The following is a 50251-nucleotide window of genomic DNA, read 5'->3' as shown; positions in this document are numbered from 1 at the left end:
ACTCCACATAACTGGCAACGCCACATAACACAATCACCCCAGCGGCGATCCGACCCCCAGCCAAGAGGACCGCGCATTGACGCAACGACTCGTCAGCGCCGGGGAGTTATTGGGCATTCGTGTCCTGGATCATGTCGTAGTGGGGGAAGGGCGGCATGTGTCCTTCGCCGATGAAGGCTGGCTGCACGGTGAGAGGTGAGACCACCTTCTCACCAGTGAACATTCAGGAAAGGAACGCCACATGACAAGAGACCCACTAGGACGAGGAAGAGAGGACAGCAGCATGATTGCGGACACGCTCGACGAATTACCGAATACGAATGACGTAGAAGGTTGGCAATGCCCGGATTGCCAGAGCTGGGGACCGTTTACGGTTGACGCGACCAGGCGCGTGATGCTCAGCGAGGAGGGGACGTCCTTCCTTGAAGACGACGGTGCCACGGACTACGACGACCAGGCGTTTGGGATGTGCCACGACTGCCAGCGACAGGCACCCGTGGCGTCTTTTCGGCACGAAGGAGCGTGACGCATGACGAAACGAGACCAACGTCGATTCGTGAGCGATCTGTTGAGAAGTATCCGTCATGACATCCATGCCGCCATCAAACAGGACCTGATTCCCCGCTCATGGGACGGCATCGAGTTACGTGCATACATCTTGGACAAAGCCCAGCGCTCCCGAGCACATCGGGTGCTCGTGGGACCACGGGCGCTCGCCTACCGCAACCACGTCACGATTACGGCGTCCTTATGAGGCAGGAGACGATCATGGAGGATCCAGAACGACGATGACGTGAGCGCTGGACACGACAGGGTGTCGATCCAGCGACACAAGACCAGATCTTGGCCGACCTCACCGCGAAGGCTCAACGTGGCGCCTGGGTCGGGCCGTTTCAGATTCCATACGAAAGCCCGACAGCGGGAACAGAAAGGAAGACATCATGACGATTCAAGGAGACACCATCTTTGTGACTCCAGACGGTGACGCAGGACAAGAGCATGAGCTGGTTCCGAGCCTCAGCATTGCCAATCTGTTGCAGCAACGAGAGGCGGTGCTGACGCTCTTTCGCGAGGCACTCGACAAACTCGAGCAGGCCCACACTCTTGCGACTGCGGCACGGTTAGGATTTTCTGACCTCTCGATGGCCCGAGGGTGGCGAGGTAACGGCCTCCGTATGACGGGTGAGTTTGCCATCGAACGACACTGCTGGAGACGTTCCAAGCCTGTGTCGATGCCGGCGGATGGACCACACTCTTACACGATTCCGGCATGCGCTCGATCATGTCCGCATCGAAGAGAAAGGAAGTGGATGAGCAGATTCACGGCGCGAACGTGCCGGCGTTGACGCGTGACGCCATTCGCTCCACCTTCGCCACGCTCCATGACTCACGCGTGGATATGTTCGAGCAGGGTGTGATTGAGTGCTTTCGCCGCCTCTCGTGGGACTACAAGACCAATCTCCCGCAGAAATTCGGGAAACGCATGGTGATGACGTATTTGACTTCCTACGGCAGCGCCAACATGCGGCAGACCGATCATCTGGACGATTTGCTCCGCGTCTTTCACCTCTGTGATGGAAAGCCGGAGGCCGATCACCGGACTGGTGCCTATCGTCTCATTGCGGATGCGATGCAGACCACCTCAGAGTGGCCCAAGCTCGCCGAGAATGACTATGTCTCCATTCGGCTCTTTAAAAATCACAATGGGCATGTGACCTTTAAGAGGCCGGATCTTATTCAGCGGCTGAACCGGATCATCGCCACGCACTATCCCAATGTGTTACCGGAGCCGAAATGAACCGTTCTCACCTCGGCGCCGCCTGGTCACGAATCATCATGGCTGCGCCGCACGGTCTCTAGGTTCCGCTGAGACGAGATGGTTGACTCCCGCAAGGAGCAGAAGCACACTCAGGGGAGTCCATGTGAGGGACCGCATGAAGGCCACGATCAAGACGGTGCGGCGGCAAGGAGTTTGGACAACTGCGTCTTCGCCTCATGAACCGTCACAAGGTCGGGGCGCGACACGCCATGCCTGATCCCACTGGTCGTTCTCCCCGTCCCGCCACACAAGTAGGTGTATAGAAATCTAAGACCAACATGAGTGGGGGAAGGAGACCACCTCTCCTCGCTTTTCTCTCTTCACAAAGACTCGCGTTTCCTGCCCCCCACCAAACCAAAGGGGCGGAAACGCCTGATGGGTTAGAGTCCGGCTCGAGGACCCTTGCGGCTGTGCCACATGCTGATGTGGCGCAGGTGCCGGGTCGTCGAGCCGCACCACAGAGCGATCGTAACCGCTTCATGGCAGAGCTGAGATGCCCGACGTCCAGAGGGTAATCGGCCTACGTTCGGAGAATACGCGTGCGGAAAGGGTGTCGGACGTGTGTCGAGGACTTACCCGAGCATAGTCCGAAGAGCCTGGCGAAGCGCGGCTTGATCCGTTGCGGTGAGTCGGCCCAGTTTCTTGAGAACGAGGCCTGGGTCGATGGTCGTGAGGATCGGTTTGAGGACGGACGGCTTGAGCAATCCCGCCTCCTGCCAATCTTGCACCTGTACCTCACCCACGGAGAGGGGAGAGGGTTGCCGACTCGTGACCGCCATAATCAAGAGATCGGGGCGAGCCTGATGGTAGGCCGGGCTGCTGACTACGACGGCAGGACGGCGTTTGACGGCGGACTGATCCGTAAACGGGAAGGGGACTAAAACCACATCCCCGAAGTCATAACCGGTCATAGTCGGCGTCAGCGGGGTTGTCCCAGACCCGCGCGAATGCGGCGGTGGCTAACTGGCCGGCGGCCTGAGTCAGACCGTGCTCCTCGGCCTGACGGTGGGCGAGAAAATCCACGAAGTCTTCCACCTCGGCGACGCGTTCGGGAGGAAGATGCCGAAGTTTTTGAAGAATCGTCTGTTCCTGCGCAGTCGTCATTTGCGTGGCTCGCACTGTGCATCAGCCTACACGGCTCCGTACCGAAGATCAATGATTCCTCCGTTGTGCACTGGAGCAGCCAAGCCAGTGCCCAGGCGATGCTGTTCTTGGTCCGCCGTTTCCACAGTTTCCCGAATTTGAAGATTTTGGGCAGGATATGGCTGTCGCCAGCATTTGCATTGCACTGTCGCGCCTCTTCTGCTACACATTGGCAGCAGACGACCATGCCCAGCGCACGTCCTTCTCAACTGACCGTCGATCTCGGTGATCTCAAAGAACCGTGGGTCGAATGGTGTGCGCAGCAGCAGCTCACGCCGAGTGCCGCCCTGCGGCAGCTCCTGCGTCAGACCTTGCAGCGCGTGCCCCGCCCACGAGCCACGCCGCATCGGAGTGTGTCGCGGCGCGGTGAACGGGCGACGCGACAGATCAGCTTCCGCCTCACGCCTTCGGAGTATGTGGCTTTGTCCGCTCGTGCTAAAACCGAGGGCTACCGCCCCACGCACTGGCTCATTGCGTTGATTCGAGTTCAGCTCACGCGGCAGCCGTCGCTCTCGGACCCGGAACGGCAGGCCGTCGCCCATTCAACCAAGCAACTCCTTGCCCTGGGACGAAACCTCAACCAGATCGCGCGCGCCGTGAACAAAGCGCCCGCCCAACAGGCGGCGGTGCGGCTCGCCCTGCTGTCGGACCTCTCGACGCGGATTCGGACCCATGTGGACCAGATCACGGCCCTCACTCGCGCGAGTCTCGAACGCTGGGAGCTGCGCCCATGACCAAGCCGATGTTTCCGATTGATGCGACGCTCGACGAGTGGGGGAGCCGCTTATTTAACCTCGCGCCCGGTCCGCCTCCGCGACCTCCGAAACGGTCCACTTCGCCTGCGTCTTTTCGTGCGAGTGGCACCGGCAGTCGACTCAGCTCGTCACAGGCCCGTGCGGCCGCGGTGCGGCAGAAACTGCATGATCTCGTGCGACGCGCGCCGCAAGTGATGGTGAAGCTCGCGAAGGCGCCGAAAGGGATGCGCGGGATCTCAAACAACCTGACGTACATTTCGCGGAACGGCCAGCTCGATGTGGAAGACGAGGACGGCCAGCTCATCAGCGGGAAGGATGCGGTGGCCGACTTGAAGGCAGAATGGGAGCATGGCGGGACGCCGATCCCGGCTCAGTCTCACGCCCGTGATGCCTTCCATCTGGTCCTGTCCATGCCAGAGGGAACCGACCCACAGGGTGTGCAGCGCGCGGCGCGTGACTTTGCCAAGCGCGAATTTCCGACTCATCAATATGTGATGGTCCTGCACACCTTCGACACCGATCCCGATCCTCACCCGTCCGTGCATCCGCATGTTCATCTAACGGTGAAGGCCGTGAGTTTCGAGGGCACCAGGCTGAATCCGCGCAAACCCGATCTCCAACGCTGGCGCGAAGGGTTTGCCGAGGCGTTGCGGGAGCATGGCATTGACGCCACCACCATGAGCCGTCTCCACCGCCCGACGCGGGAACGTTGGACCGTGCGGCACCTTCATCAGGCAAGCACAAAGGGAAAGAGTCTTGAGCGGCTGAAGCGCACGACGCGACGACCTGGGAGAGCGCGGGAGGTCATGCGGAATTATGAGCAGGTAATGAAGGCCTTAGCGCGATCGGACCGGGGCGAGGATCGAGACCTGGCTGCGGACCTCGTCCGCTATTTCGACGAGCGGTCGCGGTTTGCGCCGAAGACTCATTCCCCAGACCGCGACCGGTCTTTCTAAAAGGCACATAATCGATGCGCTGATCGAAGTCCCCTCCGGACGTTCTCAGACATCTGTGGAGGCTCCGTCTGAATGATGCTCTAGCCTTTCTTCATCGCATCGAGGCCGGCCCGTAACCCTTTGGCCACCTTCTCGGCAGTATCGTCTGCCCAGAAATGCATGAAGTACAGATCCGGCGATCCATGCACCAGATGGTTGTGGAGGGCCGTGACTAAGATGCCATGTTCGGCCAGCGCCTTAGTGACCCGATTCACATCATCACGATTCATTACAAAGTCACCAGTTGCGACAACCTTGTTCCCCTCACCCGATTGGAAATTGATCGCGGTGGCCATGCCCATACTCGGAGGCAGCGTTGCTCCGTGCATTTTGATGGTTTCCGGTCTCGACACTGACACGTGCAACACGCCATCTTTGAGTTTCCCCGTGTGGCCGAGTTCCTTATCAATGATCCCAACGTCAAAATCATGCTCTTCAGTGGTAGGGCTCATCGCTGTAGGGGTCGCTTTGGCTGTAGGGGTCGCTTTGACGGGTTGAGATTCCATCGGCGTACCCGTGAGCCGTAAGGCTTCCTTCACAGCCATGGCCATTTTCCCTGCATCACCTTTGCCCGCAATGTGGAGAAACATGAGCTTGGGCGTCTCACCGATCAGATGGTTATGGAGAGCACTGACTTCAATGCCTTCTTGCTGCAGCTTCTTAAACACCGAGCCGACCTCTGGTTCTGCTAACACCAAATCTCCATCCAAGACCGCATCATTTCCAGTCTGCTTGAACGCAATCCAAGTACCCAGGGCAAAGCCGGGTCTCAGTTTGACTCCATTCAGAGAGACTGACAAATCCTTGCGCGGCAGCGACATCTTATAGACATCGTCCTTCATCTCGCCGGGCTTACCGAACGCCTGTTCGATCGCTTTGGTATCGAGGCTGCCAGCTAAGGTTGTGCCGGGGTGAAGAGAGACTGCAAACAAGAACACCATTCCCAATAGGCTTATAATGATGTTGGTGCAAGTGCGGTTCATAGTGTTCTCCCTTTGTGTTTGTTAGACGAACCCCTTCTGAATCTTATTAATCATTCTGCCCTGACACCACGGGTTATCACCCTGGTGTAGTCAAGAAATTCCACTGGCACAGTGCCATTTTGTCTCACGCAGTGAGCCGGGACACTGTGCACCGTTGTTATGGCATCACCTCCAACTGTAGATCGTCAAAATGCGTGACCGCGTCAGACTTCGTCCATAACCCAATCCGCCCATTATCAAAAGTTTCGTCACAGAGCCTAAATACCGGCCGCTCATCGAAGGAAACTTGAATGTTGCAACCTTCCATGTGCACGCGCAGCCGGTGCCACTCGCGAACATTAATGACATGGTCAAAATTCTGGAGCATGTGCCGCACCCCTTTGACGACTCGATAGATGCGGATGTTCTGTTCCAGAGGATTGGCGCGAGCGAGATAGTAATTGCGATCGTCAGTTGCCCGCCAGATGAGTCCCCCGCCCATGTCGGCCTTGCCGTCAATGGGCAACAGCTTGACGCTGAGACCGACATTTGCTGACTCTGTGCCTTGAATCAGAAATATTTTGTAGGCATGCTCCGCCCCCTTCCCTTGGAGCTGAGCCAGGACATGAGGTGAGCTAGTGGCCTTGTCGCTTGCGGTGACTTGCCAGTCGCCCGCTGGCCGCCCATCAAACAGCGTTCCAATGTGGAATTTGGATGGAATTTTCCCCGGCTGGTCACCATCAAAATTCCAAAGCTGCACTTCGGCAGCCGACGCGGTTGTAGCACTGAGCAGGAAAGTCAGCGCACTGCAGCACCAGAGTCCAATGGAGGAGGGTTTCATACAGGCCTCGTCTTTGTGTCGTTTCAATGTGTTCTGCATTGGGAAACATGATGTCGGCCGCCACTAACTACACTGTAACACGTGTTGCTTTTCTATGAAATACCCGTTAAATTCATTTCCTACTCGCGTATGAGCTGGATCGTCTTTTCCTATTCGCTCTCCGTCAAACGCGCATCGAGCGCCCGCGTCTCGTTTTGGCGCCGCTTGCAGCGGATGGGAGCCGTGACGGCGAAGGCCGGGGTGTATGTGTTGCCAAGTCAGGATGAGTGCGTCGAAGCCTTTCAATGGCTTGCCCAAGAAGTGCAGCAAATCGGCGGCGACGCGGTCGTGATGCGAGTCGACCGGTTTGAAGGGCTTCCCGATGCCAAGCTGGTGGAGTTGTTTCAGGAGGCATCCAGAGCGAAGTATGCCGAACTCGAAGTTGAAGCTGCAGACTTAGAGAAAACGCTGCGGCGTGGCAAGAAGGCCCTCGCCCACACGGAAGGGGTGGAGAAGCTGGAAAAGCTTCGCAAGCGGCAAGCGGAAATTGCCCAAGTAGACTTTTTCAACTCCCCGAACGCAGTCAAGGTGAACGACTTGTTACGGCGCATTCAGGAGCAGCTGAGGCAAGGCAATACAAAGGTGGCTCCGGTTGCCCTCAAGAAGCTCGCGGACTATCGCGAGGCGCGGTGGGTCACGCGCCCGCGTCCCCACGTTGACCGATTGGCCTGTGCGTGGCTGATTCGACGCTTCATTAATTCCACGGCAGAAATTCGCTATGCAGCTCGCTTAGAGACTGGCGAGGTCGGCTTCGACATGCGTGAGGCTGAGTTTGGACATCAGGGGAATTTCTGCACGTTCGAAACGATGATGAGCGTCTTTGGTCTGAAGGAACCGGGCCTGCAGGGTCTTGCAGAAATCGTCCATGAAATTGATCTCCGTGATGGCCGTTATGCCCGACCCGAAACGCCGGGTCTGGAACTGATCCTGAAAGGGTGGCTGCAAGCGGGATTACCCGATAGGGAGATTGAGCAGCGCGGCATTGCATTGTTTGAAGGTCTCTTCACCGCCTTGTCACGCATGAGTCGCCCAGCCCAGACGACGTGACCCATGTCCTCGAACCCATCGTCGATCGCCGGATTGTGTGTGGTCGGATTCCTCGCCCGAGCTTCTTATAGTCTGGCCCGCACACCGGTCCTTCCATTATTCGCCGCCTCCTTTGGCGTCGGTCCCGAGGCCATTGGCTTTGCGGTGGCCATCTCAACGGTGACCGGCATTTTCTTCAAAATGCCGGCAGGTGTCCTCTCCGATGTGATCGGCAGGACCCGCACTTTGCTCCTGGGCCTCACGGTTTTCGCCATTGTTCCTCTCGCCTATCTCTGGGTTTCTTCGTTCGAAGTTCTGGTCGTCGTGCGTTTTCTCCACGGATTTGCGACGGCAATCTATGGCCCCGTGGTCATGGCGGTTGTGGTCAGCATGGCAGGAGACAGGCGGGCCGAACTCCTCTCGTGGTTTTCCTCCGTCACCATCCTGGGCAATCTGGTAGGAGCACCTTTAGGAGGATTGTTACTGAGCCTCCTCGGTGGCGACTCCGGGCCGGCCCTTGAACATTTTCATATCGTGTATGGCGTCGTGGCCGCCAGCGGGATGGCGTCACTGCTGCTCGCGCTGATGATTCTTCCAAGAGCAGATGAGGCAATCACCGGCGGAAGGACCGTCGCAGCCGTGTTTAAGCAATTCCGTACTGCCATTCATGAGATTCTACTGGATCGTCGAGTGCTGCTCACCAGTAACATGGAAGGTGTGCAGAACCTTACGGTCGGAGCCTTGGAGGCCTTTCTTCCTGTGTATGCGGTGACAGTGTGCGGCTTATCGGCCTTTCAGGCGGGAACGTTGTGGGGTGTTCAGATTCTCGCAGTCATTGGCGCCAAACCGCTAATGGGTAAAATCTCCGACCGGCAAGGCCGGACACCATTGTTGTTTTGGGGAATGTTCGTGTGTGCGATTCCATTCGCGCTCATTCCGTGGACCCAGCATTACTGGACCCTTCTCCTCTTGGCGGCATGCTTTGGGCTTGGCGAAGCGATGGTCACGTCATCTGCTGCCGCACTGGTGGCGGACTTCTGCAAAGAAGCGCATCTCGGCTCAGCGATGGGAGCGTTTGGTACATTGTTCGATGTGGGCCATGCCGCCGGGCCGCTGCTGGCCGGGTTCTTCATCGGCCTGTCCGACAACCATGATTTTCGAATGGCATTTGCTGTTATCGCCCTGCTCGTCGTGCTCGCGGCGCTCGCGTTTCGAACAGGGGTCAAGGAAGGGAACATGTCACAGGTTCACTTAACAGGAGGAACACCATGATACCGATCGGCAGTGAAGACAAAAAACACTTTTCCCTGCGAGAGGCCGAGGAGTTCAGAGATCGCTTCTTCATCCGCAAACGACTCTTTGAAACCTCCGACATGCATTTCAACGTGTATTGCATCGCGCCCGGCCAACAGAATCCGTTACATCGGCACCCGCTTTCAGACGAGATTCTGTACTTCGTGGAAGGCATGGGCCAATGTGTGGTCGGCAAGGAATCGTATGCAGTGAAATCCGGTGACCTCGTCTTTGTTCCTAAGGACGCGCCGCATTCGATTCGAAATACCCATGCCTCGCACAATATGGTGTGTATTCTGGCGCAGTCGCCGTTGCCCTGCGAGCATGTGCCAGTGACTGGCGAAGCAGCGCCGCCCGGCTGATACGTACTGTGCTCATGCTTGTTGCCCTTCCCGTGGTTGGTCGGCTAACCGACGCCCGGAACGGAATGGGAATCTCCTTCTGAATCACGGCAGCTCCTTGATTCGCAGCCGCGTGAACTGTATGCGTGATCCATCGTGATGATTTTGTAGCCCAATAAATCCTTTCGGCGAACGGTTGGCGTTGTTGAGTTGGCTCACTTGCTGCCCGTCGAGGCGAACCGTAATCGTCGCGCCGTAGGCTTCGATTTCATACGTGTGCCATTGGCCGACCGAAGGCACAGCCGTGGATCCAGCAAGCTTGTAGATGGTCCCCGTGTTGTGCAGCGGATCTCCAAAGCTCGGCGGATTCGTGTCGGGATTCTTTCCGGTGTTATCGATCTGAATCTCGTAGCCTTGTGTCACCGGAATCGTCCAATCGTTTCCAGGGTCGGGAAAACGAATGAAAATACCGGAGTTGTCATCCGGGGTGGAGGTACGCCAGTCAACACGGAGGATAAAGTTTTTGAACTGCTGTCCCGTGAACCACAGCAGTCCAACTCCTCCGAACGATTCAATAATGTTGCCACCCAATTCGATGAAGCCGCCGGAACCAGCCATTCTCCAGCCAGAGATGCCGCCGCTGCCAAGTGGCATAAAACCGGAGTCTACGCCAAGAGCGTTGCGCACGATCGCTTCCGCGGTTCGGCGCGCGAGGGCAAGGGCCGTGAGTGAAGGATTTGCAGAGCCGAGCGTCGGGAAAATCGCTGGGCCCGCAACATACGCGTTCGTGACGTGATGAAACCGACCGTCGAGATTCGTCACTGAATCATTCGCGTTTTGACATTGGTCCAGACCACCCGTGTGGGCCATGTCGTCGGGACCGTCGTGCAGGGGAGAAAGCGCGTCTGCATACGTGGCTCCCGAGTTCCGACCGTCGGTACGGCTACCTTGGATACAAACAGTGTTCTGTCATAGTACGGCTCGATCGACACGCCGGCTGAAATCCCGTACGAAGTATACGGGGTGGCTGATGGAGAACCGCCATCGGCTCTTGGTGGGGAACGCCAAGAACTAGAAAAGACGGTAGCCGAGCTCAAACGGTCCAATGCGGAACTGGAGCAGTTCGCTTAGTGATGGGGGACTACTTGGAAGGGACAGCCTTAGAATGGGCACGAGATCATCAAGATAGGTCGACGTCATGTGTCAGAATGTTTTACGTTTAACTGTCTCGCTTTATGGGGAGCGTACCTCCAGAGATGCTTATCGCTAACCAATTTTGGCTTTTATGAAAAGCAGAAATTAGACAGAAGACCGCCCTCGTGCTACTCTCCAGGTCATGCCCGCGAAACCCTTCGTGAAGCATCCTCCCCGCCCGCCGTGGAATAAACGTGTGGCCGTGGGGCAGATGACCCCGCTCACCGCCGCCCAGGCCGCCGTGATTCGTGCCAAATTGACTGCCGAACAGAAGATTCGTGATCTGGCCCTCTTCAATACGGCGCTCGACACCATGTTGCGGGCCTCGGATCTGTTGCCTTTGCGTGTTAGGCAAGTCACCGATCATCGTGGGCGGATCGTGGAGGAGTTTCCGATCCGGCAGCGCAAGACCGGTCGGAGTCATGTGGTGGCGCTCTCATGGCAAACGCGCAAGTCGCTTGTTGAATGGATTGCAGTTTCAGGCAAAGGACCAGGGGCGTTCCTGTGGACGAGTATCGGGAATCGGAAGACCGGGGTGTATTTGACGCGGGAGCAGTATGCCAATCTGGTGAAGCGCTGGGTTTCGTACGCGGATCTGAATTGGAAAAGGTATAGTACCCATTCGATGCGCCGGTCGAAGTCGGCGGCGATCTATCAGGCGACCAAAGATCTGGCGGCCTGTCAGCATCTGCTCGGTCATAAGAACATCGGCAGTACCGCCCACTACCTCGGCATGGATCAGCGGAGAGCCCTCTCGTTGGCCAAGAAGATGCGAATCTGAGTCGTTGTGTGCTGGACGCACTCCCGAGTATCCGCTTGAAACTTGTTGTCAGATATGACAACATATAACCCTATGACATGTGCGGCGTAGCTGATGGCCGAGATCCTGAAGACACGCCCGATATCCTGGGTCAAGGCTGCGTTGAAGGATTTCCGGCGCTTTCCCGACGAGGCTCAAGCGGTTTGCCTCACAGCCCTGACGATCGCGGCTGAAGGGGGCAAGGCCGATCTCGCGAAGCCGCTCCAGGAATTGGGCTCCGGCGTGTTTGAGATCGCGCTGTCGTTCAAAGGCGATGCGTTCCGGGTCGTGTACGCAGTCCAATTAGCGCATGAGATTTGGGTGGTCCATGCCTTTCAGAAGAAATCCACCGCGGGTATCAAGACACCACGACGCGAGATCGAGCAAATCAGGAATCGACTGAAGAATTTGAAGGAGATGCGTTCATGAAGCGGAAAGAGGAATTGGAAATCGTACGTGGTAGTGGCAATGTGTTCCGGGATCTCGGCCGGAACAATGCGGATGCTGAACAGTTCAAGGCGATGCTCGCCAATGAGATCATCCAGGTGCTGGACCGGGAACGTTTGACAGTCCGTGACGCCCATGCCCGGACCGGCGTCGCCGCGGCTGATTTTTCGCGCATTCGTCACGCTGCTCTCGGGCGTTTCACTGCTGACCGATTGATCATGATTCTCAACCGTCTCGGGTCTCGGGTCGAGGTAAAAGTGCGGGTACGGCCAGCCAAGAGCGCTGCCTAAATTAGAGGTATCTAGTTCAGGCAGCACTGGTTTCATCAGTCCAGCTGTGCAATGAACGGACGGTTATTCTTGTTGAGCGGGGTTAACCAGGCGGGACATCAAGTTCGTCATGCTCGACGGAAGATCGTAGAAATTGTGCGTCAGTTTTCGTGAACCGATCCCGCATCGAGCGCTGACATAATTCTCGCGAGCGACGGAGCTGTCATTAGTAATAAATTCGAGATGGGGGGTCATCGTCCATAGCGGAAGGATACTCAAGATTCTTCGTAGAGCTTCATTGCGCAAATCTGAGACAACTCGAAGTTTGTCTTCCTTAAGAACCATCTTATAAAGCTAGTGCTTGTCTTGAGTCATCCAACCATCCTGCGGATGTGCGTCTACCAAGAGCGACTCGACCGACAAAGGAACTGTCGTTAAGGGAGTAGACCGCACCGGCATGCCTGCGTTGAAACCCGAGTAGCGTACGAACTTCAGCGCATACTGCAAGGTGCAATTTATCTGGCGAAAGTGAAGTGGCAACTATTCGGCATCGCCCCTTGCCCAAAGCGGCTTCAAGTTTCTGGGCTATTGCAGTCCATCTTTCGGGTTCATCCTCCGTTCTTCTGTTGCCATCAAGTAGATTGATAAGTACCTCAAGAGAAGGGTGCCTTCCGGATGTAGCAAACTCGAAATGAAGGGGGAGGTTAGTCAGCCAACAATTGCGAAGGTCTTCGGGGTGACATCTACGTCCGCTCCATAGGCAGGATTCTGCTTCAACAGGCGTGCAAAGCTTTCCAGTGGCGGATCTGATAGCAACTTGTTCTAGAACTCGCGCCTCAGACAAACTGCTGGTAACAAGGAATTTTCGTAAGGCCCGCTTTCCAGTTGCCGCACACCGCTCCATTTCTCTTGGGAGGGCCCGCTTCTTCGAAACAAAGCATTCTTCTAGGACTCCTGGCCTGACATAAGCATTGCTTATTGCGCATTGCTCGGCTTCCGGCACGAGAAGCGGCTGTCTGGTTTCCTCACACAATATAAACTCAGACTTGTGGCCATACTTTCCAGACACGACAGAGCGCAGCTGTTCATCTGCTCTATACCACTTGCCGGACACTTCGCTTATAGCAAGCTCTGTCTTCAGCGCCTCAGCCCCAGTAAAATCACAGCATCCAAAATGCTCTGCTTCTGCGCGCTTTCCACTTATTGCCGATGTCTTTAAAAAGCAATGCATAACCGGTCGGCCGCTCACCGTCGAAATCTCAAGCTGAGAAGGAAGTACTTTCTTGCCAGATATCGAACACGCTTGAAGAATACCGGGACGTGTAGGCTTGCCGGTCGATTCACACCGCTCGGCTTCGGAAGCCAGCAAACGCTGTCCTGTAACCGCACAAGTTATAAATTCTGAGACGTGGCCGGATTTACCGGAATAAGAGGATTGATCCTGCTCGTCATTCCGATATCGTTTTCCGGAGGCTTCACTGGTCGTTAGCTCAGAATTAAGAGCTTCTATGCCTGTAAAGTCGCATTTGCCAAAATGCTCTGGCTCGGCTCGCTTCCCGCTTATAGGTGATGTTTTTAGCAACCATTTAGAGACCGGCTGACCCGTGACCACGGAGTATTCCACTTCATCCTTTAGTAACCGTTTCTTGGTTGATGCACAAAGAACTGTAAACTCGGGCAAGGCGTATCTTCCAGAAACATCGGATTGCGTAAGCAGGTCTTCAAGTACGGATTGGCCAGAAATTTCGCATTGCTTGAAGCATACGGAGGGAGCTTTTCGTCCGCTCTTGGCACATGTCATCAGCTGAGGGGCATCGATTAAAGTCGGATCGTGTGGGACGAGAGCTATTGTGGTCCCATATTCCTTCTCCCCTTCCAATTTAAAACGAACTTGTACCTCGGCGCGCCTATAGACTTTCCCTTCTAAGGCGACAAGGCTCATTTCAAGCCGGGGGGTAAATTCATCTTCGAGCTTTTTGGCCCTTCGCCGATCCTCTCCCGCGGCTCGAACCTCCTCGTCTCGTCGTTCTAGATAAAAGCGGCAAAATTCGGAAATGCCACAGTCATTCTTGGCATCTCTTACAATGCGTTCCAACTTCAGCCCTATGTCTCGTGGATACTGAATTATGTGTGGTATTGCATCGAATCCTCTACGCACAAAGGGGGTCATGTGTTCTGCTCCAGAACATCGCACGTCGACAAGCCTTTCGTAACTGTCATGCGCGACTGTAGCTCGAACTCGAACCGTCGCATTCCCATCAAAGCATTGGCTCACGGTCTGGATATCTGTGCCAGTTAACGAGGCATTGAACGATTGAAGCCAACCGGAAGAGATTTCACTGCAACGCGTGGCAGGGTGATTATCAAGGTCCTCTAGATTGTACAGCGCAGAGCTTACGACTCGATGAACAAGGTCGAGGAATGGACCTGTCCCCGGTTCGTATAGGACGCTTCTCATCTCTTTGTTGGACTGATCACTAAAGGAGATGTATTGGCGGTCGCGATTCTCTTCAACAAGGACCATCCCATTTGCGAGCTCAGTGACCTGCGCACCAAGGACGCGAAAAGCCGAGATTGTGAACTCACGCGGCTCCATCGATCGTGTGACCACTGGTAGCCTCGGGGCTCGTGGACCGGCGTAAGCGGCACCATCCATTCCGCCGAGCAGTGAATTGATGTTTTCTTCCTCCCGCGTCAAGGTTTGTTTTGCATCCTCAATACTTTGTTCGGCCTGACGAGTCGCTTGCTCGAAATCTTTTCCTGCAAGGGCAGCAAGCACGAGTTGGCGGATTTTCTCATCGAAACCAGTAGGGCCTTCCTCGTCTCCCTCGTCAATCCCGACGGCCTCTAGAAGAGCCTCGATATCTCCAATCGCATGTGAAGCTAATTGAAGTTTCTCCATGAGCCGCCCAACAATGAACTCTTCAAATGTCCCGCCCAGGATAATGTTAAAGATAGCCACGCTGGCATGGTCAGAGGCGAGACGCTGGATTCGCCCAATGCGCTGCTCCACGATCATGGGATTCCAAGGCAGGTCATAATTGACCAACACGTTCGCGACCTGAAGGTTGATGCCCTCGGAGCCTGCTTCGGTCGACACAATTACATGGCAACCCGGTGGCGTTTTCCGAAACCCGGCAAGCGTTTCTTGGTTACGAGGTCCGGAAGACCCATTGATCACTCCGATCTTTAAACCATGCTTTTCCAAGAAGGCTTGAATCGTCGTTTGAGTCTCACGCCGCCCCGTGAAGATGACAAGTCGCCAGCGCTCAGGATTTTCACCTTTCAGTCTGTCAATTAATGCCTCCAAGCCTAGAAGTTTTGCGGTCAATGGCATTTGCGTGACGAGCGTGCTAACCGTCTGTGCAAGCTCAAGCGGAACAGTGCCATTTCGAGCCATGTTCTCTAGTTGGGTCTTAAGGGCTTCAGGGCTGCTCGTGAGTGCCTGTAATATAGAAATTTGTGCCAGCCGATTTAGTTTCTGGATCGGCTTAGCAATCGTTCGAATGAGTTCGAGCTCGGCCGGGGTCGGTTCAACCTTATGCATCTGGACTTTGCGGTCGGGGAAGTAGAGTTTGGCATCCGCGCGCCGAATTCGAGACATGTAACCATAAATAATGGAGCGAAATTCATCCCTTGCTTCTAGCCTCAATTGGCGCGCCTTCTCACGGCTGTCAGCGATAAATTTGCGGGCAAACATCCCTTCGCTGCCAAATGGGTTCTGATGTCCCCTCGCGACCGTCAACAGATCGACGAGCGAGTAAAGATCCCAGAGACGATTTTGGATCGGTGTTGCGGTTAACATCAGGACATAGCGAAACCGGCGATCTTGGAGCGCCGCTCGGAAGCGTCGAGCAACCTGTGGCGGAGACTCTACGCCATATAAATTTCTGAGCTTATGAGCCTCGTCGAGAATGAGCATTTCGAAACGGTCACGTGGAATGTCGTCGAGGTACAAGCGAGCGGAGTTGTAGGTCGTTATGATGGCGCCATGCTCTTCTGGCTCTTTACGAATGAGTTCTCGACCTGTCGCAATCGTCGAGGGGATGCCAAATTTAGTCGCGAGTTCTTCTTTCCACTGAGGTCCTAATAACTTTGGACAGACAACGAGGAATTTTGAAAGGCGCGACCGGGAAATCAGTTCGCTAACAATCAAACCTGCACTAATTGTTTTCCCAAGTCCAACGTCATCGGCGAGTAACGTGACGGGGAGGCGGCGACAAAACGTGATGAGATTTGTGACCTGGTGCTGGTATGGACTAACACAGTCGTGCCAACGCGATTCTGACTTAAGGTCATCGCGCTTCTCTATGACTATGGGGTCTAGTAAGTCCCATTCAAGTCCGGCCCTATATACAGTATATTCGAGAGGTGTGGTTGCTTTATGAAGTACGCGAGTTTGGAGGTTAGCCTCTGACATATGGTTCAAGCTCTGTCACGACTTACAGGTGATAAATTGCGCCAATTCGTACGCCTAAAGGTTGTGGAAAGCAACAATACAGATGAGGGATTGCGGCTATAACTTATGGAAAGCGTGTAATAAACGTCTTCCAGTTTAGAACAGCACTCTATGGTTAAAGCCCAGGGAGTCCTGTCGCCGAGTGACTACTAATTGTGGGGCGATCATGGGCTGATGAAACGGGTTTAGGCCGCGTTCGCCAACACACCGCAGGTGAATAGACTGGTAATGGGGTACATGCCATGCTCGCCTGCTAAGAACGTTCACGTTCCGTAGGACAACAGCTGCGCGAACTAGCGGAGGGCCTGTTCGAAATAGTCCTTCACTGCGGCCATCGCAAAGCAGTCATCCTCATTGTAGGCCAGAATCCGTCGCAGAGGAGCTTCATCCGTCGGGTTCGCGAGGTATTGATTGTACCAGGCGATTGAGTTGGCTCCGGACGGATCTGGATCGCGCCACGTGAAGCCAATCTGCTTGGCAATCTGTTTGATCCCATAGGAATAGGTCGGCCAGTCGGAGTAGGCCACGATGAGATCACTGTAAAGGTCATACTCCTTCCCTTTGTACGTCTCCAGCACAGCTGGATCTAATTCATATCGTTCCATGAGCTGTTTGAGGGTGCTCCGTTCTTTGTGCGATAAACGTAGTATACGTCCTCACCGGCCGTGAGCAGGAATTCCCAAAAAGCTCGCACGGTCGCTTCTTCATCATCCGGTTGCTTGGCGAGGAAATACTGAAAGACAGGGGCCCTCCCCTGTTCCTTGATCAAAAGTCCAAACAGATAAGTCACGCCGCGCGTCGGATCATCTTCGATGTCGAAATACACCTCGCGAATCCGTACAGGGAAGGTGAAGCCTGGTCGAATCTCCGGTTTCCCGGCCAACCGGACTCGAGCACGCTCCTTCATCCGCAGCAGCGATTCTTTCCCGGTGCGTGGAATCTTCTTCGGCGGTTTCAGATATTCGTTCACATCCATGGCCGCGATGTCATGGATCGTCTTGAGCCCGACCTCCTTGAGGCGAAACTTGACTTTCCCCACGAAAAACAACCCCGTGGGATCAGCCTGTTCGGTGACCCAACGTTCGCAGCGCCGATGCCACGGGCAGAGTTGGCAGTTGCTCCCAAGGACCGGTTCGGATGTTTCTTGTCCGGAGATCAAGCGCTGCGCCTCGGCCAGCGCTTCTTGAAAGTTGTGTTCGAAGTCGGCGACCGTGAATTCTTCGAGCTGTTTCTCGACATTTACAATGCGCCCAAGAGAAAGAGATGTTCCCTGGATACGCTCTAACAACACGCGGTAAAAGAGGATCTGGAATGCGTAGTGTTCTTTGAAGTGTGTCCGTTTTCCATCCCGTTCTTCCCAGCCCTTTCCCGCTTTGATGTCAATGGGTTCGTAGCCATACGGGCCAAACCGAGAAGAGAGATCAGTTCGTTTGAGCAGCAGATCAGGTCGTCCCACGAATGACCCGTCCACGAGGCACCCTTGGTAGATTAGGTCTGCCCCTTCCTGCATCAGTCGCTGCGTCTCCACCCATGCCTCTTCAATTCCATACTGGCAGAGATCTGAGACGGCCAGCTCGCCGAGGGTGCCAATGTACTCATGCTCAGTTTGAAGGCCTAGCTCCCAGAGCAGTTTGACAAAGGAGCCGACCTCGCTTCGGTCCTTGGGATCACCATTCGCATCGAGGTACACGCGATGCGCACACTTGGTGATGTTGTAAAGGGCTTGAGCGGTGATGCGCATGGAGAGGGGGCAATCCTCGGAAAATTTGTTCAGTCGATTACGGGAGGAACTGAGGTCTTGTCAAGAGGTAGGAAGTGAAATAGGGGGCGAAGTGCTAGATTTTAGATCGAGGCAGAGCCCGCCACACATGTTTGTACTCTTTGTCCGCTGAAATACTCAAACATGACAATTTATTTTATCATGTTTAACATGGCAAGCGATTTCATAGTGGCGGCAGGCAGTTGATTTACAGGGTTGATGATATTTAGAACGTACCGTCGCCTAGACACTGCTCCTTGGCCTCATGGAGAAACCGCTCTTTGTTTAAAATTCTTATTGATACCTGCGTTTGGCTCGATCTTGCGAAAGATTACCAGCAACAGGCCATTCTGTCCGCGCTCGAAGATCTCATCCGGCAAAATGAAATAAGCCTGATCCTCCCGCGCACCGTTGTGGAGGAATTCGATCGCAACAAAATCCGCCTTATCGAAGAGAGCAATCGAAGCCTTTCCAGCACATTTAAGCGAGTTAAAGAAGCCGTCGAAAAGTTTGCCGACCCAAAGCAAAAGACCAGGATGTTACGCCAGCTCAATGAAATCGATCACCGTATCCCCATTTTAGGTGATTCGGCCAACGGCACGATTAACCGGATTGAGAAGCTATTCGCCCGCACGCCGGTTCTTGATATTTCCGACGCGGTAAAGCTCCGAGCGGCTCAACGAGCGATCGATAACCGCGCCCCTTTTCACAGGCAACGCAACAGCATGAACGATGCACTTCTTATCGAAATGTATGCTGAAGTTTCCGCGAAGCCATCTTCTCGCATCCGCTTTGCCTTTATCACTCATAACACCAAAGATTTCAGTCATCCGAACGCTACCACCAAACTCCCCCACCCTGACTTGGTTGCTTATTTTTCACGGTCGAAATCGCTTTACTTCACCACCCTCGGCGAGGCGTTACGCCGCGTACAGCCCGAAACATTTGCCGATCTCATGATTGAGCATCAATGGATTGAAGAACCGAGGCGACTAACTGAGATTCTCAATGCGATCGAGGAACTTACTACAAAGGTTTGGTACAACCGTCACCAGGTCTGTCGTCAAAAAATACAACTCGGCAAAATCAAGATCGTCGAGAAGGAAACATTTCCGGTAAAAGACCATCTTCGCCGTCCTATTCAACGTGACGTTTGGGAAGGCGCACTCAAAGCCGCCGCTAAAGTCGAAAAGAAATACGGATTAAAGAATTTAGGCCCTTGGGATGATTTTGAATGGGGAATGCTCAACGGCAAACTATCCGCCCTCCGCTGGATGCTTGGGGATGAATGGGACATGCTGGATACCTGATCCGCCATCCCGAACAGGTCTTCAAAGTGCGGTATTAATATTGTGAATTCAGGAGACGATGTTTATCTCCTAAAACTTGTCCTCGTGGTACATTTTTTTAAGTGCCATCACATTGCTACGGTCTAACTGAAAATCAGAATTGCCGCTTTCCTCGTGGACTGCAAAGTGGATTCCCTTGCCATCTGATGTAAGTGTAGCCGTTGCCTTAATCTCCATCTTGTCAGGCTTAGGATGATTCCCATCGTAAACCCAAACCTCACAATTCTTTGATTTCCGCTCTAAGAGCAAATTAAGACGGTAAAAAGTGTCAGGATCTTTGTAATCTGGAACATATGCCTTTTCGCTAGCCACAATATTTTCTCCTTGGTTGTGAGTAGTAGGTCATGGTTTTAGTATAGGGGAGTTTTTCAAAAACGTATAATTAGGGAATCAGCCACCATGTGCGGAAGGTATACAAAGACGATAACCCCGGAACTCATCGCGCAGCAGTTCAAGGTTGATGAGCCGATGCCTTTATTCAAGGCGAACTACAACATTTCCCCCACGCAAAGTGTCGTTGCGATTCGCCTGAAAGCGGAGTCGGCCAGGCGGGAGTATGTGTTACTCAAATGGGGTCTGATTCCAGGTCTGGGCGAAAGAGGCCAAATTCGGCAACCAGTGCATCAATGCCAAATCTGAAAGGGTCGCCGAAAAACCCGCCCGGGCGCATCGAGGCGGTAACGGCTTCAATATCAAGCTTAAGAGCCTGCCTATCGATGGTGAACTCACCATCTATCCCCTTGCCGATCTCATGTTTACGGGTTTTTGTGTTCCCGGCCTCCTCACGTACCCCCAGCGGGCGGGGTATCGGCATTCTAGCCACCGCGCCTTGCTGTCAATGACTCTTGTTTGGTTTCCCCTGAAGGTCTCCCCCCAAAAGCTATGACAGCCGCGGCTTATGCGGCGGCTCTTTGCCTCTTCGCCCCCGCCGTGGGATAACAATTATAAGGAGGCCTTTATGAGCAACACGAAAACCCTAACGGCCGAAGCTCTTCGCCAGTTCTCTGGCAGCGAGACCTTGTATCGGTATTCGCTCAACCGCAAAGTGCTGTACACGGAGGGGGCGCAATATCTGGCAGAACAAGGGGGGCCTACTAGCTGCTATCGCAATTGCGCAAGCACATGTCAACGCGGTGGCTGCAGAAGAGTTCCAGGTCTGGACGCTCAAAGTGAATTCCGACTCCTCTGCCTGCTCACCTGTGACGATGGAAATGGTCACATTGTGTATGATCAATCTGTACCATATACAGATTTCCCATTGCCGGAAGTGAAACCGTACTTCTGCAACAACGTCATCATGCTGCCGGGCGAGTATTGACTAGCCATACCCGCGGGGCTTTGGCCTTGCGGGTTTGTTCTTTGAGAAACGTTATTTGAAGATGATCTAGTGCTTCCTGTCCTTGGGCGGATTCGGATCGTTACCATAGCTATCGCTATCCCTGATGGACCCATCCTTTCTGTGAATGACCACCTCCAGACCATCCTTCTTAGCTGTTCCTACTGCTCTATTAATGGCAGCATTCTGCGTTCTGTGGGTGGAACTTACACGTTCGGCACCTTCCTTTCTTGTAGCCCAACCGTCATCATGCGGCACTACATGGATATCTCGCTTTTTCGACATAAGCCCTCCTTATTGGTTAAACAACCACTTCATCAGCTTATTCCAGAGACTATCCGACGGCACCGTTGGAACCTTCCCCGTTTGGAAATACTGCTCCTTCTCCGCTCTTTCATAGGACCTGCCTGCTTCGATCTCTCTTTTCGACCACTGAGAAACCCAAATCACCCTGTTTCGCTTTATCCAGTAGTGTGACTGACACTCGAAGCTCCAGTTTCCAATCGACGGGTGGAGAGAAACTGTCGTTCCCTCGAAATTTAACCGCCAATCTGTAGGACCGATTGGGGTGATAACTTCCTTGCCGCATCCACAGCAACACTTGTGCGCCGCCGTGCCGAATATCTTACACACGTAGAGCGTCCCGTCTTCCAGCTTATTGGGGATGTGCTCCACAAATTCATGCTTCAGTACGGTCCTTCGCTTCATGGTCGATCGTCATTCGTCACAGTATTGCCATCGATTGTATAGGTGCTATGGTGCTCGTTCTCAAGATCGAGATAAAATCCCATCAGCTTTTTCCATTTAATAACGGCTAATGTGGCGTTCAAAGCGTTTAGATCTGGGATCTGTATATTCCTGGAATAGTCGTCATTGCCGTCACCCTCTAAAGAAGACACCCGTTTTTCAACATGGTCGCGCTGTTTAACCGTACTCGTGGTGACCCGCAGAATTCCTATGAGGCTGCCATCGACAAGCTCAACTCCCATGCCAACATCTATAAAACCAATACCGAATTCTTCACATTTCTTGATGATGAGCCGTTTCACAGCTCCCCCATCAATGCACAAGAATACGAAATCCATGCCACGGAGTTGCTCAACCGTTGTAGCGTCGATGTGGTATTCGTGCGCTACTATACCGCGCCGCATCTTCATGTACCGATTCCTGTAATAGATTACCTTCTTTGGCGATTCCTGCAACTCTTCGATAGATGCCGCTCCCGGTGATCTGAATGCGTTATGCTGCAAAAACTTGTCTCCATCAAACAGATGGATCTCTCTAACCGGGGTTTTCGCAACCAAGTCCAATACGTATGAACCTGTCCCTCCTAAGCCGACGATCGCAATCTTTGGAATCTCCAGCTTCATCATAACCATGCTGATACCGGCTCGGCTTGAGGCTGTATCGATATAGTTGAAGACACATTCATCTGCCTCTGCCTGAACGACCGGAAAGCCTTTGGCTGTTACGGTCGGATCAATTGCTTCAGCAGGACCTGACAGTATGGCCGCATATGTCGTTATTTTGTCATAATAATCGCGGTAACCGCCGCTTAACGGCTTCGCCGAGAAAGAATGCTGCACCACAAGGCCTTCCGCGAGCTGCTGTGGTCCGCTGGCGTGACGTATTTTCCCCAATTCTGACCCATCTCTGTTGCAAGGATACTCACCCGCAAAATAGGCCACATGCGTATCTGGTCTCGTCGTCACGTCTCCTGCAAGATTTAGTTTCGAAACTAGCGTGCCACGCTTGATCTCTCTCGCGGCATTCACATATGGAATGTTTCCAACCACCAAATGCCCGCTTTTCACCCGAACATCATATCCCTCATCTCGAATCCGTTTTAAATCAGGACTACGATTTATTAGTAGCTGTGACATTGAAGATCATGCCCTCCTTGATCTTGACCGTTTCGCCCTCCACTAGCGTCCCTTCCGGCTTGTTCCCTTCACCCTTCCTATAGGTAATCGTGAAGGCAACGTTCTCACCTGTCGGTGGATTATCGAAAGCCAGTGCGACGATCTGGGCATAGGTCAGTTCCCTTTCGGTCACAACCTTGGCGCGGCCGTTGACGATAATGGTGAACTGCTTCTCGTGATCTTCTTTCATATGATCTTCCTCCTTGCTTATAGTGAAATGGTCATCTACAATGAGACGAATTCGTCAACTGTAAACCCAAATAAAAAGCCCTCGCTGGGCCATGCCATAACCGTCAACTTTAATTATACTAAATCGTCATGCCACAATCAAGTCCATCAGAAATGTTTCCGGACCGTCTCCGCAGTGCAAGAGAGTACCGAGGATTCAGTCAAGGCGAGCTTGCCAAACGCGCTGATCTTCAGCCTTCGGCGATTTCTCATTTTGAAACCGGTGCTCGGAAACCATCCTTCGATAATTTGCGTCTTCTCGCGGACACGCTCGATGTCACAACCGACTACCTGCTCGGTCGCGTCGATGACTTCACCGCTCTGGCCGATGCTGACAGGCTTCATCGGCACTACAACGCGCTCCACGGCGACGACCGCAAATTTGCCGATGACCTCATCGAGCTGCTTGCAAAGAAGTCGCAGGGGAAATAGATGCCGAAGGACGAAGACTTTCATTTTGCAACACGCGCTGCCGAAAAACTCATTGGAGACTTGGGGATCACTGCTTTGCCCATCGACCCTTTTGCGATAGCCAGCGGCCGCAAAATCGAAATCCGTCCAAAACCTTCCTCCAGTGCCGGCGTTTCTGGAATGCTCATCCGTGTCGGGAACTTCTTTGCCATCGGCTACGCCACACATATCGACAACATCCCGTTTCAAAGATTTAGCATCAGCCATGAACTCGGCCACTACTTTCTTCCAGGACATATCGATGCAGTGCTAGCCGAAAGCGATGTACATGAATCACATGCCGGGTTCACATCCTCCAACAGCTATGAAGTAGAAGCAGATCATTTTGCTGCCGGCCTCCTTATGCCTAGCCACCTTTTTCTTCCCATACTTCGTCGCACCGGTACAGGCTTAGCTGCCATCGAATCACTCGCCGATGCATGCAACACATCGCTACTCGCAACAGCCATCCGCGTGATCGACTGTACCGGCGACCCGATGGCCATTGTTGTCAGCACCGCCAACAAAATCGATTATTGCTGTATGTCAGACGCCTTTAAAGAAATCGAAGGTATCACCTGGCTTAAGAAAGGACAACCAGTTCCGCGCACTTCAGCGACTTTCCAACTGAACCTGGACTCAAACAAAGTTCAACGTGGTGCACGAACCCAAGGCACGGCCAATCTCCAGGAATGGTTTAGTTGCGACCGGAATATTGAAGTGACAGAAGATGTGGTCGGGCTCGGCAGCTATGGCAAAACACTCACTGTCCTTTCCGACATCGAGCTGCCTGACGAGGAAGAAGAAAAAGAGGAGGAAGATTTAATCGAATCCTGGACCCCCCGTTTCCGTCATTAGTATAACGACAGTCGAGTTACGCCAGTCAGTGCCATAGCGACCTCTACCGATTTTTTACCGCTCACCTTCTTCCTTTTTCGCCCCTACCGACAATTCCGACTCTCTTCTTGACCATCTTCACGAACCGTCTCTTGCAGAAAGGTACGGGGTTTCTCTTTGGAATCTCTTCCCCATGCCTTGTCATTGAGGGCTATTGAAGATCATTGAAGGAGATTGAAGAGGGATTGAAGAAGATTGAAGGGTACGAGTTATACGTTCTAGATTCTTCGTTTTACGGATATAGTTCAGCATTTTGAGCGCGGTCGCGTTTGCATCAAGACGCGTCCGTTCGGCGACTTCAATAAAAGCATTATCATGATTCGTGACGCGGAACCGGAGGCGATATAGGCCGGCGATCATGGCCTGGCTACCGGTTGGAACAATGGCCAGATAATCGTATGGGTGCTCTTCCCAATGTAAGGCTTTCACCGTGTCCAGATAATCCACCCCAAGCCCTTGTTCAATTTCTGGTTGGACTGGCTCGAACTGGCTTGGGCTTCCCAGATCACACAGAATTTCGGCGTCATTAGGAATGTTGCCGTATGGATTTCCGTTGCTGAATTTAGCGGGAATAGGGTTGCGATTCAGGAGAGCAACCATTTCGTAGACAAAGCCAGCCGATAGTAAAGCCTTGATAGCGGTAAAGCAGGCATCATTATTCGTTCTGCCACTATCAACGCGGTCAAACAGATCATGATCTCCTACTATTGAATTACTTTCACCGCGCAGGACGCGGTATTGTCCGTATATCGTCTCTTGTAGCTTGTAGGAGTTCCACGAGAACCCATGAGGCGGGATTCCATACCAGCGGTCGAGGTCTTGGCCAGCATACAAGGCTAGTAACAGCCGCGCAGCCACATTTCCACAGTTCTTGAGCTGTTGTAGCGGATTGGCAAAAATCCCATCTTCACCATCTCCGAATACTAGGCCGCTTCCAAACCAGACTCGTTTATCGAGTGGTTCCCCGAAAGTCGGTAACACATGTCGGATTCTTCCTCGTTCAATCGGACCGTCGGGCAACTCCCCACCCCGCTCTTCTAGCCATGCCTCCCGTGTGTAGACGAGCGGCTGCGTTGGAAGTGCCGGCGTCGAATCCGTTGTGGGGATGGAACGTTGTTTCCTCTTTCCCTTCAGCACCGGAATAGTTGGTGTAGGAGTAACGGCCGGAGTTGTTTCAGCAGCCTGAATTGGTGCTCGAATGGTGCAGAGGTTTGCAATGGCGTCCGCAGCACGCTTGCGGTTAAAGCGGTCTTTGCCGCCGCCGACAGCGTTTTGTATAGCGGTTACACTAGCAGAGCTGAATTGCCCTGTACCTTCAGTGTGAGCGGCTAGTTTTAGATAGGCTCCAATGGTAACGGCGTCGGCGCGAGCATCAAGCAACGCCTTTATTGCCGCGTGGGGAACAGCAAAAGAACTACCATCATTGGGGCTACTTTTGGTGTTAGTCATCGCTTCACCCTGCGCAAATTGTTTTCATACCGTGCGACCAGTTTAACGGGATAAGGCATCACATAGAGTAAGATGATTTTGCACGGTGTTGCTCGCGTTCTCGCAAAAGATTCGTGGCATATTCTTGCCAGAAAATATCTGTGTCGCGTTACTGCATAGATGGTGAGCTACCACTACTCCTTCCTGAAGTGCATTTGTTGAGTCCGGAGATTCTGCCTTTGAAATTGAACTGATATTTCTGATTGAAAAATCGCTTCCCATTTTGGCGTTTGCTATTTCTGGCGACTGCAGTATGAGCTTTTTAAAGGCCAAGGAGTGTTTCTTTGTAAGAGATTGCGGATCGTAGTATACGTCGATTATTCCTGATGGGGAAATCTTCTCCAGGTGGCGCATTGCCGCGAATATGGCAGACAAAACGGTGGTCGACCAAATAGTGTTGTCCCGTGCTACCCGGCCAATATCACCAGAAAAATGATTCCGACGGGCGAGGTATTTAATGTCTGCATACGTGACCACCCCAAAAGCATCTACTTCACCAAGTAATTCTGAAAGCGTGCACAGATGTTCATAGGGATGGCTGCAACCAACTCTTGAACCGTGAGCATTCCAGTTATCTTCTTCGATAACTACTGAGCTCACAATAATCCGCTTATGGTTGCTTGCTGATTCGTATCGTTCATCTATAAATACGAAGAACTCTGGTTTCATGGGGTGATCCAGTTTATGTACTCGTAAAAAGGGAACCGATTGTCTTCATGGGCAGGAAGAGCTTCCCTGGCTTGTCCGGAAAATCTATAAACCCGAAATGCCGGTAGAAATCGATGGCTTTGTCGTCAATCGCGTCGACCACGACAGCCATAGCGGCAATCTGCGAGGACTGCATAAAGGCCCGCTGCAACGCATCCATGAGCAGGAACTCCCCTATTCCCTGCCCTCTGTAACGCTGATCGACGGCCAAACGTCCCAGTAGAGTGACTGGCACCATCGGATAGGGTGGGAGTTTTTTCACAATCTCGTCCGGCAAATCTTCGAGGTAAATGCCGGAAGCCGATAGCGTGTAATACCCGCCGATTATCTTGTGATCGCTCTCTCTGGTGAGAATAAAGGGTGCGGCGACCCTGCGCCGTGCATCCTGAGTGGCTTGTTGCTTTAGATAGTGATCAAGCGTTTCATGGCCACACGAAAAATCAGCACGGTTGTGATGTTTTCCTATTGGCTCAACGATCCACAGGGATAAGTTATTTTCAGCGGGCATTGACGCCGCGCTGCTGACGTTCTTTATAGCGCTGCGCCGCTTTTCTTAAGCGCGTAGTCGGCTCAGGCGAACTTAACAGCGCCGCCACGAATACTTTACGGTCACGGTCGCTCAGGACCATTGCATCATGATCGCGTAATGTTCGCGCTGCGTTTTCTTGAGCAGAGGCAACTACGAAATCCGTCAAAGAACGCCCGGTTAATTTGGCCGCTCTTAGAAAAATGGCTTTCTGTTGTTCTGTTATGCGTGCTTCCAATCTGGCTGTCCTACCAGAAGAAGACTCCACTGCATCATATGCTGTTGTCATTTCTCGCCCTCCCGCATCTAAGCGTACGGCTAATTGCCGTACATGTCAACTGCTTCTTTAGAGAAAATAAATGAACGGCTATCCTAACAAAATCTAAGTTATTGATTTCCTTTACGTCCCAGCCCTGCTCTTTCAGCTGGGCATCGATAAAGACACGTGCAAACGCCTCATTCTTAGCGCTCATGAATACGCTTTTAGAATCGTTGCTTACGCGCATATTCCATCCCCAACGAAGGTTCTCACCTTGATTTTCTTGGCTCGCTCTTGGACCTGAGCTGCATCATGCTGAAACTGCAATCGCATCCAACCTTCCGCCGTGCTGCCAAAGGCCTTCGCCAGTCGAATGGCCATGTCCCATGACAGATCGGCGTTCTCATTCACCAGATGGCTTAAGGCTGACCGCGATACACCCAAAACCTTCGCCCCCTCTGTCACCGTCAACCCATGCGGCTCCAGACAGTCCACTCGCACCAGAAAGCCAGGATGCGGCGGATTTTTCATTTTTAAAGCCTTCATATCCTCCTCCTTTTCAATGGTAGTCCACTAAATCCACGTCCAACGCATACCCTTCCTCAAATCGGAAGGTGATTCGCCAATTGGCTCTTACCGTCACGCTCCACTCCCCTTTCCGATCGCCTCTGAGCGAATGCAGTCGATAAGAATGGATGTTCATGTCAATCGCTTCCGCCTGATGAAGCCGTGCCAGAATAGCATCATTTCTACACTGTAGTGTGTAGCGCACCACTAGTCAACAGATTATCAGGCTAGGTTATCATTTGTACCAGCATATAGACCGTCCTCCTGCTATCTCCATCCCGTCACAGCTAACGCCGAAGCGCCGCGATCTTTAATATCTGCCGTCATAGGAACATGCCTTCTACAGCGTCATTTACGGATGCCTTCGGTGCCTGGCGTTTTACACATGCTCGATAGCCGATCTTCTCCCGCCCCACGCGTGCCGATTTGATGTTCGTTGCCAGTGTGTGTCCGGCCCCCGCCCCGGCTTTCCACCGGCGGGCTGCGTCGATCACGCCCGTGCGCCGCTCTCTCGACCGGCTTCTTTCCACGGTCATTCCTCCGCCTCTCGCCCTCCGGCCCGCCGGATAGCGGTGTCCTTCCCTGCTCCTTTTCCGTTGATGCGTGGCCTCCTCCTCCCGGTGAGAGGCCAACACATCAACTCACACAAAAGGAGCAAACACATGGCAACTCAATCAAACAAACCAGTCACCACGCTTCGCTGCGGCGTGATCAAGGCCACGATCTGGCGAAACGCCGGCGAGAAGGGCGAGTTCTATAACACGACCTTCGCGCGGTCCTACAAGGACGCCCACGGCGAGTGGAAGGATTCGGCGTCCTTCGGACTCACCGATCTTGAGGCCCTCGTGGTCCTCGTGACGCAGGCCAAGACCTGGATCGGCGAGCAGCCGGAGCAGTAACGAATCATCGGAAACCTCCGGCCTCCGCGCCGGAGGTTTCCTTCACCTGACGAAAGGATGAAGAGAATGAAGATGTATGAAGAGTTTGCGAAGTACCTCACGCAGCTGCTCGGTGGGGCCACCGTCGTTCGCATTACGGTGTCCGGCTACCTGTCGTTATCGGTAGAGGAAATCGGGATGAGTGAGAACGGAACACGGCTAGTGTCGCTCTGTCACTATCGCGAGCAGAATGGCGACCTGATGCGTGATCCCGACATGGTATTCCTACTGTATGATATGCCCGACGGCGAGGCGGCCGAGCCCATCTCATTCAGAAACGACTACCTAGGAATGGAAGTCTGCCAGTCCCATGGTGCTGGAGGCCGCACCCATGAGTTTCCTCATCCCAAACTGGACTAGCAGACTTGGCTCAGACCTGGTTTACCAATTTGCACGAGCAAGGATTCTTCGAGCCGACCGCGCGGCGCGACGTACTCGCTTAGCAGTCTTGCGGTTTGTCATCAGCCATGTCCCAGCTCGGGACATGGCTCTGTGCATGAGGGAAACGTTCTTGAGTCGTGCGGGCGTTCATGCGGAGTTGGCCACGCACTCCTCACCCATCCGTTCGCGCCGAATGCGCACGGTAGCGGAGGGCGCCAACGTTCGGAGATGGTCGTTTAACCGTCCCAGGTGCTTGAAGCATCGTGGGACGGCAGGGGATCGCTTGGATGTCAACCAGAACCACCGCGGTCGGATGTACTGAAATTCCACCTGTACATAAAACCCCTCGCTTGTTTCCGTGACGATAACATCCCCCACCGTCTGTTTCGACACGGCTATCTTGACCTCTCGCTCGGTCACGCAATCCTCGACACGTACGGTCATCGTTCTGGTTCCTTTCTCTTCTGTAGTGGATGGCCACGCTCAGCAGCACTCGTCATTCAATAGTCACAGCGCTCGTTGAGACGCCTACTGCGTCGGACACATCAGCAACAAGGCATTGCCCATGCCAAACATCTGCATCGCATGGTATTCGGCGAGGGCTTCGGCACATTCGCCGGGTGCCTCCCTGATCGCGCCGAGACAAAGGACGGCTTCACAGGCCGTGCGCGTCATGCCCGTCAAGAACGACGGGCTTGATGGTTTGGGTGCCCCGGCTGCGGCCTGAGGCGATACGAGTTGTGTGATCCCCTTGCCCGAGATGGCTGCGTCTAACGCTCGTGGATCAATGCCGGAGAGCTGAGACACCGCCCGTACCTGAGTCTGACTGGCCGTCAGTTCTGCCTGCAGTTGTGGGTCTTCTTGCATCTGTGCAGTGACTGTCTCGACGCTCAGCAGCAACAGTGCTGAGACGGCCAGGATGCCGCCTGCTCGCGTTTTCGTCATCACCATGCTCCTCCTTTACCTTCAAGTACTCTATTGGTTCACCGATCGTTGCGCTCGCGTTCCCGACGCTTCGTCGCCACTAGTACCGGATTTGGCTGTTGACGTGCAGCCGCTCGATCATAGACTGGCACGACCGGATCCTTGTCCGCGGTGCGGATGGTCTCGTTTCGTTCCCGCTCGCCCAACCGGTCGAGGTTCACCACGTCCCAGACATTCCGTGACACCGTCCGCGGAGTGGTCTCCGTCACCCGTCCCTGCTGATCGCGAACGGCGACCTGCACAACCACCGGTTCTTTCCGTTTCTGCACGAGCGCCACCCGATCCCCCGTCGTGATGTCGCTGTTTTCCAGCGCCCGCGCCAGGTCGGTGCCCCACACCTCTTTCACCCCCTGCCCCGTCTCAAGTTTCACGTAACAGCTCTTCTCCTTGTCGGGGTTGTGCTCGAAATGCGCGATCCCATGTTCTCGCACTTGTCCCACGATAATCCGATCCCCACGCAGTCGAGCTTTCGCTTCGGTCAGCACCGCGTCTCGCATCGCTGGACTATCACCCCGCTCCAGCAGAATGGCTTCCAACGTCTTCAGGGCCACCTGTTGCTTCTCCGTGAACGGGCGTTCACGCCGCTGGTGTGACGCCTGCTTCTCGATCACATTCTCGTGGGTCTGGCTTCCCTCTCGATTATCGGTGGACGGACGCGGCACGTCTTTGAGACGGTCCGCGAGCTTGGCTTCATCCAAGGCCCGCGGCTGGTAGCCCGCGACCTCGAATCCTGCGATCTTCGCTTGCAACCAGGCCTCGGCTTTGAAGGCTTCAGTGCCCTTTATGTAGAGACCGGACCATCCCTTTTCACTCGCCCGCAGCATCATGCCGTGGATCACATTCGGATCCTGCCACTCGGTGGTGAGGCGCGTGCCGCGATCCTCAAACGCGACTGTCTCTTCTCGATCGCGGTAGTAGTAGGTCGTTCCAGCGATGATGAACCGTTTTCGCAGGGCTGCTCCGACGTCGTTGTGTTGCCTGAGCGGTTCCGCTGCCCGCTGTGGCCTCCGCCGGCGCATCGCCTCCTGCTCCTCGGAGCTCGATGTTGACTCCCGTTCGGCAAACACCGCTGTTCCCGCCGTGATTTCGTTCATGGCCACACTCCTTTCCTACCCCTGTCGTGCATCCCAAGCGGGATAGACTCGCGCGGGGTCGCGCAGGATGAATTCAATTTCCACTCGTCGACTCTTCACTGGGATGGCTTGCCCCGCGGAGTCATGCACCACCACGGGAAACACTTTGAGGTCGATGTTCATCGCGGGCACGCCCAAGGCGACGAGGTAGGACCGCACGACTTCGGCGCGCATTCGGGTCACGTCTTCGACGGACTGGTCGCCTTCCGAGCCATCTGAATAGGAGCGGACCTCCACGAAGGGACTCTGGGCCGCCGCTTTCTTCAGATATTCCTGAGATGACCGACTCGGCGTAAACGCCGTCACGCCCTGGGTCGGTCTGGCTCGAAAAATCACCGCATGGTTCCGCACCTCCAACTTCTCCCGTGCGTTCACCCACGCCACCATCCGCGGTCGCGTATCATCGAGAATCTTTTCAGTCTCGGTACGGGATCGGTGCCCGGGCGCCTCATGCGCGATCAAGGGACCTGAGAGGGGCTTCACGCGAACGAGCTTGGTGCCTGTCTTGCTTCCCTCCCCACACGTTCCACTCTGGCTGATCCCGCTCAGTCGCTGAAAGGCGTCGTTCCACAGACGGGCAGAGCCCTCATCGCTCTGGGTGGTCGCGCCGACACAGGCGTCCGTGCGGCGTTCCGGCTTTGCCCGACGGGATTCCAAGTTGCGGCCGTTCATCTCAGACGGAGGTGCCGCGAGGTCATCAGGGACCGGCGGGTCCTGAGGGGTTGAGCGACTTGGACGCATCCTGCGGGATGGGATGCGTTCCGTCGCGTCATGAGAGTGGCCAGTTCGCATCCGATCGTAATCCTGTTGCTTCAGCTGGAGATAGGTCACGACCCCGCGCAGCTCCGACACCTGTTGATTGAGCAGGTCCAACTGCCGTTGCCACAGCGTGCGGCCCTGGCGCTCCTCCATCGTGCGGGTCACGTGCTCATGATAGTTCGCGATCGCCTCGTCGGAATTGATGGTGACGCGTCGCCACCCGGAGGGCACCACCGGCTTCGGCGCACAGCCCAGGTCCAGCTCCATCACAGCGAGCAACAACAGCGCTGCGACCATTCGTCTTGCCCAACGACCTCCGTCTCGCTTCATCCTGCCGCTCCTTCTTCGCCGTCACTCAACATCGAGCACCGATAGATCCACCGTTGTCGCCCTGTCCACATGCGTCTTCACCGGCTGCACCGCCGCACCGGTTGTTCGCGCTGCTCCGTCTTCTTCCCGCTCCTGTTCATCAGACTCGACGGCTGCTGAGCCGCTCGGCACGGGTTCTTTGGTGACCCATTCCAATTGATCGAAATACGCGTCCACGAACCGCTGCACGTATTCCGGGTCCGGTGGCTGGTCAGTCGTCACGGGCGGTATTAGCGCCAGATCGACGGCCAACTTCGCCACATCGATCGGTTCTCCAGCCTGTAGCGGCCTTCTCCGTTGTTCCACTCGAGCCCGATGCAGATCCACATCTAGGCGCGGCACCTCGACCGACAACTCTCCCAGGACGAGCGCAGCCTGTTCCAGCTCGGCGTGCGACGGGATGCGAGTGCCACTCGCAGCCAGAGAGGGGCTAACGCCACGAAGACGATTCAGAAAGGTTTCATCGTCATAGAACCGAGCCTTCCGACAGAGAATCGGCTTGCAGGCTCGGATCTGAATAATCGCTTGGTCCTCGCTCAGCTGGCGGAGCTCTTGCGGTAACAGCAGTGGCCGCGCCTGTTCGGATTCGTGGGTGCTCCGCGAGGCCTGCTGTCCCCTGCTGAAGCCACGGGGATGGCTGTGGCCTGTGGACCGTACTTTCGCTGTATAGGTGCCGAGCATTTTTGAATACTCCTCGGCATCCGCCTGTTCTTGCGGCGCAAACACGATCTGGCACCCGTGATTGGTCACGAGCGTGCGCGCGTCACGGTCCCCGTAGACGCCTTGCAGCTGCGACAGACTTTGGACAATCGGCATGAGCCGGAGGTTATAGCCAGCCAGGAACCCGACGCTTTTCGCTATGATGTCAACCCGGCCTAAGGCCGCGAACTCATCGAGGAGCAGCAAACAGGAATGTTGGAGCGATGGGTTTCGCGCTGGGAGCTCCTGGGTGTTTTTCTGGATCAACTGCGAAAAGAACAAATTGACGAGAAGAGATGCCTCGCTCAGCCGATTCGGCGGGATGCCGACATAGATGGACATCCGCTGGCGCCGGATGTCTTCGACCCGAATCTCGGTCGCGGAGGTGGCCGCATCCACGATGGGATTGCTGAATATGGTGAGCGGTGCCACGAAAGTGGCCAGGATGCTTGCCAAGGTATTCTCGGAGTTGTGGTAGAACCGCTGTAACGCCTCTCGACATTCTTGGCTCAAGGCCTGCTCGCCGGTGGCGCGTTGCGCGATGATCCCACTCAGATACTCTTTCATCGGGGCGCCGTTTCCAGAGGCTTGCCGCAGCAACTCGCCCAAGGTACAGGGCAACGTCGGGGTTTCGAGTAGATAGAGGGTGAGACCCAAGAACAGATTGCGCGCGGATTCACTCCAAAAGGCCTCCTTGACGTGCTCGGTTGGATACAACACCTGCGCAATGGCCTGAATGTCCCCGATGCGGGTCAGGGGCGAGCGACTCACGCCATCCAATGGATTCCACCGATGCGTTCGGAAGTCGTCGGCAAAGGGATTGAACAGGAACACCTTCTGTCCATGCATGGCCCGGAACCGGGAGGTGTAGGCGAAGTTTTCCATCTTGACGTCGAGCACGACTACCGAACCCTGGAAGTTCAGGAGATTCGGAATGACGAGGCTTACGCCTTTGCCGGAGCGGGTCGGCGCGGCCACCAAGACGAATTCCTGACCGGGATAGAGCAGGAACCGCCGTCCATCTTTGCCGACGACGATCCCGTTCGTACCATATAGCCCGGCGTCGCGGATCTCGGACCGCGACGCAAACCGCGCATCCCCATGCAATGACGGGCGTCTCGTGCGCTGCGCCAGCAGAAGAAGTCCCGGGCCGATAATCATTAGGCCCAACCCGACCACGGCTCCAAACTGTAAGCGCCGCCGTTGCACCGGGTCGTTCCGGTACGCGTCCCAGGCATCCAGCCAGGTCCAGAGGGAGAGATTCACCGGCATCGTCTTATTCGCCACATAAAACAGCGCACCCGCGAGATAGTCGGCGACGAGCAATCCGAGGGGGATGTAGAGCAGTAGAACCGCGAGCACCGGCCTTTTCTTGCTCATTCCCTCCTCACGCACGCACCAGTGTGGCTTTGCCAAACCGCGCCACGAGTTTCGCAATCGGATCGTAGTGGACTTCCGACACGAACCATTCCTTCCGAGGCGGTAGGCCGTCGATACCCGGCACGATCGCCGCGACGACATGGATGATGACGTCGATCGTGAGGGCGACGAGCCGTTTCAAGGTCGGCGAGTCGTACATCGCCGCCTGGTCATGCTCTTTGCACATGAACACGTAGCGTTCCGCCGCCAAGGCGCAGGACTCGGCGTGATAGGAGGTAATCGACCCGCTGTGCCCGGTCGTGAGCAGCTTGAGAAAATCAAACGCTTCACTCCCGCGTAACTCCGCCAGCAGCACCCGATCCGGTTTCATCCGCATAGTTGCAGCGATCAGGGCGGACGGCGTGACAAAACCCACGCCTTGCCCACCCTTCGAATACAGCAGATGTACGCGATTGGGATGGTTCGGGAGCACGAGTTCGCGGACATCCTCGATCGTGACGAGGCGTTCACGCGTAGGGATACACTGGCAGATCGTCTTCATCAGCGTGGTCTTGCCCGAGCCGGTATCGCCGACCACGGCGAGATTCTTCTTGAGGGCGACGGCCCGTCGGATGAATTGGGCCAGCTGCTTCTGCACTAACAGTCCCACTAACTCTTGGTCCTTGTGATCCAGATCCCTGCCACGGCTCTCGAGATCTTCCGGCCGCGCCCAACAGAAGCGCGTGAAGGCACCCTCCCGTTCGTACTGCTCGAAGGTGCGAATCGTGTCGCTGGGTCTCCGAATCGAGAAGGAAATCCTGCCGATCTCACAGACGGGCGGGACCAGGATCTGCACACGTTCGCCATCCGGCAGCGTGGCGGAGAGGATGGGCTTCTCCGGGCCGATATCTTGGTCCGTATAGGTGGCGACTGCGCGGGCCAGCGCGTGGAGGCGACTCCACGTGAGGCTCGGTTCGTCGTGCTTGGTCCAGACTGCGCCCACTTCGCAGAAGACCTCCGTCGGGCGGTTGATGACGATCTCGGTGGTGCCCGGTTCGGACAGATAGTGGAGCAGCGGACGCAACAGCTCCCGCACCATCGTATCGCGCTGCACCACTTCGTTAATCAGCATGGAGGGCATAGACTCCACTGAAATCCAGATCCCGCGCCACGAAGATCATCGCCCGATCCCCTTGATTCTTATAGAGCGTCGGTTTGATGTTGATCGTGGATTCGAGGATGCGTTCGGCCATGCGATTGCCGGTCGCGGCGGAATTCTGGTAAATCCCGAGTTGCTGCGCCCCGCTTCCACCAGCTTGGGTCGCCGTGGCGAACCCGATCGCATCCTGTACGATGGAGAGCATGAAGGCGGCGCCCAGCCGCTCGAACCAGTGGCGATCGATGTACCCCGGCAAGCCGGCCGCCCCAAGCTCATCCGCGGTCGGAGCATTCACCTCCACCACCACGCCGGTGGGTGTTTTCACGCGATTCCACAGGACGAAGAGACGTTGTTGCCCCTGCGCCATGGTCGCCGCATATTCGCCGACCGCTTCGGACCCGCGCTCCAAGAGCACGACCCGCCCATTGTCGCTGTAGACATCGCTGTTGAGCGTGCAGGTCGCGAGTCCCGGGATACCACTGATCACCCGCACGGCGAGCGAACAATCGATAGTGCGGCCCTTCGGCAAGATCAAACTCCGATCGCCCAACATCGTGGCCTGCGCTTTCGGTGTAGCCGAAGGCGTGAGCTGACTGCCCAACGATTCTCCTTGCACGTTACTGGCCGTGGCCGTACGCGCGAACGTGTTCCCCATCGCACCTGGCCGCACTCCATAGGATGTTCCGTTGTCTGACCCAACGTTCCCGCTCGATCCAGGCACACTCGAATCAGCCGATCCGGTCGTATGGCTATCAGGAGGACCGCTCGCTGGAGATCCCTCACCCGCACCGATAGCAGGAGGTCCCATCGGTCCGTCATTCATGCGATGGTTCACGAGCTGGCGGAGCATCGCGAGCGCTTCGTTCTGTGGAGTCAGTTCATCATGCTGAGTCTTGGGTCCGGTGGGGCTCGCCGCCGAGGTCAAGATGAGATCGCCACCGAAGCGGCTCATCGGTGCTGTCCCATTCGCCGAACCATTCGATGAGGCTGCCGGCACTCCCGACAGGGGAATCGGTCTCGCGTCCTCTCCAGGCAGCGGTTCGAGTTCCGGGACCACCGGGCGCCCACGACCACGCGATCCCTTCATGTCCACGTCCGCGTGAAGGGCCAGGGCATCGGTGTCGAACGTCCGCCGTTGCGCGACTTGCGCGGGCTTGTTCACCGTCTTGTCGCTCTGCTCGTCTTTGGCCTGTGCCGCTTGCTTGTGTGCCTGCCACTGTTTCACACCCATCATCGACCCAATGATGAGCACACAGGCGACCACCACCGCCACCACGACTTTGACCACCTGGTTGCTGCCGGGACCGGTTTCGTTCACCGACACGATGTCCATCGCTGGGGCCGCGGCTTGCTGGGACCGGTCGCTCGATCCGTCAGGCTGACTCGTTGATTGATTTGGTGCCGCCATCGTCCTATCGCACGACCCGCCGTAGACCGGAGACGGTCACGCCATCTTTCGACGCCACGCCGGTTTCATCGAAGGCCTCATTCCAGATGCCCACGACCGCCGCGCCGAGGCGCAACACGAAGCGGCGACCGGTCCGTTGCAAGACCGCAAGATCATCCTGCATATGAAAATTGATGCGGGTTTCCTCGCCGCGTGGCGAAATATAAAAGATCGAGGGTATTTCATGATTCGGTGGGAACCGGAAATAGGTGAACCGGCCGTCGTCGAACACGAGGGACGGGGCAATCTCTTCCCCGCCGGAGAGCACTTCCATGGAATAACGCACATTGCGGAGTTCCGGCAGGGCCTCGGCCAGTCGCTCTTGGATCATCTCCTGTTCGATCGTGTCCAACGTGCGCCGATCCGTGCGGGTCGCCAATCCCACGATGGTGTCCACATTGACCTGATCCATGCGGGCATGGCGGAAGATGACGCGGTACATCGGTTCTCGTTCCAATCCCTTGCCTGCCGGGGGCTTTCGCCAGCGTCCGAGCCGATTGTCCGGCAGTACTTTGAGCTCAAAACTGTAGTCTCGTTTGTCCGTCCGAATCTCCACATTATTATGGGTCGCCCGATCCTTGGGTTTGATCCACACTTGATTCGTGCCGACCTCCGCCCGGATACACCACTCCCCTTCGGCTTTGGTGCAGTCGCCGATGAATCCGGCCGCGGCGACCACGATCTTTTCATCTTCGCCCAACACCACCCGCGTCACGGCCCCGCGCCGGACATGCAGCGTGACGACTTGATCGGGGTTGTAATTGATGTAGCGCACCCGTTCATCGAAGGCGCCTGGGAGGGGAATCTCTGCTGCCCAGCCGGATGCCGAGGCCAGCACCGCGACCAGGAACAGCACGACCCACACAGTCATCGGCTGCTCGTGCGTCATGGGGTTCCCTCTGGTGAGCCGGTGGTCGGTGTCGCAGTGGCTGTGGAAAGTTCTTGATCGACCCGCCAGGCCGTCACTTTGTAGCCCAGAGGATTCAGCAGAAGCTCTTGTTCCTTGCCTTTCATGGAAGGCTGATACTCGTAGCTCAAGGTCGCGACGTAGAATTGCGGCGGGTCCGGCATTTCGGCCTCGAGCCGCTTGGACGATTTTTCAAACCGCACCGTAGCCTTGGAGCCGTGTTCGTCGTGGGCAAGGGTAATGCTCAGCACTTTCACCCGCATGTCGATGGTCGACCCGAGCTTCCGGTCTCGGGCATTCGGGCCGTCATAGAGCTTGGCATACTCGCGGCCCACCACATCGTTGCTCATCATCAAGACCGTGTCGTAATCGAGCTGCAGGAGTTTCCAATAATAGGACTCCCGCGCGATGACATACTTGTGCGCCCAATGTTTATCCAGAATGGTGCGATAGTCCTGCACCAGGCGCTCGTCGCCGATGCTCATCAACTCGACATTCCCGGTGGCTTTGTCCACGGCGTAGACGTACGGCACCGTCTGCTTAAGGGGTGCTAGCGCCGAAAGTCCCACCACGGCACAAAGAGCGACGAGGCAGGCTCCCCCCGCGACCCACCAGGCCCGCCGCTCCGATTGCGCGGCCCGGATACTCTCGCTTCGTTCCCAGCTCACTCCATCGGCAAAATACTGGGCTTGGTCACCCGCGCGCACGACGGTGTGATCGGCTGCCTCAGGGATCATGCGGTGGTCGCTTCGTCCTAGGGCGTCCATGGCGGCATCGTAGCGAACGAACTGGGCCGTTCGGGTGAGGTCATATTTAGGATGTACTCCATGTGCTCTTGTCTCGCCGCCTCCTTGTTTTCCTCGGCCATCATCTTGAGCGTCAGCAATTGATTGGTCTGATTGGCCACGGCTGCTTGTTCTGTGCCGATCCGCGCAATGAGATCCAGACTGGCCTTCTCATCATCAGAACTGTTGATCGCAGTGGTGAGGTCGCGGATCTGCTGGGAGCGCCGCAGCAACACCTGATAGGCGCCATCGATGTTGGCGAGGTTCTGCGGCGATTGATTGAGAATGTTGTGACAAATTCTCAGAGCCTCGCCGGTCTTGTTCGCGCAGTTGTACAGCATGCGATTGTTCCGTAAGACTCGTGCGGCCTGGGACAACCCATTGATGCCACCCATCCGGATCGCTTCGTACACCAGGCTGGCGTCGTACGGCACAATGCCCATCAGTCCGAGGTTCTGGAGCAAGCTCCCCATATTGCGAGAGCCGGTGATGGCTTTCAGTTGTTGCTGCTGACGCTGTAACTGCCAGCTCATGTCCTGAATCTGCTGCATCCACGCCAGGACCTGTAAGACGGATTGCGCCAGGTTCGCCACATCCACCACGGGGATGCCCGAGGCACGAGCTGGCAGACTCCCTCCGAGCACGATGGTCGCAGCCAGGATTGTCGCCAGCACGCTGTGTTTCCATTTCCCCATGGCCTCCTCCTTTGTCAGCCGTTTCGCAGTCGTTCGATGAGTCCGCGTTGGTACATCGGTGGTGGCGTAGATCCCGGAGCGGGGAGCGCGGTCATCGCATGCTTTGCGCCTTGCGACATGTGATTGGCGGTCGGAAAGAAGCGCGACCAGCTAGCCGCGAGGCTTCGAGCCATGTCAGCGCCGAGGACCGTGCTTCCCCACAAGGCCTTGCCCATGCCTCCGGCCATCGGTCGTCCGACCTCGTTCCCAAGATTGCCGATGGCAAGACCGCCAGCCAGTCCGGAGGCCACCGACTGAGCGTGCATCAAGATGTAGGCACAACTGGCGGACACTAAGAGGACACCAATAGAGTCGGAGACTGGATTTGGCCCTCCATAATTCGTTAAGGCATGCTGACAGGCCACACGTGTAATAGACGTGAGGACTGTAATGCTCGCTACGAGCATCACATTGGTGAATACGGCTCCAAATGCTGTCATGAGCCAATTTTCCGCATATCGCTGAGTCGTCGGGAATAAGGCACAGAACAGAAAGACTGGGCCGATTGCGAAAAGCACAGAGAGAATGATCTTCGCGATGAGCGCCAAACAGAGGGACACGATTGCCATGAGCGATCCGGCAACCGAATAGAAGAATCCGGCGAATAAGAGATTAAATGCCGGCCACAAGAGGCCCGTCATGGCGGTACTCCATAAGGTATTGGCCATGGCAATAAATGGATCCAGCATGCCATCAACAGCGCTACCGACCGTCGGTCCTGCTCCCAGGGCAGTTCCGAAGGCTCCTTGAATGCCTTCCAAGCCATCTTGGACGATGGACCGGTAGACCGGGCCGTTCAACGCGATTCCCGAAATGATGGCGTACCGCAACCAGCGTCGGAACACGGCTCCCAAGGAATCCTCGACGAGCCCACTCATGACTTGATAACCAGTCCAAAAAACATAGATGCCCAACACGGTCAGGACAACCGGTGTAAACACCGCAATGACGGCGTCGCTATACGTGACGACGTACGTGGCCATCGCCGCATTGACGGAATTTTCCAACCAAGTGGCTACACCCATACACTAATGCCCCTGATAATCACGTCACTTTTTGAACTCTTCTGCGGTCATAGGCTTCATGGTGTCGAATGAGGATCGGGTGGAAGTCGCCGTGACTTCTTTCCACGCTTGCTCCGCATTGACACAATTCGGCGTGAGAGCCAGCTGGCCAGGATTGTTGTGACATTTCGCCAACATGCTTTTCCGTTCGGCTTCGTGCGTTTTGTACCACTGCACATCCTGAACGGGATCCAATGCTTCCTTCGTGCAACCAGGCAGACTCAGTCCCATGAGGATGACAAACAGGCTTCTCTGTACGGACACCATAGATCGAATGGACTTCACCGGGTCACCTCCCCCTGAACGGTGCCGATCAACCCTTTGCGTTCCGCGATATGCGCGTGGAAAATCGGCAGCCAGGCCGCCGGATCATCGCCTACGTCCTCTCGAATGCGGTCTAACAACGCGACGTTTTCGGTGGTGCCTGAAATAACATTCAGCAGGTCGCTCATGCCGCCCAGGTCAAACGACACAATCGCGGATTGATGCCCCTGTTTGACGAGAAACTTCCGGCTCGCTTCGCCCAGATTCCGAATGATCCGAAACTCCGACTCAGTGACCTTGAAGCCCTGAACATAATCATCGTGATCGGCGCGCGGGTTCGGGAGATAGATCTGCGTCACGCACTGTTCCACAATCGTCTTGGAGATCTCATGGCCCACGACATCGGAGGGAGATTGGGTGACAAACACACCGAGGCCCGATTGCTTCCGGATCGTTTTGAGCTTGTTCAGCGAAAACTCGGTGAACATGGGATCACGCAGCGGTTTCCAGAATTCCTCCATGAAGAAGATGAAGGGATCGCCGGTAATCAATTGTTCGGTCAGATGCAGGAGGTAGGCGATGATGGGGGTGCGGAGGTCGGCATCGTCGAGAAATTCCGTGTAGTCATAGCCAAAGAGGACATGGTGCCTGAACTCGTGCGTGTCGAATGGATTGTCGAACACCCAGCCCAACGGCTGACCCCACGTCCATTTCATCACGCGCGCCTTCAGACTGTTTTCCCCCGTCGCCGGCAGATTCTGGGAGACCGTCGTGAGCCCCCGGACATCAGGGCGCACCGTCGGACTCATCACCGTCCGCACCGCATGGCTCAGATCGGTCCATTCTTTGGCGGAAAGGCGCGGCTCCGGGTCGCCCGGATGTTTCACCAGCTGAGCCACGAGCCGTTCACAAAATTGGATATTGCCTTCGGTGATCGCCGCCTGGAAAGGATTGAACCCGGTCGGTTCGCCACGTCGGAGCGCGATGTACTTGCCTCCCATCGCCCGGATGCCGATTTCCGCGCCGCGGTCCTTATCGAACATGATGGCGCGACACTTCGCATACTTCATGGCCTGTGCCAGGAGAAACAGTTCCAACGCGGTCTTGCCGGATCCGGTGGCGCCACAGATGAAGGTATTGCCCGGATACTTTTCGTCCCGCGAATCGAGGTCCGTCGGGGACGAATGGAAGTTGAAGTAGTAGGGTTGGCCGCTGGGCGTCTGAAAGAGTGCCAAGGCCTCGCCCCAAGGATTGCCCTTGGGCTTGCCGCGCGCGAAATTGTGAAACGGACTAAGACAGACGAAGTTGCGTGTCGTGAGGGTGGCTTCCCGCGGCCGCACCCACCAATTCCCGGGCAGTTGGGCAAACCAGGCGCATTCCGGAATGACATCCACCACGGCCATCTTGAAGCCCGGTCCGTCCTGAAAGGTCGCCCGCGCCAGGGCGCGGGCCTTCGTGACCGCCTCCAGCGACGAGCCAAAGAGCGCGATCGAATAGTGGTACTCGCCCAAGTCGATCAGACCCGATTGCAGATCCTCCGCCGCCTGACTGAATTGTTCGATCTCGCGGGCCGCCGCATCCTCACCGGCGATCAAGTGATTGCGCTGCCGCTCCAGATACTTCAACCCATCGCGCTTTCCCAAAAAGGAGAACGACTGCGTCTCGATATATTCACTGTCGCCGTAGAGCATGCCGTTCGTCATGCCGGGTTCCGAGAAGCCTGGGTACTCCTGAATATCGAGCAGACCGGCAAATTTTCTGGTGCCGTTCGGATGCCAGATCTCCACCATGCCGGTTCGATCCGAGAAATGAAGACGAGACGACAGGAGATAGGTGTTCAAGGGGCAGCGGCGTAACGGAATGGATTCCCAGACGCCATTGACCAGATAGGCGAGGAAACTCAGATGCTGCGAGTACACGACACCATGGCGCTCGACGGTGCCCAACCGTTCCGGCTCATACCGACGGAGGCTCGCTTCCAATTGCTCCGCAACATCCTCAAAGGCCGCGAGCCCTTCCTGCTCCTGCCGTTGCAACTCCGCGAGCTGCTTCGTGCCGACGCGGCCAAAGAGATTCACGCCTTTCTGTTGAGGAGGCCGGTAGAGAATGGAGAGATATAACTCGGTCGCCATCTGCCGATGCGTCTCGAAGCTGGCATAGTACCGCTCCGATAATTCGCGACAGAACGGATTGGCGGCCACGCCCTGGAGCCGTTCATGCACCACTCGGCGAATCTTATGGGTCCAGACCGCAAACGACCCGCCGCCCAGGGCGCGAAGAAAATTGTGCAGCGCTTCCTTTCGTGCGAGGATGTCGCCTTCATCCACCGTTTCAAACGGAATCCCATCGAGCCGCCAGGTGCCCAATAGCCCTGCGCCACCGGACAGCTTCACGACATGGTCGGTGAGGATGGTGCCGTAGGGGATGGAGGAGCTGCCCGCGACATGGCCGGTGGCGGCTTTCGTGACGAACGACGGCAGCTGAATCACCGCATCCTCGCGCTGGTCTGCTGGCTCATCCCCGTCTCACCTTGTAGTGCAAGGGACCATAGGAGATGGCGCCCCACAGCGACCGACTCGTGCGGTGCCGGAGTCGCATCCGCGCTTGCAGCAGCACTTGGCGCAGTCGTTGATCGTCGCGCTTCGTCATGGCTCGCATGCTGACGATCATGGCGGTCGTGCTGAGGGCGATGACGACCACGAGATAGCCACTGATGAAATAGAAGCTCCACATCCCGGCCAGGAACGCCGCGATCATGACCAGCACCATGGGCACGAGCGGCACACCGGCTAGCATCGCCGGGCGGGTACAGCCTTTGAAGATGGGATCACGATAGCCGTCCATCGCGCTGCCTTACGCGGACATCAGAAACGAGGCGATGCCCGCCGCCCCACCCGCCAAGATCGCCCCGTACACGATGTTGGCCACATCCGCCCATCGCGCGCCATCGAAGGCCATCTTGTAGCCAACCCACAGCAGCGCGATGGTGAACAGGCTCACACCGACACTGACTAACGCCGTTTGGATGGACGATGCCACGGAATTGAGCTTGCTGATCTGCGCATAGGCCGGGCTCGCCACCAGCAGCACCCCGATGGTGACTAGGAGAGACGCGACGGTGACCACGCCGCGCAGGGTTTCTTCGGCTCGTTGTGGTCGTCCTCCGGACTTTTCCGAACCTTCTCGATGGTTGAGCATGACAGTCTCCTTCTTGAGAGATACGAACACTACCCTCTGTCTGACAATACCTATAGTTTGTCTTTACCGTATGAACTCGCCACGATTGCCTCTTCCACCCTCCTTTCTGTCTACCGGTAGGATCGGCACAGCGGACACCACCTTCTGCACATACCCCAGACGATAGCCGGTTATATAACTCCCCGAGTAGTAGCAACTCAGGGCGTCCCGGATGGCGCGCTGCTGCTCGGCTTTGGTCATGCGTCCGGATTTCGTCGCCTCATAACAGGCTTTCAGAATGGCCGCTCCGGCTTTCAGGTTTGTGCAGGGCTCAAACGCCGACTGCGCGGTCAATCCGAAGCGACGAAAGTTGTGTTTATTGACCTGCGCGAGACCCACGGAATAGTTCCATCCATCTCGTTCCAGCTGCTGCACGGTGACCACTGCCTCGCGCTTCGACCGAGGCTGCCGTTCCAGGTGGCCACCCACGACGCCAATGGCGTACGGGTTTCCGGCGGATTCCACGGCCACGATCTTCATCATGGTCCGCTCATGCACTTCGACCGCGCACCGTTGAACCTCTGCGGCGAGATCTAACATCGTGTGTCATCCTTCCTGTCACCGCACACGGGTGTCTTCACCGACGCTCCTCATCGATTGCCATGAACGCGCTCGAATCTACTTGCACGGCTGGTGGTTTTGCCTTGTACCGAGTCACCTTCCTGCTGTCAACTCATAAATGTAGTAAGGGATCCTCCCGTGTCGCGTCGCAAGCCATTGAATTTTGCGCATCACCGCGCGATGTACAAATATGTAAGTTTGTCGAACGGAAAATACTTCTCCCGTTCTATGCCAGAACGGGAACTCGCGACGGGTCAGGAACTCGCAAGGTGTGGGTGGCGGTGAGGGAACGGACGCAATGGATGGGGCTACTTGCGGAGAAGGCCGTTGAACTCGACCACGACGGTGGGCGCCTTGGACAGCCGATGCGCATACTGTGTGGCCACATCGAGTCGGACGAAGGTTCTCGGACGGTCCGTCGCTCTGGCGGTCGCGACATACCAGTCATGCGGATGGGTTTTCAGACGGAGGCTCACGTGATACCGCTTGGGACCCAGCACCCAAACGGTCGTTCGTATCACTGGGGTCATCTTTGCGAGATGGCTCAGAAAGGCGTGTCCGGCACACAAGATGGTCTGCTTCTCTCTGACCCGCTCCGTGATCCGCCGACTCCGCTCGGATCCCACGCTCAACATGGCACTTGGTCCTCGCTGTCACTGTTTGGACTGGTCATCGCGTCGTTGTTCCCGGCGTTATAATCCTCTTGGCCCGAAAGCGCCATAGGTCCGTATGACCCCTTCCGTTGCAGATACTACGGTATGATAAGTAATAAGGTCCTCATCGGGCATACAGCCCACCTCACCAGGATAATACGTGAGGATACGTATTGCTAGATGCGCTGAAGCACCAGGCTCTTTTTTTTCGAACCACTGAGCCCCACCGAGGCACGCTTTCCCAGTTCCCTCCTTCCTTTCCACTCTCGACACGAGAGATGACGACAGGCGTCCTTCCGAGAACATCAAAGATTAATCGGAACTGAGAACGTGAATCGGGTGCAGATGCCTAAAAAGTAGGCAATGTGTAGAACAAGCCATGATTAGCGCTGACTCGTGCACACCGCTCGACTTGTTCACAAGGTTATCCCCAAAAGATGGGGACGACGGGGTGAAGCTGCACGGCTCGGACCTTGCTTCTGTTCCGCCCCAAGCCTTGCGCGCATCTGTGATCAATTGTGCGTTTGATAGTTCTCAGCGCTGGATGAGCGGAGTTCGGATCAGCTGGCTGAAGCTCAGAGATCGAACCCTACTCCACCCCAAGATTCATCAAGCCACATCGAATATCGCTAGGTGGGTAATCGGTCCGTTGGCATTAATAGGCGGGACTGAGGATGTGAATGTTCATGGCCTGGATTCGGACTTGACGTGGCGGGTTCGTACTCATCACCTCCACAATGCCAGTCACTCGCACCCGATCACCGTCCTGCGGTAACTCGTCATATGCGTTCGGATTGCAATTCCCTAAGATCTCAACGGGTAGGATGCCCGTTTCATCGTCAATCATGAAGGCAGCTCGACCATACAACACTCGACACCGAGTGTTTGCGGTGGGTGGAAGGGCAATCATCGCGCTGACGACCCCTTCAACTGTCACGAGATGTCGCTGGAAGCTCGTCGCATTCCATGAAAGGAGCGTCTCGATCGTAATCTGCTCTGAGGCTCCAGCACTGGAGCCCATTGCCAGGACTGCAACGACAAGCAGGCTGACCATAACCCTCAAGGAGAAGTGCTTGATGCTGGGAGACCGACGCATGGCCGGAGTCTACGCCGTGTGACCAAGCATCGCGCTTCCCCGAAGGCGCTAGGACCCCCTACCGCGTCTAAGCTGTGGAAATGGTGAGGACTATGTTCTAAGTAGAAAGGGTAATGTCTATGGCGTATCCAGAATCTGAATCGTTGCAGCTTGAACGATCACGTGACGCGGGTGGTCACTCTTTAGGACATGCACGGTTCCGGTGAGGCGTACTGTTTCTCCTTCCTTCGGCAACACATCTAGTGCATTGGGACTACACGATCCCAAGACCTCCACCGGTAATGATCCTGTCTCATCGTCCAGGGTGAACGTCGCTCGGCCATACACCAGTAGGCATGGTTGTTTGCTGGGTCTCGGTGGGGCTGCCGGGATAATCTCGATGTTGTTCGCGACACCGTGCATGGTCACCATATGTCGTTGATAGGATGATGCTTGGGGCGAAAGCAATGTCTGAATGGACACGTGTTCCGGTTCACGGGCATCAGCCATGGTTGGAGAGAAGAGTAGACTGACGATAAGAAACCCCCGAGTCATCCAGGGATGAACCGGCATGAGCTCGCCTCCGGTCTTAAGTCTACCTGACGCTTCTCTTCCCTGCGGGAGGACAAGCTCCAATCTAAGACTTTTCCTGCTTACCCCCTCAAACACCCACATCATTTAGGAGGAGAACGCACACTTCGGTGATACATTTGGGAGCGAAGTCCATGTCTCATCATTCCGACACCGACAAACAACCGGGAAACGCTGATATGGACGCAGGCTGCTAGTTGACAGCTTCCCATTAGCCATGTAACATTTTGTTACATGCAGCCTCATGAGCTTAAACAGGTGCGGACGACCCTCGGGTTCACTCAAGACGCCCTCGCCCACCAGCTCCAGCTGACACGGCAGACCATCAATCGGTACGAGCAGAAGATCGTGCCGATCCCCACCACCGTTGAACTAGCCCTGATGCAGCTCAGCTCTTCCCAGATCCCGCTCGCCGGGGTCGTTGCGGCGGGGGCGCCCCTTGAACCGATTCCTCAGATGGAACGGGTCGAGGTCCCTAAAAGTATGGTCGGTCGCGGCGAGACCTTTGCGCTTCGGGTGAAAGGCACGTCCATGCGGGACGACGGCATCTTTCCCGACGATGTGGTCGTGGTGCAGAAACAAGCCACTGCCCGCAATGGGCAGACGGTCATCGCTCTGGTGAATGGCGAGGCGACAATCAAAACCTACCAGCGAAAAGCCGGAACCGTCGAACTCCATCCGGCCAATGAGACCATGCAGCCCATTGTCGTCCAGCCCACCGACGCGTTCCAAATTGAAGGGATCGTCGTCGGGGTCATCCGTCACCTCAGGAAGTGAGACGAGAGTGAGTCAGTCTCATGGACCGCCAGATTGTCTGTTTTGCGATTTCTGCCGTTGAAGTCGCCCTTGCGCAACTCCATGACCCCCGCCTCAGAACCCGGCCCGTTGCCATCGCTCCCCTAAACACGGCTCGTGCCCTTATTCGCGAAATTTCTTCTGATGCTGCACAGGCTGGTCTTGCGGTCGGTATGTCCGTGGACCTGGCTCGGCGCGTCTGTCCATCGCTCCATGTGCTGGCTCCGAACCCCACTCTGGTACGCACGGTGGACGAATCACTTCTGCGGGTCGTTGCTCGGTATGCCCCCGTGTGGGAATTATCCCAGCCAGGCTCCTTTCTCATGGACGTGACCGGAACCGGGAAACTCTTTGGACCCGCTTATGATGTCGCAGCCAAGGTGCAACAGGAAGTACTTGACCAGTATCGCCTTGACGGCGTGGCAGGAGTCGGAAGTAACAAATTGATCGCGCAGACCGCCGCGACATTAATTGCCCCCTCGGAACTCTACGATGTCAGGCCGGGATCGGAAGAAGTCTTCATGTCGCCGCTCCCGGTCGGCACACTGCCGGGCCTGCAACGGCCCTGCATGTGCAAGGTGGTTCACCTCCTTGACGATCTCAACCTCTGCGCGCTGGGAGACGTGGCAGGAAGTCCGCTCGATGCCCTGGAAGTGGCCTTCGGGGATTATGCCGGATCACTCTCCCGGTGGGCGCGGGGCATCGACTCTGTACCGGTACTTCCGCCGACGGTTCAGCCGACATTGGAAGAGACGGTCCTCTTCGAGCCGGATGAGATCGATGACCCGGTGCTGATCGGGCGAACCCTCGGCGCCTTGCAGCGACTCTGCCGTATCTTGCGCAATCAGCGCCGTGTCTGTGGACGCCTGACACTCAGCATTCGGTACAGCGACCAAATTGAAGTCACCAAGCACGAGTGGATTCAGCCAGAGACGTGTTGGGAATGTGACCTCTCCCCGATCGTGGTGTCACTCTTTCACAAATGTATGCGTCGGCGCATCCGGCTAAGGGCGTTCACTCTCAGCATGTCCGGCCTGACAGGCTACGCTGAGCAAGGATTGCTGTTTGAGGAACGGACATCGGATCACCGGAAACGGGAGAGAGCCCAGAAGCTTGCGGTCGCCCTTGACACCCTCAAGGCACGATTTGGTGAACACGCGATTCGCTATGGAAGGTCCTAAATGTCGTTCGTTCATCTGCATACGCATTCATCCTACTCGCCCATGTCGGGCATTCCGACGTTGGAGGCGCTTTGTCAGGCCGCACGAAAACAAGGAGCACAGTATCTCGCCCTGACCGATACGAACGGACTCTATGGGGTCATTCACTTTCTTGAGGTCACTCGTGAGACGGGATTGAAACCGATTTTGGGCACTGAGCTGGTCCATGGTTTACACCGGGCCGTCCTGCTAGCGAAAACACCATCCGGCTATGCCAATCTCTGCCGAATTCTTTCCGCTCGGCATTGTGACGAGTCGTTCGACTTCATCAAGACCGTGGCGCAACATCGCGCGGGGCTTGTCATTCTATCTGATACTCAACGCGCCCTGAGCGAATGGCAGAAGGAGTCGAATGACGACCTCTATGTCGAACTCACGCCAGGCCCCGGAGTGTCTGATGTGATAGCATTTAGCCGGGCTCACCAGCTTTCGCCGGTCGCCACCACGCGAGCACATTTCCTGATGCCGTCCGACTATCAGGCACATCGGCTCTTACGGGCCATCGCCGAAAACACCACGCTGTCCCGTTTGAAAGCGGACCAGTGCTGTGCCCCCTCACAGTGGCTCATACCGGAAACTCAGATAGCACGCGCGTTACCTCACGTTCCGGAAGCCTTGCTCAACACACAAAGGATTGCTGAATCCTGCCATACGGCTTGGGACTTCAAGCAGACGATCTTTCCTTCGTTTCGGCAATTGTCTTCTCGCGATGCCTTCGAGACATTGCACCGCAAGACCTATGAAGGAGCTCGGTGGCGTTATGGCACGTTGCCTGCTGCCGTGACTGAGCGTATCGAGAAGGAACTCACGGTCATCCGTGACAAAGGGTATGCCGACTACTTTCTCGTCGTCGATGAAATCGTGCGGCAAGCGCCACGAACCTGTGGGCGTGGCTCTGCGGCGGCCTCAATCGTGTCTTATAGTCTCGGCATCACGCATGTCGATCCAATCAAGCATCATCTGATGTTTGAACGCTTCCTCAATCCTGGCCGGCACGATCCCCCGGACATCGATATTGATTTTCCCTGGGATGAACGTCCGGCCATTCTCGAATGGGTCTTCAAGCACTACGGGCATCAACAGGCTGCTATGGTGGCCAACCAGAACACGCTGGCCGCACGGGCGGCGCTCCGCGAGATCGCAAAAGTGCACGGGCTTCCTGCTGGTGAGATTAAGAAGGCCCTGAACCTCCTGCATCGGCGAGCGGATTTCGTTGAGGTCGACTCGGACATCAACGTCAAAAGTTGGGCGAGAGAAGTCTGTTCA

At 55.7% G+C, this 50251-nt stretch carries 58 protein-coding genes and 2 pseudogenes (1 of these 60 running past the window's edge); 19 read left to right on the top strand and 41 right to left on the bottom strand.

The genetic code is table 11. The features are described from left to right. Window positions 1-241: 241 nt before the first annotated feature. The 3 genes and pseudogenes from A4E19_00880 to A4E19_00870 all read left to right on the top strand — a co-directional run bounded on the left by A4E19_00880 (window position 242) and on the right by A4E19_00870 (window position 1798). Window positions 242-526 (top strand): hypothetical protein, encoded by a 285-nt coding sequence (locus A4E19_00880; protein OQW36239.1) that lies wholly within the window; start codon window positions 242-244, stop codon window positions 524-526. A 3-nt stretch (window positions 527-529) separates the two neighbouring features. Continuing rightward, complete coding sequence (locus A4E19_00875; GenBank protein OQW36238.1) at window positions 530-754, top strand: hypothetical protein; 225 nt, start codon at window positions 530-532, stop codon at window positions 752-754. A 187-nt stretch (window positions 755-941) separates the two neighbouring features. Further along, window positions 942-1798: pseudogene (locus A4E19_00870) on the top strand (hypothetical protein). A 593-nt stretch (window positions 1799-2391) separates the two neighbouring features. Here A4E19_00870 and A4E19_00865 read toward each other — a convergent pair. Then, a complete protein-coding gene (locus A4E19_00865; protein OQW36237.1) occupies window positions 2392-2730 on the bottom strand; it encodes a hypothetical protein in 339 nt (112 codons plus the stop codon). Beyond that, window positions 2717-2923 carry a toxin-antitoxin system, antitoxin component, Xre family protein gene (locus A4E19_00860; GenBank protein ID OQW36236.1) on the bottom strand — a complete coding sequence of 69 codons (207 nt, stop codon included), beginning with the start codon at window positions 2921-2923 and terminating at the stop codon, window positions 2717-2719. The genes A4E19_00865 and A4E19_00860 overlap by 14 nt, the downstream gene beginning before the upstream one ends. A gap of 65 nt (window positions 2924-2988) precedes the next feature. Here A4E19_00860 and A4E19_00855 point away from each other — a divergent pair, with 65 nt between their 5' ends. Then, window positions 2989-3696 carry a hypothetical protein gene (locus A4E19_00855; GenBank protein ID OQW36235.1) on the top strand — a complete coding sequence of 236 codons (708 nt, stop codon included), beginning with the start codon at window positions 2989-2991 and terminating at the stop codon, window positions 3694-3696. Next, entirely contained in the window at window positions 3693-4673 is a 981-nt protein-coding gene (locus A4E19_00850; GenBank protein ID OQW36234.1) for a hypothetical protein, read from the top strand. Before A4E19_00855 ends, A4E19_00850 begins: the two co-directional genes overlap by 4 nt. A gap of 80 nt (window positions 4674-4753) precedes the next feature. Here the strand turns inward: A4E19_00850 and A4E19_00845 are convergent, their stop codons facing one another. Continuing rightward, complete coding sequence (locus tag A4E19_00845; protein OQW36233.1) at window positions 4754-5695, bottom strand: hypothetical protein; 942 nt, start codon at window positions 5693-5695, stop codon at window positions 4754-4756. 157 nt (window positions 5696-5852) lie between these two features. Continuing rightward, the gene (locus A4E19_00840; GenBank protein OQW36232.1) at window positions 5853-6515 is read right to left on the bottom strand and encodes a hypothetical protein; all 663 of its coding nucleotides are present in this window, start codon (window positions 6513-6515) and stop codon (window positions 5853-5855) included. A 138-nt stretch (window positions 6516-6653) separates the two neighbouring features. Here A4E19_00840 and A4E19_00835 point away from each other — a divergent pair, with 138 nt between their 5' ends. Genes A4E19_00835 through A4E19_00825 form a run of 3 tightly spaced genes read left to right on the top strand, consistent with a single transcriptional unit; the run spans window position 6654 to window position 9235 of the window. Further along, a complete protein-coding gene (locus tag A4E19_00835) occupies window positions 6654-7601 on the top strand; it encodes a hypothetical protein (protein OQW36248.1) in 948 nt (315 codons plus the stop codon). A gap of 3 nt (window positions 7602-7604) precedes the next feature. After that, a complete protein-coding gene (locus tag A4E19_00830; GenBank protein OQW36231.1) occupies window positions 7605-8852 on the top strand; it encodes an MFS transporter in 1248 nt (415 codons plus the stop codon). Beyond that, window positions 8849-9235, top strand: a complete 387-nt coding sequence (locus tag A4E19_00825; GenBank protein OQW36230.1) for a hypothetical protein — start codon at window positions 8849-8851, stop codon at window positions 9233-9235. The genes A4E19_00830 and A4E19_00825 overlap by 4 nt, the downstream gene beginning before the upstream one ends. An 84-nt stretch (window positions 9236-9319) precedes the next feature. On the opposite strand, the gene A4E19_00820 is transcribed toward A4E19_00825, so the two are convergent. Beyond that, window positions 9320-10084, bottom strand: a complete 765-nt coding sequence (locus tag A4E19_00820; protein ID OQW36229.1) for a hypothetical protein — start codon at window positions 10082-10084, stop codon at window positions 9320-9322. A 466-nt stretch (window positions 10085-10550) separates the two neighbouring features. Here A4E19_00820 and A4E19_00815 point away from each other — a divergent pair, with 466 nt between their 5' ends. The 3 genes from A4E19_00815 to A4E19_00805 all read left to right on the top strand — a co-directional run bounded on the left by A4E19_00815 (window position 10551) and on the right by A4E19_00805 (window position 11944). Then, a complete protein-coding gene (locus A4E19_00815) occupies window positions 10551-11189 on the top strand; it encodes a hypothetical protein (GenBank protein ID OQW36228.1) in 639 nt (212 codons plus the stop codon). Window positions 11190-11282: 93 nt separating this feature from the next. Beyond that, the gene (locus tag A4E19_00810) at window positions 11283-11636 is read left to right on the top strand and encodes a hypothetical protein (GenBank protein OQW36227.1); all 354 of its coding nucleotides are present in this window, start codon (window positions 11283-11285) and stop codon (window positions 11634-11636) included. Beyond that, the gene (locus A4E19_00805) at window positions 11633-11944 is read left to right on the top strand and encodes an XRE family transcriptional regulator (protein OQW36226.1); all 312 of its coding nucleotides are present in this window, start codon (window positions 11633-11635) and stop codon (window positions 11942-11944) included. The genes A4E19_00810 and A4E19_00805 overlap by 4 nt, the downstream gene beginning before the upstream one ends. A gap of 63 nt (window positions 11945-12007) precedes the next feature. Here the strand turns inward: A4E19_00805 and A4E19_00800 are convergent, their stop codons facing one another. The 4 genes from A4E19_00800 to A4E19_00785 all read right to left on the bottom strand — a co-directional run bounded on the left by A4E19_00800 (window position 12008) and on the right by A4E19_00785 (window position 18123). After that, window positions 12008-12268, bottom strand: coding sequence for a hypothetical protein (locus A4E19_00800; protein ID OQW36225.1), 261 nt, complete (start codon window positions 12266-12268; stop codon window positions 12008-12010). Between the two features lies 1 nt (window position 12269). Further along, window positions 12270-16343, bottom strand: coding sequence for a hypothetical protein (locus A4E19_00795; protein OQW36224.1), 4074 nt, complete (start codon window positions 16341-16343; stop codon window positions 12270-12272). A gap of 332 nt (window positions 16344-16675) precedes the next feature. After that, the gene (locus A4E19_00790; protein OQW36223.1) at window positions 16676-16960 is read right to left on the bottom strand and encodes a hypothetical protein; all 285 of its coding nucleotides are present in this window, start codon (window positions 16958-16960) and stop codon (window positions 16676-16678) included. Window positions 16961-16968: 8 nt separating this feature from the next. Beyond that, the gene (locus A4E19_00785) at window positions 16969-18123 is read right to left on the bottom strand and encodes a hypothetical protein (protein ID OQW36222.1); all 1155 of its coding nucleotides are present in this window, start codon (window positions 18121-18123) and stop codon (window positions 16969-16971) included. Window positions 18124-18422: 299 nt separating this feature from the next. Between A4E19_00785 and A4E19_00780 the strand changes: the two genes are divergently transcribed. Then, complete coding sequence (locus A4E19_00780; GenBank protein ID OQW36221.1) at window positions 18423-19451, top strand: hypothetical protein; 1029 nt, start codon at window positions 18423-18425, stop codon at window positions 19449-19451. 69 nt (window positions 19452-19520) lie between these two features. Here the strand turns inward: A4E19_00780 and A4E19_00775 are convergent, their stop codons facing one another. Together A4E19_00775 and A4E19_00770 are read right to left on the bottom strand one after the other, a co-directional pair. Next, complete coding sequence (locus tag A4E19_00775) at window positions 19521-19802, bottom strand: hypothetical protein (GenBank protein ID OQW36220.1); 282 nt, start codon at window positions 19800-19802, stop codon at window positions 19521-19523. Between the two features lie 253 nt (window positions 19803-20055). Then, a complete protein-coding gene (locus tag A4E19_00770) occupies window positions 20056-20304 on the bottom strand; it encodes a hypothetical protein (GenBank protein ID OQW36219.1) in 249 nt (82 codons plus the stop codon). A gap of 144 nt (window positions 20305-20448) precedes the next feature. Here A4E19_00770 and A4E19_00765 point away from each other — a divergent pair, with 144 nt between their 5' ends. Continuing rightward, window positions 20449-20808: a hypothetical protein gene (locus A4E19_00765; GenBank protein ID OQW36218.1), complete on the top strand. Its 360-nt coding sequence runs from the start codon at window positions 20449-20451 to the stop codon at window positions 20806-20808. 66 nt (window positions 20809-20874) lie between these two features. Here the strand turns inward: A4E19_00765 and A4E19_00760 are convergent, their stop codons facing one another. From A4E19_00760 to A4E19_00740, 5 genes are all read right to left on the bottom strand, one after another. Further along, a complete protein-coding gene (locus A4E19_00760; GenBank protein OQW36217.1) occupies window positions 20875-21111 on the bottom strand; it encodes a hypothetical protein in 237 nt (78 codons plus the stop codon). 9 nt (window positions 21112-21120) lie between these two features. After that, window positions 21121-21534, bottom strand: a complete 414-nt coding sequence (locus tag A4E19_00755; GenBank protein OQW36216.1) for a hypothetical protein — start codon at window positions 21532-21534, stop codon at window positions 21121-21123. Then, a complete protein-coding gene (locus A4E19_00750; protein OQW36215.1) occupies window positions 21531-22709 on the bottom strand; it encodes a hypothetical protein in 1179 nt (392 codons plus the stop codon). Before A4E19_00750 ends, A4E19_00755 begins: the two co-directional genes overlap by 4 nt. Further along, window positions 22684-22938, bottom strand: coding sequence for a hypothetical protein (locus A4E19_00745; GenBank protein OQW36214.1), 255 nt, complete (start codon window positions 22936-22938; stop codon window positions 22684-22686). Before A4E19_00745 ends, A4E19_00750 begins: the two co-directional genes overlap by 26 nt. Before the next feature lie 146 nt (window positions 22939-23084). Continuing rightward, on the bottom strand, window positions 23085-23432 hold the full coding sequence (locus A4E19_00740) for a hypothetical protein (GenBank protein ID OQW36213.1): 348 nt from the start codon (window positions 23430-23432) through the stop codon (window positions 23085-23087). Here A4E19_00740 and A4E19_00735 point away from each other — a divergent pair. Beyond that, window positions 23409-24284: a hypothetical protein gene (locus A4E19_00735; protein ID OQW36212.1), complete on the top strand. Its 876-nt coding sequence runs from the start codon at window positions 23409-23411 to the stop codon at window positions 24282-24284. The genes A4E19_00740 and A4E19_00735 overlap by 24 nt on opposite strands. 180 nt (window positions 24285-24464) lie before the next feature. Here the strand turns inward: A4E19_00735 and A4E19_00730 are convergent, their stop codons facing one another. The 6 genes from A4E19_00730 to A4E19_00705 form a co-directional block, all read right to left on the bottom strand. Beyond that, window positions 24465-25772 carry a hypothetical protein gene (locus tag A4E19_00730; protein OQW36211.1) on the bottom strand — a complete coding sequence of 436 codons (1308 nt, stop codon included), beginning with the start codon at window positions 25770-25772 and terminating at the stop codon, window positions 24465-24467. A 42-nt stretch (window positions 25773-25814) separates the two neighbouring features. Then, entirely contained in the window at window positions 25815-26480 is a 666-nt protein-coding gene (locus A4E19_00725; GenBank protein ID OQW36210.1) for a hypothetical protein, read from the bottom strand. A 13-nt stretch (window positions 26481-26493) separates the two neighbouring features. Next, window positions 26494-27027, bottom strand: coding sequence for a GCN5 family acetyltransferase (locus A4E19_00720; protein OQW36209.1), 534 nt, complete (start codon window positions 27025-27027; stop codon window positions 26494-26496). A 290-nt stretch (window positions 27028-27317) separates the two neighbouring features. Then, on the bottom strand, window positions 27318-27551 hold the full coding sequence (locus tag A4E19_00715) for a hypothetical protein (protein OQW36208.1): 234 nt from the start codon (window positions 27549-27551) through the stop codon (window positions 27318-27320). After that, complete coding sequence (locus A4E19_00710) at window positions 27542-27850, bottom strand: addiction module antidote protein, HigA family (GenBank protein ID OQW36207.1); 309 nt, start codon at window positions 27848-27850, stop codon at window positions 27542-27544. Before A4E19_00710 ends, A4E19_00715 begins: the two co-directional genes overlap by 10 nt. Before the next feature lie 13 nt (window positions 27851-27863). Further along, window positions 27864-28076 (bottom strand): hypothetical protein, encoded by a 213-nt coding sequence (locus A4E19_00705; protein ID OQW36247.1) that lies wholly within the window; start codon window positions 28074-28076, stop codon window positions 27864-27866. A gap of 394 nt (window positions 28077-28470) precedes the next feature. Between A4E19_00705 and A4E19_00700 the strand changes: the two genes are divergently transcribed. Next, window positions 28471-28770, top strand: coding sequence for a hypothetical protein (locus tag A4E19_00700; GenBank protein OQW36206.1), 300 nt, complete (start codon window positions 28471-28473; stop codon window positions 28768-28770). Between the two features lie 66 nt (window positions 28771-28836). Continuing rightward, entirely contained in the window at window positions 28837-29169 is a 333-nt protein-coding gene (locus A4E19_00695; GenBank protein OQW36205.1) for a hypothetical protein, read from the top strand. A gap of 168 nt (window positions 29170-29337) precedes the next feature. Here A4E19_00695 and A4E19_00690 read toward each other — a convergent pair whose 3' ends face one another. The 19 genes from A4E19_00690 to A4E19_00600 all read right to left on the bottom strand — a co-directional run bounded on the left by A4E19_00690 (window position 29338) and on the right by A4E19_00600 (window position 46952). Beyond that, window positions 29338-29634 carry a hypothetical protein gene (locus A4E19_00690; protein ID OQW36204.1) on the bottom strand — a complete coding sequence of 99 codons (297 nt, stop codon included), beginning with the start codon at window positions 29632-29634 and terminating at the stop codon, window positions 29338-29340. Window positions 29635-29718: 84 nt separating this feature from the next. Beyond that, the gene (locus A4E19_00685) at window positions 29719-30141 is read right to left on the bottom strand and encodes a hypothetical protein (protein OQW36203.1); all 423 of its coding nucleotides are present in this window, start codon (window positions 30139-30141) and stop codon (window positions 29719-29721) included. Window positions 30142-30173: 32 nt separating this feature from the next. After that, entirely contained in the window at window positions 30174-31268 is a 1095-nt protein-coding gene (locus tag A4E19_00680) for a hypothetical protein (protein OQW36202.1), read from the bottom strand. 15 nt (window positions 31269-31283) lie between these two features. Beyond that, window positions 31284-32396 carry a hypothetical protein gene (locus A4E19_00675; protein OQW36201.1) on the bottom strand — a complete coding sequence of 371 codons (1113 nt, stop codon included), beginning with the start codon at window positions 32394-32396 and terminating at the stop codon, window positions 31284-31286. Window positions 32397-32417: 21 nt separating this feature from the next. Then, complete coding sequence (locus tag A4E19_00670; GenBank protein ID OQW36200.1) at window positions 32418-34514, bottom strand: hypothetical protein; 2097 nt, start codon at window positions 34512-34514, stop codon at window positions 32418-32420. Window positions 34515-34521: 7 nt separating this feature from the next. Beyond that, window positions 34522-35592 (bottom strand): P-type DNA transfer ATPase VirB11, encoded by a 1071-nt coding sequence (locus tag A4E19_00665; GenBank protein ID OQW36246.1) that lies wholly within the window; start codon window positions 35590-35592, stop codon window positions 34522-34524. 22 nt (window positions 35593-35614) lie between these two features. Then, window positions 35615-36985, bottom strand: coding sequence for a hypothetical protein (locus A4E19_00660; protein ID OQW36199.1), 1371 nt, complete (start codon window positions 36983-36985; stop codon window positions 35615-35617). A 79-nt stretch (window positions 36986-37064) separates the two neighbouring features. Next, the gene (locus tag A4E19_00655; protein ID OQW36198.1) at window positions 37065-37988 is read right to left on the bottom strand and encodes a hypothetical protein; all 924 of its coding nucleotides are present in this window, start codon (window positions 37986-37988) and stop codon (window positions 37065-37067) included. Next, window positions 37985-38743: a hypothetical protein gene (locus tag A4E19_00650; GenBank protein ID OQW36245.1), complete on the bottom strand. Its 759-nt coding sequence runs from the start codon at window positions 38741-38743 to the stop codon at window positions 37985-37987. The genes A4E19_00655 and A4E19_00650 overlap by 4 nt, the downstream gene beginning before the upstream one ends. Before the next feature lie 17 nt (window positions 38744-38760). Continuing rightward, on the bottom strand, window positions 38761-39486 hold the full coding sequence (locus A4E19_00645) for a hypothetical protein (protein ID OQW36197.1): 726 nt from the start codon (window positions 39484-39486) through the stop codon (window positions 38761-38763). 14 nt (window positions 39487-39500) lie between these two features. Then, on the bottom strand, window positions 39501-40550 hold the full coding sequence (locus A4E19_00640; GenBank protein ID OQW36196.1) for a hypothetical protein: 1050 nt from the start codon (window positions 40548-40550) through the stop codon (window positions 39501-39503). A 24-nt stretch (window positions 40551-40574) separates the two neighbouring features. Continuing rightward, window positions 40575-40874 carry a hypothetical protein gene (locus A4E19_00635; protein ID OQW36195.1) on the bottom strand — a complete coding sequence of 100 codons (300 nt, stop codon included), beginning with the start codon at window positions 40872-40874 and terminating at the stop codon, window positions 40575-40577. Then, complete coding sequence (locus A4E19_00630) at window positions 40871-43339, bottom strand: type IV secretion system protein VirB4 (protein OQW36244.1); 2469 nt, start codon at window positions 43337-43339, stop codon at window positions 40871-40873. The genes A4E19_00635 and A4E19_00630 overlap by 4 nt, the downstream gene beginning before the upstream one ends. A 28-nt stretch (window positions 43340-43367) precedes the next feature. Next, the gene (locus A4E19_00625; protein ID OQW36194.1) at window positions 43368-43697 is read right to left on the bottom strand and encodes a hypothetical protein; all 330 of its coding nucleotides are present in this window, start codon (window positions 43695-43697) and stop codon (window positions 43368-43370) included. Window positions 43698-43706: 9 nt separating this feature from the next. Next, window positions 43707-43988 carry a hypothetical protein gene (locus A4E19_00620; protein ID OQW36243.1) on the bottom strand — a complete coding sequence of 94 codons (282 nt, stop codon included), beginning with the start codon at window positions 43986-43988 and terminating at the stop codon, window positions 43707-43709. Between the two features lie 126 nt (window positions 43989-44114). Continuing rightward, window positions 44115-44630, bottom strand: coding sequence for a hypothetical protein (locus A4E19_00615; GenBank protein OQW36193.1), 516 nt, complete (start codon window positions 44628-44630; stop codon window positions 44115-44117). Window positions 44631-44959: 329 nt separating this feature from the next. Continuing rightward, on the bottom strand, window positions 44960-45286 hold the full coding sequence (locus A4E19_00610; protein OQW36192.1) for a hypothetical protein: 327 nt from the start codon (window positions 45284-45286) through the stop codon (window positions 44960-44962). A gap of 673 nt (window positions 45287-45959) precedes the next feature. Beyond that, window positions 45960-46358, bottom strand: coding sequence for a hypothetical protein (locus A4E19_00605; GenBank protein OQW36191.1), 399 nt, complete (start codon window positions 46356-46358; stop codon window positions 45960-45962). Between the two features lie 159 nt (window positions 46359-46517). Further along, window positions 46518-46952, bottom strand: a complete 435-nt coding sequence (locus A4E19_00600) for a hypothetical protein (GenBank protein OQW36190.1) — start codon at window positions 46950-46952, stop codon at window positions 46518-46520. Window positions 46953-47228: 276 nt separating this feature from the next. Here A4E19_00600 and A4E19_00595 point away from each other — a divergent pair, with 276 nt between their 5' ends. The 3 genes and pseudogenes from A4E19_00595 to A4E19_00585 all read left to right on the top strand — a co-directional run. Next, window positions 47229-47747 carry a hypothetical protein gene (locus A4E19_00595; protein ID OQW36189.1) on the top strand — a complete coding sequence of 173 codons (519 nt, stop codon included), beginning with the start codon at window positions 47229-47231 and terminating at the stop codon, window positions 47745-47747. 20 nt (window positions 47748-47767) lie between these two features. Further along, a complete protein-coding gene (locus tag A4E19_00590) occupies window positions 47768-48946 on the top strand; it encodes a hypothetical protein (protein ID OQW36188.1) in 1179 nt (392 codons plus the stop codon). Continuing rightward, window positions 48947-50251: pseudogene (locus A4E19_00585) on the top strand (DNA polymerase III subunit alpha); it runs 1635 nt beyond the window's last position. It abuts the gene before it with no gap.

Origin of the sequence: Nitrospira sp. SG-bin1 (genome assembly GCA_002083365.1) — a bacterium.
Lineage (GTDB): Bacteria > Nitrospirota > Nitrospiria > Nitrospirales > Nitrospiraceae > Nitrospira_D.
The sequence above is the reverse complement of the archived record's forward strand: the minus strand, read 5'-3'. Positions and strand labels throughout refer to the sequence as shown.

Coding starts and splice junctions, on each gene's coding strand:
- A4E19_00815 (OQW36228.1), top strand. CDS start 10,551: ATGCCCGCGAAACCCTTCGTGAAGCATCCTCCCCGCCCGCCGTGGAAT.
- A4E19_00650 (OQW36245.1), bottom strand. CDS start 38,743: ATGATCCCTGAGGCAGCCGATCACACCGTCGTGCGCGCGGGTGACCAA.
- A4E19_00725 (OQW36210.1), bottom strand. CDS start 26,480: ATGAAACCAGAGTTCTTCGTATTTATAGATGAACGATACGAATCAGCA.
- A4E19_00765 (OQW36218.1), top strand. CDS start 20,449: ATGAGCAACACGAAAACCCTAACGGCCGAAGCTCTTCGCCAGTTCTCT.
- A4E19_00880 (OQW36239.1), top strand. CDS start 242: ATGACAAGAGACCCACTAGGACGAGGAAGAGAGGACAGCAGCATGATT.
- A4E19_00670 (OQW36200.1), bottom strand. CDS start 34,514: ATGAGCAAGAAAAGGCCGGTGCTCGCGGTTCTACTGCTCTACATCCCC.
- A4E19_00840 (OQW36232.1), bottom strand. CDS start 6,515: ATGAAACCCTCCTCCATTGGACTCTGGTGCTGCAGTGCGCTGACTTTC.
- A4E19_00665 (OQW36246.1), bottom strand. CDS start 35,592: ATGGTGCGGGAGCTGTTGCGTCCGCTGCTCCACTATCTGTCCGAACCG.
- A4E19_00695 (OQW36205.1), top strand. CDS start 28,837: ATGAAGATGTATGAAGAGTTTGCGAAGTACCTCACGCAGCTGCTCGGT.
- A4E19_00740 (OQW36213.1), bottom strand. CDS start 23,432: ATGAAAGTCTTCGTCCTTCGGCATCTATTTCCCCTGCGACTTCTTTGC.
- A4E19_00745 (OQW36214.1), bottom strand. CDS start 22,938: ATGAAAGAAGATCACGAGAAGCAGTTCACCATTATCGTCAACGGCCGC.
- A4E19_00760 (OQW36217.1), bottom strand. CDS start 21,111: ATGTCGAAAAAGCGAGATATCCATGTAGTGCCGCATGATGACGGTTGG.
- A4E19_00820 (OQW36229.1), bottom strand. CDS start 10,084: ATGGCCCACACGGGTGGTCTGGACCAATGTCAAAACGCGAATGATTCA.
- A4E19_00680 (OQW36202.1), bottom strand. CDS start 31,268: ATGAACGAAATCACGGCGGGAACAGCGGTGTTTGCCGAACGGGAGTCA.
- A4E19_00600 (OQW36190.1), bottom strand. CDS start 46,952: ATGCCGGTTCATCCCTGGATGACTCGGGGGTTTCTTATCGTCAGTCTA.
- A4E19_00660 (OQW36199.1), bottom strand. CDS start 36,985: ATGGACATCGTGTCGGTGAACGAAACCGGTCCCGGCAGCAACCAGGTG.
- A4E19_00690 (OQW36204.1), bottom strand. CDS start 29,634: ATGACCGTACGTGTCGAGGATTGCGTGACCGAGCGAGAGGTCAAGATA.
- A4E19_00805 (OQW36226.1), top strand. CDS start 11,633: ATGAAGCGGAAAGAGGAATTGGAAATCGTACGTGGTAGTGGCAATGTG.
- A4E19_00720 (OQW36209.1), bottom strand. CDS start 27,027: ATGCCCGCTGAAAATAACTTATCCCTGTGGATCGTTGAGCCAATAGGA.
- A4E19_00850 (OQW36234.1), top strand. CDS start 3,693: ATGACCAAGCCGATGTTTCCGATTGATGCGACGCTCGACGAGTGGGGG.
- A4E19_00730 (OQW36211.1), bottom strand. CDS start 25,772: ATGACTAACACCAAAAGTAGCCCCAATGATGGTAGTTCTTTTGCTGTT.
- A4E19_00645 (OQW36197.1), bottom strand. CDS start 39,486: ATGGGGAAATGGAAACACAGCGTGCTGGCGACAATCCTGGCTGCGACC.
- A4E19_00825 (OQW36230.1), top strand. CDS start 8,849: ATGATACCGATCGGCAGTGAAGACAAAAAACACTTTTCCCTGCGAGAG.
- A4E19_00755 (OQW36216.1), bottom strand. CDS start 21,534: ATGAAGCGAAGGACCGTACTGAAGCATGAATTTGTGGAGCACATCCCC.
- A4E19_00830 (OQW36231.1), top strand. CDS start 7,605: ATGTCCTCGAACCCATCGTCGATCGCCGGATTGTGTGTGGTCGGATTC.
- A4E19_00610 (OQW36192.1), bottom strand. CDS start 45,286: ATGTTGAGCGTGGGATCCGAGCGGAGTCGGCGGATCACGGAGCGGGTC.
- A4E19_00655 (OQW36198.1), bottom strand. CDS start 37,988: ATGACGCACGAGCAGCCGATGACTGTGTGGGTCGTGCTGTTCCTGGTC.
- A4E19_00865 (OQW36237.1), bottom strand. CDS start 2,730: ATGACCGGTTATGACTTCGGGGATGTGGTTTTAGTCCCCTTCCCGTTT.
- A4E19_00785 (OQW36222.1), bottom strand. CDS start 18,123: ATGCGCATCACCGCTCAAGCCCTTTACAACATCACCAAGTGTGCGCAT.
- A4E19_00640 (OQW36196.1), bottom strand. CDS start 40,550: ATGGGTGTAGCCACTTGGTTGGAAAATTCCGTCAATGCGGCGATGGCC.
- A4E19_00750 (OQW36215.1), bottom strand. CDS start 22,709: ATGTCACAGCTACTAATAAATCGTAGTCCTGATTTAAAACGGATTCGA.
- A4E19_00795 (OQW36224.1), bottom strand. CDS start 16,343: ATGTCAGAGGCTAACCTCCAAACTCGCGTACTTCATAAAGCAACCACA.
- A4E19_00860 (OQW36236.1), bottom strand. CDS start 2,923: ATGACGACTGCGCAGGAACAGACGATTCTTCAAAAACTTCGGCATCTT.
- A4E19_00675 (OQW36201.1), bottom strand. CDS start 32,396: ATGAAGCGAGACGGAGGTCGTTGGGCAAGACGAATGGTCGCAGCGCTG.
- A4E19_00590 (OQW36188.1), top strand. CDS start 47,768: ATGGACCGCCAGATTGTCTGTTTTGCGATTTCTGCCGTTGAAGTCGCC.
- A4E19_00700 (OQW36206.1), top strand. CDS start 28,471: ATGCGTGGCCTCCTCCTCCCGGTGAGAGGCCAACACATCAACTCACAC.
- A4E19_00710 (OQW36207.1), bottom strand. CDS start 27,850: ATGAAGGCTTTAAAAATGAAAAATCCGCCGCATCCTGGCTTTCTGGTG.
- A4E19_00715 (OQW36208.1), bottom strand. CDS start 27,551: ATGCGCGTAAGCAACGATTCTAAAAGCGTATTCATGAGCGCTAAGAAT.
- A4E19_00625 (OQW36194.1), bottom strand. CDS start 43,697: ATGGACGGCTATCGTGATCCCATCTTCAAAGGCTGTACCCGCCCGGCG.
- A4E19_00770 (OQW36219.1), bottom strand. CDS start 20,304: ATGCCGATACCCCGCCCGCTGGGGGTACGTGAGGAGGCCGGGAACACA.
- A4E19_00735 (OQW36212.1), top strand. CDS start 23,409: ATGCCGAAGGACGAAGACTTTCATTTTGCAACACGCGCTGCCGAAAAA.
- A4E19_00810 (OQW36227.1), top strand. CDS start 11,283: ATGGCCGAGATCCTGAAGACACGCCCGATATCCTGGGTCAAGGCTGCG.
- A4E19_00845 (OQW36233.1), bottom strand. CDS start 5,695: ATGAACCGCACTTGCACCAACATCATTATAAGCCTATTGGGAATGGTG.
- A4E19_00800 (OQW36225.1), bottom strand. CDS start 12,268: ATGGTTCTTAAGGAAGACAAACTTCGAGTTGTCTCAGATTTGCGCAAT.
- A4E19_00685 (OQW36203.1), bottom strand. CDS start 30,141: ATGGTGATGACGAAAACGCGAGCAGGCGGCATCCTGGCCGTCTCAGCA.
- A4E19_00605 (OQW36191.1), bottom strand. CDS start 46,358: ATGGTCAGCCTGCTTGTCGTTGCAGTCCTGGCAATGGGCTCCAGTGCT.
- A4E19_00875 (OQW36238.1), top strand. CDS start 530: ATGACGAAACGAGACCAACGTCGATTCGTGAGCGATCTGTTGAGAAGT.
- A4E19_00615 (OQW36193.1), bottom strand. CDS start 44,630: ATGTTAGATCTCGCCGCAGAGGTTCAACGGTGCGCGGTCGAAGTGCAT.